This is a genomic window from Neptunomonas japonica DSM 18939 (assembly GCF_000422765.1).
Classification (GTDB): Bacteria; Pseudomonadota; Gammaproteobacteria; order Pseudomonadales; family Balneatricaceae; genus Neptunomonas; species Neptunomonas japonica.
The window spans coordinates 1-57,671 of the sequence record NZ_AUGR01000001.1; the positions used below are offsets into that span (position 1 = coordinate 1).

At 43.8% G+C, this 57,671-nt stretch carries 53 protein-coding genes and 2 tRNA genes (1 of these 55 running past the window's edge); 38 read left to right on the forward strand and 17 right to left on the reverse strand.

Going from position 1 to position 57,671, the window contains the following annotated elements; translation table 11 throughout:
* Positions 1 to 321, forward strand: a 321-nt coding sequence (locus tag G511_RS21400; protein ID WP_036550769.1) for an integrase core domain-containing protein, incomplete at its 5' end; no start/stop codon positions are given.
* 19 nt (positions 322 to 340) lie between these two features.
* On the opposite strand, the gene G511_RS0100010 is transcribed toward G511_RS21400, so the two are convergent.
* Positions 341 to 766, reverse strand: coding sequence for a c-type cytochrome (locus G511_RS0100010; protein WP_425411377.1), 426 nt, complete (start codon positions 764 to 766; stop codon positions 341 to 343).
* A 381-nt stretch (positions 767 to 1,147) separates the two neighbouring features.
* Here G511_RS0100010 and G511_RS0100015 point away from each other — a divergent pair.
* Positions 1,148 to 1,224, forward strand: a tRNA-Arg gene (locus G511_RS0100015).
* A gap of 113 nt (positions 1,225 to 1,337) precedes the next feature.
* Positions 1,338 to 1,413, forward strand: a tRNA-Thr gene (locus tag G511_RS0100020).
* Between the two features lie 75 nt (positions 1,414 to 1,488).
* Here G511_RS0100020 and G511_RS0100025 read toward each other — a convergent pair.
* The gene (locus G511_RS0100025) at positions 1,489 to 2,784 is read right to left on the reverse strand and encodes an acetyl-CoA hydrolase/transferase family protein (RefSeq protein ID WP_028467778.1); all 1,296 of its coding nucleotides are present in this window, start codon (positions 2,782 to 2,784) and stop codon (positions 1,489 to 1,491) included.
* 935 nt (positions 2,785 to 3,719) lie between these two features.
* On the opposite strand from G511_RS0100025, the gene G511_RS0100040 reads away from it, so the two are divergent.
* From G511_RS0100040 to G511_RS0100060, 4 genes are all read left to right on the forward strand, one after another.
* A complete protein-coding gene (locus G511_RS0100040; protein WP_028467779.1) occupies positions 3,720 to 4,226 on the forward strand; it encodes a DUF3015 family protein in 507 nt (168 codons plus the stop codon).
* An 82-nt stretch (positions 4,227 to 4,308) separates the two neighbouring features.
* Positions 4,309 to 6,177, forward strand: coding sequence for an Lnb N-terminal periplasmic domain-containing protein (locus G511_RS0100050; protein ID WP_028467780.1), 1,869 nt, complete (start codon positions 4,309 to 4,311; stop codon positions 6,175 to 6,177).
* 129 nt (positions 6,178 to 6,306) lie between these two features.
* A complete protein-coding gene (locus G511_RS0100055) occupies positions 6,307 to 6,684 on the forward strand; it encodes a methionine-R-sulfoxide reductase (RefSeq protein ID WP_028467781.1) in 378 nt (125 codons plus the stop codon).
* A 4-nt stretch (positions 6,685 to 6,688) separates the two neighbouring features.
* Positions 6,689 to 7,186 (forward strand): MOSC domain-containing protein, encoded by a 498-nt coding sequence (locus tag G511_RS0100060; RefSeq protein WP_028467782.1) that lies wholly within the window; start codon positions 6,689 to 6,691, stop codon positions 7,184 to 7,186.
* A 56-nt stretch (positions 7,187 to 7,242) separates the two neighbouring features.
* Here G511_RS0100060 and G511_RS0100065 read toward each other — a convergent pair whose 3' ends face one another.
* Positions 7,243 to 8,913, reverse strand: coding sequence for a sensor domain-containing protein (locus G511_RS0100065; protein ID WP_169565698.1), 1,671 nt, complete (start codon positions 8,911 to 8,913; stop codon positions 7,243 to 7,245).
* A 184-nt stretch (positions 8,914 to 9,097) separates the two neighbouring features.
* On the opposite strand from G511_RS0100065, the gene nosR reads away from it, so the two are divergent.
* The 6 genes from nosR to G511_RS0100095 all read left to right on the forward strand — a co-directional run bounded on the left by nosR (position 9,098) and on the right by G511_RS0100095 (position 16,872).
* Positions 9,098 to 11,257, forward strand: a complete 2,160-nt coding sequence (gene nosR, locus G511_RS0100070; RefSeq protein WP_028467784.1) for a transcriptional regulator NosR — start codon at positions 9,098 to 9,100, stop codon at positions 11,255 to 11,257.
* Between the two features lie 47 nt (positions 11,258 to 11,304).
* The gene (nosZ, locus tag G511_RS0100075) at positions 11,305 to 13,206 is read left to right on the forward strand and encodes a TAT-dependent nitrous-oxide reductase (protein ID WP_028467785.1); all 1,902 of its coding nucleotides are present in this window, start codon (positions 11,305 to 11,307) and stop codon (positions 13,204 to 13,206) included.
* Between the two features lie 100 nt (positions 13,207 to 13,306).
* Positions 13,307 to 14,647 (forward strand): nitrous oxide reductase family maturation protein NosD, encoded by a 1,341-nt coding sequence (locus G511_RS21405; protein ID WP_211224837.1) that lies wholly within the window; start codon positions 13,307 to 13,309, stop codon positions 14,645 to 14,647.
* On the forward strand, positions 14,631 to 15,548 hold the full coding sequence (locus G511_RS0100085) for an ABC transporter ATP-binding protein (protein WP_028467786.1): 918 nt from the start codon (positions 14,631 to 14,633) through the stop codon (positions 15,546 to 15,548). Before G511_RS21405 ends, G511_RS0100085 begins: the two co-directional genes overlap by 17 nt.
* Positions 15,545 to 16,372: an ABC transporter permease subunit gene (locus tag G511_RS0100090; RefSeq protein ID WP_028467787.1), complete on the forward strand. Its 828-nt coding sequence runs from the start codon at positions 15,545 to 15,547 to the stop codon at positions 16,370 to 16,372. Before G511_RS0100085 ends, G511_RS0100090 begins: the two co-directional genes overlap by 4 nt.
* Entirely contained in the window at positions 16,369 to 16,872 is a 504-nt protein-coding gene (locus tag G511_RS0100095; protein ID WP_245573787.1) for a nitrous oxide reductase accessory protein NosL, read from the forward strand. Before G511_RS0100090 ends, G511_RS0100095 begins: the two co-directional genes overlap by 4 nt.
* Before the next feature lie 79 nt (positions 16,873 to 16,951).
* Here G511_RS0100095 and G511_RS0100100 read toward each other — a convergent pair whose 3' ends face one another.
* Positions 16,952 to 17,176, reverse strand: coding sequence for a hypothetical protein (locus G511_RS0100100; protein WP_028467789.1), 225 nt, complete (start codon positions 17,174 to 17,176; stop codon positions 16,952 to 16,954).
* A gap of 184 nt (positions 17,177 to 17,360) precedes the next feature.
* On the opposite strand from G511_RS0100100, the gene ubiM reads away from it, so the two are divergent.
* The 5 genes from ubiM (at position 17,361) to G511_RS0100125 (ending at position 24,886) form a co-directional block, all read left to right on the forward strand.
* Positions 17,361 to 18,698 carry a 5-demethoxyubiquinol-8 5-hydroxylase UbiM gene (gene ubiM / locus G511_RS21410; RefSeq protein WP_156905123.1) on the forward strand — a complete coding sequence of 446 codons (1,338 nt, stop codon included), beginning with the start codon at positions 17,361 to 17,363 and terminating at the stop codon, positions 18,696 to 18,698.
* 153 nt (positions 18,699 to 18,851) lie between these two features.
* Complete coding sequence (locus tag G511_RS0100110; protein ID WP_051221339.1) at positions 18,852 to 20,039, forward strand: EAL domain-containing response regulator; 1,188 nt, start codon at positions 18,852 to 18,854, stop codon at positions 20,037 to 20,039.
* An 88-nt stretch (positions 20,040 to 20,127) separates the two neighbouring features.
* Positions 20,128 to 21,369 carry an EAL and HDOD domain-containing protein gene (locus G511_RS0100115; RefSeq protein WP_028467791.1) on the forward strand — a complete coding sequence of 414 codons (1,242 nt, stop codon included), beginning with the start codon at positions 20,128 to 20,130 and terminating at the stop codon, positions 21,367 to 21,369.
* Positions 21,370 to 21,431: 62 nt separating this feature from the next.
* Entirely contained in the window at positions 21,432 to 24,137 is a 2,706-nt protein-coding gene (locus tag G511_RS21415; protein WP_051221341.1) for a putative bifunctional diguanylate cyclase/phosphodiesterase, read from the forward strand.
* Positions 24,134 to 24,886 (forward strand): sulfite exporter TauE/SafE family protein, encoded by a 753-nt coding sequence (locus G511_RS0100125; protein WP_036550775.1) that lies wholly within the window; start codon positions 24,134 to 24,136, stop codon positions 24,884 to 24,886. The genes G511_RS21415 and G511_RS0100125 overlap by 4 nt, the downstream gene beginning before the upstream one ends.
* A 60-nt stretch (positions 24,887 to 24,946) precedes the next feature.
* Here the strand turns inward: G511_RS0100125 and ilvD are convergent, their stop codons facing one another.
* The gene (gene ilvD / locus G511_RS0100130) at positions 24,947 to 26,791 is read right to left on the reverse strand and encodes a dihydroxy-acid dehydratase (protein WP_028467793.1); all 1,845 of its coding nucleotides are present in this window, start codon (positions 26,789 to 26,791) and stop codon (positions 24,947 to 24,949) included.
* 170 nt (positions 26,792 to 26,961) lie between these two features.
* On the opposite strand from ilvD, the gene G511_RS0100135 reads away from it, so the two are divergent.
* The 6 genes from G511_RS0100135 (at position 26,962) to G511_RS0100160 (ending at position 30,752) form a co-directional block, all read left to right on the forward strand.
* Entirely contained in the window at positions 26,962 to 27,228 is a 267-nt protein-coding gene (locus tag G511_RS0100135; RefSeq protein WP_028467794.1) for a hypothetical protein, read from the forward strand.
* Positions 27,197 to 27,886 (forward strand): Crp/Fnr family transcriptional regulator, encoded by a 690-nt coding sequence (locus G511_RS0100140; protein ID WP_156905124.1) that lies wholly within the window; start codon positions 27,197 to 27,199, stop codon positions 27,884 to 27,886. The genes G511_RS0100135 and G511_RS0100140 overlap by 32 nt, the downstream gene beginning before the upstream one ends.
* Before the next feature lie 75 nt (positions 27,887 to 27,961).
* Positions 27,962 to 28,156 carry a YgaP family membrane protein gene (locus G511_RS0100145; protein WP_028467796.1) on the forward strand — a complete coding sequence of 65 codons (195 nt, stop codon included), beginning with the start codon at positions 27,962 to 27,964 and terminating at the stop codon, positions 28,154 to 28,156.
* Positions 28,157 to 28,412: 256 nt separating this feature from the next.
* Positions 28,413 to 28,691: a PepSY domain-containing protein gene (locus tag G511_RS0100150; RefSeq protein WP_028467797.1), complete on the forward strand. Its 279-nt coding sequence runs from the start codon at positions 28,413 to 28,415 to the stop codon at positions 28,689 to 28,691.
* 15 nt (positions 28,692 to 28,706) lie between these two features.
* Positions 28,707 to 29,384 carry a response regulator transcription factor gene (locus G511_RS0100155; RefSeq protein ID WP_028467798.1) on the forward strand — a complete coding sequence of 226 codons (678 nt, stop codon included), beginning with the start codon at positions 28,707 to 28,709 and terminating at the stop codon, positions 29,382 to 29,384.
* A 6-nt stretch (positions 29,385 to 29,390) separates the two neighbouring features.
* Positions 29,391 to 30,752, forward strand: coding sequence for an ATP-binding protein (locus G511_RS0100160; RefSeq protein WP_028467799.1), 1,362 nt, complete (start codon positions 29,391 to 29,393; stop codon positions 30,750 to 30,752).
* On the opposite strand, the gene argA is transcribed toward G511_RS0100160, so the two are convergent.
* The 4 genes from argA to G511_RS0100180 form a co-directional block, all read right to left on the reverse strand.
* A complete protein-coding gene (gene argA, locus G511_RS0100165; RefSeq protein ID WP_245573788.1) occupies positions 30,753 to 32,090 on the reverse strand; it encodes an amino-acid N-acetyltransferase in 1,338 nt (445 codons plus the stop codon). It lies immediately after the preceding gene.
* Positions 32,083 to 33,261: an acetylornithine deacetylase gene (gene argE / locus G511_RS0100170; RefSeq protein WP_028467801.1), complete on the reverse strand. Its 1,179-nt coding sequence runs from the start codon at positions 33,259 to 33,261 to the stop codon at positions 32,083 to 32,085. Before argE ends, argA begins: the two co-directional genes overlap by 8 nt.
* 85 nt (positions 33,262 to 33,346) lie before the next feature.
* Positions 33,347 to 34,612 (reverse strand): inorganic phosphate transporter, encoded by a 1,266-nt coding sequence (locus tag G511_RS0100175; RefSeq protein WP_028467802.1) that lies wholly within the window; start codon positions 34,610 to 34,612, stop codon positions 33,347 to 33,349.
* A gap of 22 nt (positions 34,613 to 34,634) precedes the next feature.
* Complete coding sequence (locus G511_RS0100180; RefSeq protein WP_028467803.1) at positions 34,635 to 35,315, reverse strand: TIGR00153 family protein; 681 nt, start codon at positions 35,313 to 35,315, stop codon at positions 34,635 to 34,637.
* A gap of 231 nt (positions 35,316 to 35,546) precedes the next feature.
* Between G511_RS0100180 and G511_RS0100185 the strand changes: the two genes are divergently transcribed.
* Positions 35,547 to 36,176, forward strand: coding sequence for a CYTH domain-containing protein (locus tag G511_RS0100185; protein WP_028467804.1), 630 nt, complete (start codon positions 35,547 to 35,549; stop codon positions 36,174 to 36,176).
* A 145-nt stretch (positions 36,177 to 36,321) separates the two neighbouring features.
* Positions 36,322 to 39,231, forward strand: coding sequence for a bifunctional [glutamate--ammonia ligase]-adenylyl-L-tyrosine phosphorylase/[glutamate--ammonia-ligase] adenylyltransferase (gene glnE / locus G511_RS0100190; protein ID WP_028467805.1), 2,910 nt, complete (start codon positions 36,322 to 36,324; stop codon positions 39,229 to 39,231).
* 102 nt (positions 39,232 to 39,333) lie between these two features.
* Here the strand turns inward: glnE and G511_RS0100195 are convergent, their stop codons facing one another.
* A complete protein-coding gene (locus G511_RS0100195) occupies positions 39,334 to 40,329 on the reverse strand; it encodes a branched-chain amino acid aminotransferase (RefSeq protein WP_028467806.1) in 996 nt (331 codons plus the stop codon).
* A gap of 272 nt (positions 40,330 to 40,601) precedes the next feature.
* Here G511_RS0100195 and G511_RS0100200 point away from each other — a divergent pair, with 272 nt between their 5' ends.
* From G511_RS0100200 to G511_RS0100215, 4 genes are all read left to right on the forward strand, one after another.
* Positions 40,602 to 41,495: a mitochondrial fission ELM1 family protein gene (locus G511_RS0100200; RefSeq protein WP_028467807.1), complete on the forward strand. Its 894-nt coding sequence runs from the start codon at positions 40,602 to 40,604 to the stop codon at positions 41,493 to 41,495.
* The gene (locus G511_RS0100205) at positions 41,492 to 42,607 is read left to right on the forward strand and encodes a glycosyltransferase (RefSeq protein WP_028467808.1); all 1,116 of its coding nucleotides are present in this window, start codon (positions 41,492 to 41,494) and stop codon (positions 42,605 to 42,607) included. Before G511_RS0100200 ends, G511_RS0100205 begins: the two co-directional genes overlap by 4 nt.
* Before the next feature lie 9 nt (positions 42,608 to 42,616).
* Positions 42,617 to 43,225 (forward strand): YrbL family protein, encoded by a 609-nt coding sequence (locus G511_RS0100210; RefSeq protein ID WP_028467809.1) that lies wholly within the window; start codon positions 42,617 to 42,619, stop codon positions 43,223 to 43,225.
* Between the two features lie 93 nt (positions 43,226 to 43,318).
* Complete coding sequence (locus tag G511_RS0100215; protein WP_028467810.1) at positions 43,319 to 44,623, forward strand: O-antigen ligase family protein; 1,305 nt, start codon at positions 43,319 to 43,321, stop codon at positions 44,621 to 44,623.
* On the opposite strand, the gene lpxL is transcribed toward G511_RS0100215, so the two are convergent.
* Positions 44,562 to 45,494, reverse strand: coding sequence for an LpxL/LpxP family Kdo(2)-lipid IV(A) lauroyl/palmitoleoyl acyltransferase (lpxL, locus tag G511_RS0100220; RefSeq protein ID WP_028467811.1), 933 nt, complete (start codon positions 45,492 to 45,494; stop codon positions 44,562 to 44,564). The genes G511_RS0100215 and lpxL overlap by 62 nt on opposite strands.
* A 120-nt stretch (positions 45,495 to 45,614) precedes the next feature.
* Between lpxL and msbA the strand changes: the two genes are divergently transcribed.
* Both msbA and waaA read left to right on the forward strand, forming a co-directional pair.
* Complete coding sequence (msbA, locus tag G511_RS0100225; protein ID WP_084628980.1) at positions 45,615 to 47,411, forward strand: lipid A export permease/ATP-binding protein MsbA; 1,797 nt, start codon at positions 45,615 to 45,617, stop codon at positions 47,409 to 47,411.
* Positions 47,404 to 48,678, forward strand: a complete 1,275-nt coding sequence (gene waaA, locus G511_RS0100230) for a lipid IV(A) 3-deoxy-D-manno-octulosonic acid transferase (RefSeq protein WP_028467813.1) — start codon at positions 47,404 to 47,406, stop codon at positions 48,676 to 48,678. The genes msbA and waaA overlap by 8 nt, the downstream gene beginning before the upstream one ends.
* 7 nt (positions 48,679 to 48,685) lie before the next feature.
* Here the strand turns inward: waaA and cyaY are convergent, their stop codons facing one another.
* On the reverse strand, positions 48,686 to 49,009 hold the full coding sequence (gene cyaY, locus G511_RS0100235; protein ID WP_028467814.1) for an iron donor protein CyaY: 324 nt from the start codon (positions 49,007 to 49,009) through the stop codon (positions 48,686 to 48,688).
* Between the two features lie 144 nt (positions 49,010 to 49,153).
* Between cyaY and lptM the strand changes: the two genes are divergently transcribed.
* Genes lptM through G511_RS0100260 form a run of 6 tightly spaced genes read left to right on the forward strand, consistent with a single transcriptional unit; the run spans position 49,154 to position 53,723 of the window.
* Positions 49,154 to 49,243: an LPS translocon maturation chaperone LptM gene (lptM, locus tag G511_RS24090; protein WP_156905131.1), complete on the forward strand. Its 90-nt coding sequence runs from the start codon at positions 49,154 to 49,156 to the stop codon at positions 49,241 to 49,243.
* Between the two features lie 39 nt (positions 49,244 to 49,282).
* The gene (lysA, locus tag G511_RS0100240; protein WP_028467815.1) at positions 49,283 to 50,539 is read left to right on the forward strand and encodes a diaminopimelate decarboxylase; all 1,257 of its coding nucleotides are present in this window, start codon (positions 49,283 to 49,285) and stop codon (positions 50,537 to 50,539) included.
* Positions 50,540 to 50,553: 14 nt separating this feature from the next.
* Positions 50,554 to 51,387, forward strand: a complete 834-nt coding sequence (dapF, locus tag G511_RS0100245) for a diaminopimelate epimerase (protein WP_028467816.1) — start codon at positions 50,554 to 50,556, stop codon at positions 51,385 to 51,387.
* Positions 51,384 to 52,085, forward strand: a complete 702-nt coding sequence (locus tag G511_RS0100250) for a DUF484 family protein (protein ID WP_028467817.1) — start codon at positions 51,384 to 51,386, stop codon at positions 52,083 to 52,085. The genes dapF and G511_RS0100250 overlap by 4 nt, the downstream gene beginning before the upstream one ends.
* Positions 52,086 to 52,090: 5 nt before the next feature.
* Entirely contained in the window at positions 52,091 to 53,011 is a 921-nt protein-coding gene (gene xerC, locus G511_RS0100255; protein WP_028467818.1) for a tyrosine recombinase XerC, read from the forward strand.
* Positions 52,971 to 53,723 carry an HAD family hydrolase gene (locus G511_RS0100260; protein ID WP_245573789.1) on the forward strand — a complete coding sequence of 251 codons (753 nt, stop codon included), beginning with the start codon at positions 52,971 to 52,973 and terminating at the stop codon, positions 53,721 to 53,723. The genes xerC and G511_RS0100260 overlap by 41 nt, the downstream gene beginning before the upstream one ends.
* A gap of 51 nt (positions 53,724 to 53,774) precedes the next feature.
* On the opposite strand, the gene hemW is transcribed toward G511_RS0100260, so the two are convergent.
* The 5 genes in view from hemW to metX are tightly spaced (at most 34 nt apart) and all read right to left on the reverse strand, a layout consistent with a single transcriptional unit that may run on beyond the window.
* Entirely contained in the window at positions 53,775 to 54,914 is a 1,140-nt protein-coding gene (gene hemW, locus G511_RS0100265) for a radical SAM family heme chaperone HemW (RefSeq protein ID WP_028467820.1), read from the reverse strand.
* A 34-nt stretch (positions 54,915 to 54,948) separates the two neighbouring features.
* Positions 54,949 to 55,566, reverse strand: coding sequence for an RdgB/HAM1 family non-canonical purine NTP pyrophosphatase (rdgB, locus tag G511_RS0100270; RefSeq protein WP_028467821.1), 618 nt, complete (start codon positions 55,564 to 55,566; stop codon positions 54,949 to 54,951).
* A 3-nt stretch (positions 55,567 to 55,569) separates the two neighbouring features.
* Positions 55,570 to 56,004 carry a DUF4426 domain-containing protein gene (locus G511_RS0100275; protein WP_028467822.1) on the reverse strand — a complete coding sequence of 145 codons (435 nt, stop codon included), beginning with the start codon at positions 56,002 to 56,004 and terminating at the stop codon, positions 55,570 to 55,572.
* 12 nt (positions 56,005 to 56,016) lie between these two features.
* Positions 56,017 to 56,607 carry a methionine biosynthesis protein MetW gene (gene metW, locus G511_RS0100280; protein ID WP_028467823.1) on the reverse strand — a complete coding sequence of 197 codons (591 nt, stop codon included), beginning with the start codon at positions 56,605 to 56,607 and terminating at the stop codon, positions 56,017 to 56,019.
* Positions 56,597 to 57,671: the 3' portion of a homoserine O-succinyltransferase MetX gene (metX, locus tag G511_RS21420; protein WP_051221344.1), read on the reverse strand. Its footprint extends 122 nt past the window's final position; only the last 1,075 of its 1,197 coding nucleotides appear in the window; the start codon falls outside the window, past its right edge; the stop codon is at positions 56,597 to 56,599. Before metX ends, metW begins: the two co-directional genes overlap by 11 nt.

Genomic DNA, 57,671 nt, shown 5'->3' on the forward strand with positions numbered 1-57,671 from the left:
TCGGATAGAGGGCTTCAATACTGTTCAGCAGTCTATCAGAAGGCATTGGAGGATAACGGTATGGTGCCGTCGATGACAGATGGTTATGATTGCTATCAGAATGCACTGGCAGAGAGAGTTAACGGGATACTCAAGCAGGAGTTTCTACTGTATCGATGTAAAACGTTTATTGAATTGAAAGTGTTGGTGGCTGAGTCAATCGCTATCTATAACCAAATGAGGCCGCACTTGAGCCTTGGCATGAAAACGCCAGAAGAGGTGCATAAAAAAAGCGGCTGCCTAGGGCAACCGCTTCTATCAAAAACCGTCAACGTATTTTAGGACGGGACACAAAGAATACTTATTGAGCGCTATCCATCATGTACTGGATAGAAGCTTGCAGCTCGTCATCTGAACATGCAGCACATGTGCCACGTGGAGGCATTGCATTGATGCCGCTGATAGCAGTTTTCAATAACGCATCGATACCTTTAGCGCCGCGGTCAGCCCAGTCGCTAGTACCGTATTTAGGAGCACCTGCAACACCAATTGAATGGCACGCTGCACAGCTAGCGTTGTAAACGTCTTCACCAGAACGTGCGCCACCCGATGCTGCCGCTACGACTGCGCCACCACAAGAGTCATCACCTTCTACACATACATTACCAAGTGGCTTGATACGCTCAGCAATTTTTTCATCAGAAGTGTTAGCACCAACCGAAGTTGATAGCGCAACGCTTAAACCCAGAATACTTAGAACAGAAGCAATTTTAGCAGTCAATTTCACAGTGGTGACCTCATTACAGTTACGATAGATGCAATAACTAAAGCATCAAGATAATTAATTCGGTCAGAATTATACCGGCAAAAGGCCTTCACGAAAATGGGGTTTCTCTGCACCTTATGGCTTATATCAAGCTTTAAGCGACTTTAATTTGTAGCTTTTTATGGTTTTAGTCGATATCGAGAGACAAATAACGCTATTTATTGGTGTGTATTGGAAAAGATTTAAGTTTGGTGGGTTTAAGGAAGAAATACGAAATATATAAATATGAAGGTACGAATAAGTCCTAAATGGTTGATATAAAAAGCTACTAATCGATCTAAGTTCTTGGCAAAAGGCTAATACCCCCGTATTATTATCGCCTTGAAATCTTCAAGGTTTCTTGCGCCAGTAGCTCAGTTGGATAGAGTAGTAGGTTCCGATCCTATTGGTCGGGGGTTCGACTCCCTCCTGGCGCACCACTTTTATATTGTGGCTAATTGCATGATTCCTTTCGGAATTACTACCCCATCCACCCGAGCTAATGGCGCAAGCCTAATAGTTTTCAGGGGCAAAATAGGGGGTTGGTCACAGTGCCGGTATAGCTCAGCTGGTAGAGCAACTGACTTGTAATCAGTAGGTCCCGAGTTCGACTCTTGGTGCCGGCACCACTTCTTATTATATCTTCCTCGTTCAAATGGCAGTGAATTGTAGCCGAAACACCTAAAAACCTCTTACGTGATTACTTAGTTGAGACTCAGATGCAATTTTTCAAAGGCTTCTCGGTTCAATTCTTCCCGAAAATCGGGGTGTGCGATATTGATTAAGTCCTTCGTGCGTTCGCGCAAGCTACGGCCCCGTAAGCTGACGACTCCGTACTCAGTAGCAATATAGTGTACATGAGCTCGTGTTGTTACTACGCCTGCACCAGCGCTAAGGGTTGTAGTGATTCGGGATATGCTTCCACCTGCAGCGGTTGAAGGTAAGGCGATTACGCCACGCCCACCTTCTGACAAGGATGCGCCGCGAACAAAGTCTATCTGCCCGCCAAAGCCGGAGTAGATTTTTGTACCCATTGAATCTGCACAAACCTGACCGGTTAAATCGACTTGGATGGCGCTATTGATCGACATTGCTTGAGGGTTGCGCTGAATGCTCCGCATGTCGTTCACATATTCGGTATCTAAGAATTGCACAGTAGAATTATCATCTACAAAGTCATAAAGCTTCTGGCTTCCAATAACAAAGCTAGTGACAATTTTTCCGGGGTGATTTTTTTTATAAGCACCAGTGATCACTCCTTTTTCAACAAGTGGAAGAATACCGTCTGAAAACATTTCGGTATGAACCCCCAGATCCTTTCTGTCACCTAAGCAGGCAAGTACGGCATCAGGAATGGCTCCGATACCCGTTTGAATGCAGTCACGGTCCTGTACAAGCGCTGCTACATTTTGCCCGATTGAGTTATAAACATCGTTTTGAGAGGCCGGAGCATGGCAGCTTATCGGTACAGACTCTTCGTACACAGTGTGAAAGCTTTTATAAGTGATGAGACCATCCCCGTGTGTGCGCGGCATTTGAGGGTTGATATGAGCAATGATTTTACCGGCTTTCTCTAATGCAGCATGAGTAGCCTCAACCGACACACCCAGTGAGCAGTTACCATGCTTATCGGGTGGGCTAACCTGAATAATTGCGGTATCTATCCGTTGTTCTCCGCTACGAATAAGCTTTGGCACTTCTGCTAATAGTATAGGGACATAATCTGCATCACCGTTTTGAACAGCCTTACGAGTTACAGCACTGACAAAATAACAACGACAGCGAAGATGGCCGCGTAGTTGCGGAGCTACCATTAATGCTGCGCCATCACCCTCCGTATGTAGCTGCAATAAAGTTAAGTTACGGCACGACAAAGCATGTTTAGCTAAGCCTTTAAGCAATACAGTGGGCGTTGCTGCCATGTTATGCGTCCAGATAGCTTCATTATCCTTAATTGATGAAACCGCATCTTCAGAGTTATTGGCAATTTTAGGGGGCATTTTCGACTCCATTAAGGGGATACACGTATTATAGTTGGCTTTATATCGTTTTACTGTAGTCAATCCATTTGAGTTACGATGCAGGCTCAATAGTTATCAGGGATGTTACAGGCGAATGGTCACAGTGCTGTATAGCTCAGCTGGAAGAGCAACTGACTTGTCATCAGTAGGTCCCGAGTTTGACTCTTGGTGCCTGCACCAAGCGTTAAATCGAGCGCTCGTACGCAGAGCTTGAATCACTTTGCGTACAAGTCACTAAAGCGAACACAGAAGGAGTGTTTTATTACCATGCTGTTGAAGGTTACCCATTGATGCAAAATAAAGTAGATCTATTCACTTATCCGTGAGGTTTTGATGGTAATGGTGGTGGCTTATTGTTGTACTCAGGCATTCTAGGGCAGTTTGGTCTGAAAGAAGATCAAGCCTTAGCTAGCTTGTGATTAAAGGTCATCAGACATGCGATAGAGCGGTATTTGTAACGGTGTACAAGGCACTGTCTTTGATGCCTTCAAGGAGAATACGGCCCGTCAGCAGCTACTAATGGTTTGGACCCCGCTTGTATGAAGTTAATGTTGATGGTTTCGGTCACGCAGAAGGCTACTTTTTAACAAACGTTGTGGTATTACCCGTGCTGCAATCGACATGGAAATTGATGTTATTAATCTAATGCTAGTTAAAGATTTTTGGTTGTTAATAGAGGGTATGATTTTTTCTGGGGCATTATTTTCCTTATCTTTTAACATCGGTTTGCAGTGTGTCTTGATGATTGTTTAGTAATGATTTTATGTTCACCATAGCTCTTGTAGTTATATAGTTAATATTCTTGAGTTTGGGGTTGGATTTAATAAAAATCCCTATATATTTCAACAGATAATGTTTGCTATATTGCATCGTCGCTTTGAGTTGGATCTTGAAGGGCATATATGAATATGAATATGAATAGCAAAAAGATTGTTAGTGCAGTGGCTTTGGCATGTACTGTTGTAGTTTCCGCTCCTTCAGCGTTTGCTGATAGTGCAAAAGCACCAGGAACAGGACCAAACCCATTTACTGATTGTGGTATTGGTGGTGCGTTATTCGAAAACACTCATTGGGCGGCAGTGTCTTCAAACGTTATTTGGGATCTGGGTACTACAGCGGTTATTTCTGCAACTGCGAGCCCGGAAACGTGTTCAGCACAAAATATGCAAGCAGCTCAATTTATTCTTGAGTCATATAAAGGCTTGGTAGAAGAAACAGCTAAAGGCACAGGTGAAAATTTAGCTGCGATGCTAGATATTTATGAATGCGAGCAAGGCCAAGCAAGTACTGTTATCGGTGCAGTTCGTGCTGATATGGCTAAGCAAGTAGGATCAGAAGGGTACATTAGTCAATCTAATGTCGAGAAAGCATCTGCGTACTATGACTCTGTTAGTGCTGCTGCTAAGGTTTGCTCTGCTTAATTAGTTACTTCGCTTCACTGAATAGTCATATTCAGCGAAGCGATTAAGCTCTTCTGTTTTTCGAACATACAAGAATTCTTTCATGTTGCCACGTATTGTTTGTATTTTAGTCTGCTCCTTTTTTTCTGTTGTACAGGCATCTGAATCTAAGCTAGATACTGCATTCGTAAAAGCTTTAGCAAAGGATTCAATGTGGATTAAGTTGGCTCATTATGAGCTAAATTCTGCATCTGAATCTGGTTTTTTGGGTGCAATCAATAGTAAAGATTTTTATCTGTCGGAGAATGGAAAAGAAAATCCTTTATCGGAGCTAAGAGAAACTATAGCTTCTCTCTACGCAGAAGAAACAGAAGGAAATATACATGCTCAGTGCCAGTTTCCAGCGAGATATTTATGGTTGAAAAAACGCTTGCGAGGTTACGTTTCTCTGCCTAAAAGCGTTGATTGCCCTGAATTTCATAAGTGGGCTAATAATGGTTCATTTAAATCAATCAGTGTGGTTTATGTTACGGGATACTTGGGTAATCCTGCATCTTTTTATGGACATACTTTTTTAAAATTCAACTCTGAAAATGGCAAATCATATTCATTAGATAAAACTATAAATTATGGAGCCGTTGTTCCTGATTCGGAAAATCCCGTCACCTATATATATAAGGGAATATTTGGAGGTTATACGGGAGGGTTTAGTGAAATAGGATATTATTTTCATAAGAATAATTATGGAGATAATGAGCTAAGAGATATGTGGGAATATGAGCTGAGCATTAGCTCAGAGGACGCTAACTTAATTGCTGCTCATGCTTGGGAAATATTAAAGAAGGAGTATACGTACTTCTTTTTCAAAAAAAATTGTGCATATCGCATGGCGGAATTAGTTGAGCTTGCTAATGATGTAAAAATAATTAATTCAAAACCTGTTACTATTCCTCAGTCACTTATAACAGCTATCTATAATGCCAAGGTTAAAGATGAGCCTTTGGTTAAAGCTGTTGTTTACCATCCTTCACGGCAATCAAAACTATACGATAAGTACTTATCGCTGTCCTCTAATGAGAAAGCGCTGGTTCATACTATTGTTAATGATCATAAGCAACTTGCTACTGAACAGTATGAAAATAGAGCAGTAGAGTCGAAACATAAGGTTGTTGATACACTGCTTGATTATTTACAGTTTGCTCGTAGCCCAGATGAGCGGGCAAACAATATAGTGACTCCTTTCTATAGAGAAGTTCTATTAGAGCGCTATAGATTACCTTTAGGTGAGAGTAAGAGTAAAGAAAGAGTTGCGTCTCCTCCACACCAAGGGCGCTCGCCTAGCTTAATACAAGTTGGAGTAACCCATAACTCTGTTCATGGAGTGGGTTATATTTTTGCATTAAGGCCTGCTTATTATGATGTGTTAGATGCAGATAAAAGTCATGTAGCAGACTCCGTGTTATCTATGGGTAGTATTGAAGTATTGGCCCAATATAACTCTTTGAAACTTCGCCGTTTCTCTTTAATTAACCTTGAAAGCGTTAATGCAGCAGTGACAGGGTTGCCCGGTGATAATGGAAATAGCTGGCGTATACAGGCGTTGTTGGAACCTTTAGATCTTAGTTGTCAGGATTGTTTGACGCTGAAAGCGAAAGCCTATTATGGTTATTCAAAAAGAATATCCTCAGAGTTTTTGTTTGGTGGGTATTTAGGTGGATTTTTACAAGATAATGTAAGGAGAAGCGGTAATATAGGTGTTGTCTCTAGAGTGTTTTCAAATATTTCTGTAAGCAAGGACTTTAATGCGAGTGTTTTTGTAGAGTCGTTAAAGCCCATTGATAGGGATGCTAAAACTCAGTATAAATACGGTGTTGAAATACGCGAAAGAATATCCAAAAATTCAGATGTAAGATTGTTTTACACAAACGATCAAGCAGAAGAAGTTTCAATGAAGTTTGGCTTTTATTTTTAAGAACTAAAACAAATAACGGTGTATCAGACTGTTAGATAGAGAGTAAATACAGTTGAATAAACATAGGGTATGCTCTTAAGTTGATGGAGCAACAAGCGCTCTATCAGCTGATAAATAGGAGCTTTGCTTATGAGTACCTCAAAAGGTATGCCGTTGAACCCACTTGATTCAGAAGAGCAGCGGGTGATTTTACTCAAGGGAACCGAAAGACCTTTTACGGGTGAGTATAATGACTTTTCAGAAGTCGGTAAATTTGTTTGCAAACAGTGTAATGCAGCGCTTTATCTCTCAACGGATAAGTTTTCTTCTGGATGCGGCTGGCCTAGTTTTGACGATGAAATTAAAGGGGCTGTGAAGCGAGTATCTGATGCTGATGGTCGTCGTACAGAGATCGTGTGTGCTAATTGTGATGGGCATTTAGGGCATGTTTTTGAAGGGGAGCAGATGACAGATAAAAATACTCGTCATTGTGTGAATTCTATCTCTATCAAATTTGTTAAAGCGTAACGTTGTGAGTGTAAATACAGTTGGTCGTTTATTAAGCCGCCACCTCAAGAATATTAAGCCGGGGAGTTTGGACTGGATTGGCCTGCGCCCTGAGCGAAAAATGGATATGCAAGAGGTATCACAAGTTGAGGCTATTGCTGAAATGGGTCTTGCCGGAGATCGAAGATGCAATGGTACTCCGGGTTCGGCACGACAGGTTACCTTGATCAACAGTGAACATATGGAAGTAGTCGCTAAGTTGATGGGGTTTGAGTCTATAGATGCCTGTCTATTACGCCGTAATTTGGTGGTGTCTGGTATTAACCTAATGGCGCTTCGTCATCAGCGTTTTCGTATTGGCGAGGTAGAGTTTGAAGCAACAGCTCAATGCCACCCTTGTTTACGTATGGAGCAAGCACTTGGTCAAGGTGGAGTAGCGGCGATGCTTGGTCACGGTGGTATTTGTGCCAAGATTACTCAGGGAGGAGTTATTGCTGTGGGTGATGAAGTGGTCAAATTATAGTGTGAGCCTGATACGGAGCTGTTCTTCATTTTTCTCAATACCAGCGCCTTACGACGTTATTCGGGTTTAGGGGTATCTGCATAAAAACTGAAAGAGCGTAAAGGGGTGCTTTTGGCGTGATACATCGCTTCATCAGCATTTTGTAATAGCTGTTCGGCTATTCTCGAGTCTGAGGGGAAAAGGCTAATGCCAATGCTAGCTGAAAGGTTTATGTTCACTTCTTTAAGGACGAAAGGCTGTTCTATGCAGCGTGTTAGTTTCTCTGCAACGACCTGAGCCTGGCTGTTATCTGCAATATCTATCAACGCTATAAATTCATCCCCTCCCATTCTTGATAAGGTATCAACTTTACGCATGCTATCTTGCAGTCTTTTTGCGACGGCTATCAGTATGTTGTCGCCTTCAAAGTGACCATGTAGATCGTTTACTGGTTTAAAGTTGTCTAGATCGATAAAAAGCACTGCAATTTGCCGGCGTTGTCTTTCTGCACGAATAATGGCGCTTTCCAGTTTAGTTTTTAAGAGAAGACGATTAGGTAATCCAGTAAGGTGGTCGTGATAGGCTTGAGTTAATAGTTCTCTTTCGCGTGCTTTATGTAAGCGGTTGTCTCTTAGAATGATCACGAATTTTTCGACTTGTTGATCGTTATCCAAAACAGCATTTAAGGTTGCAAGAAATGGCGCTTGGTCTTGTGAGGTTATCTCGCCATGCCAGCTTAGTTCTGAACGGATAATTTTCTCTAGTGTGGGTGGCACATTGGAGCAGTAAAAAAGTTCGGTGATTAATAAGCGCTTGCCTGTGATGACTTTAGGAAAACGTTCTTTTGCGGCTAGGTTTGCTGACAATATTTCACCTACGTTCGATAAAATAAAACAGCAATCTGATGTGGTTTCAAAAACAAGGGCTGCCAGCTGTAACTTGTGTTCGATTTCTCGTTCCCGCGTGACATCATGACCGATGCCCATAATGCCTTCTACATCACCTGTATCATTGAGTAGTGGTAGTTTTAGCATGTCGACTAAGCGACGTTGCCCATCGTTATAGGTAACCGGCTCATCGCACCTAAGTTCTTGGCCGCTGCTTTTAACTTCAGCATCTCTTGCTTTCACGTATGCTGCTGAGGGCTTGGACATCAGGTCATTGTCCGTTTTACCAATGATCTTCTCTGAAGATGTATCGAGTAAAGCCTCAAAGCTTTTGTTACAGCGTTGGTAAACGCCTAACTTATCTTTAACGAAGATAAAGTCAGGAATCGCATCAATGATGGTGCTTAATAAGTATTTTTCTTTTTCTAGTGCCGCTTGAGTCTGCTTTAGAACGGTAATGTCTCTTGCGACTACGGCTATGCCTCTACCTGAGACTAGTTTTCCCGTATAAAGTGTATGGCGGCTATCAAGAAATCGTAGCTCTCCGCATTGGTTATGCCTCCAAAACTGGAGGTGCACTTCTTCTCCCGCTAAAGCCCGATCAAGGTTAGGCTTTATAACTTGCCTAAATATTTCTTGTCCGTGAAGCTCCGCAGCACTTTTACCAATAATATCTTTGGTCTGCATTCCAAAAAATAAGGAATATCCATAACTTACAGCAACATAGCAGTAGTTGTGATCTACGATTGATATGAGGTCTTCTAATGCCTCTAAAACAGAGCTCATTTCAGAAGCAGTATTGAATTCGTTCAAGTCGTTTGTTGAATGTATGCCAGTGCCGACACTATCTTTCTTTTTCATACCAGCAGTGTAGCCCATCGGTGTTAAAAAATAGAAATCTTTAAAACGTTACTCTTTGATTTATATTAGGCTTTTCTTATGTATTGGTGTCTTGATATCGATCAAGTCCCTTTGCGCGGTGCTTCTATACCCTGCGTCATTATGTCGCACTACTGATGTGCAGATTAACGGGTTAGGACGTTCGATGAACAGATATATAAAGCGATGGATTGTTACGCTGGTGGCTTTTTTCATGATGGCTGCTACTGCATATGGAATGGTTCCGGTATCACAAGAACAGCAGTTGGAGTTAATTCGAACTGCATTTCCTGATGCGACCAACATCAGTGATAAGACTCAGATTCCAGAAGGTACTGCAATAATCCGTACAGTAACTCAAGGTGAGCAGGTGTTGGGTTATGCTTTTGAATCTGATGATGTGGTTGATATTGCCGCCTATTCTGGTAAGCCTATTGAAATGCTGGTGGCAATTGATACTGAAGGTAACTTTAAGCTATCCACTGTTCTTGAGCATCATGAACCTATCCTGCTGGTGGGTATTCCTGAGCATACCTTGTTTGATTTTGCCGCCCAATACTTACCTCTGAAGTTAACCGACAGGGTAAAAGTGGGTGCGGCAAATAATAGTGATGTTATTAGCTTGGATGCTATCTCGGGTGCAACGGTAACCGTTATGGTTGTTAATGAGACAGTCATGCGTGCTGCCCGAAAAGTGGCTCAGCAGTTAGGTCTGCTGGGGATGTCTGAGCAAGCGAAAATTCCACCTTCAACAATTAATGCTGATGTATTCACAAAAGCTGATTGGATGACTCTCACGGGTGATGGTTCAATTCGTCATTTGTCATTAACGCGCGGTGATATTAACGAAGCGTTTAAAGGCACAGCTGCTGAAAAAGATATTTCAGGTAAAGGGCAGCACCAACAAGAAGCTTTTATAGACCTTTTTTATGCGCCTGTGAACATTCCGACTATTGGTCGTAATTTGCTAGGTGACAGCGAATATAAATGGTTAATGGGTGAGATTAAACCCGGTGACCAAGTTATTGCTGTCATGGGTGAAGGGCGTTACTCCTTTAAAGGTAATGGCTATGTACGTGGCGGAATTTTCGACCGTTTTCAAATACAGCAATTAGATAAAGTTATTAGTTTTCACGACTCTGATTTTTACCGTCTGAATGATGTCTTTATTGAAGGTTTTCCAGGTTTTTCTGAGATGGCTCTGTTCATTGTGCGCGCACAGTATGAGTTTGATATAGGAACGCCGTGGCAGGTTGAGTTATTAGTGCGTCGCCAAGTAGGTGCGTTAGATAGCGTCTTTACGAGCTTTTTTGGTGATTACATGACGCTGGATAATTACATCACGCGTCCAGAGCCTGTAATTGAAGAAGAACCTAAACCGTTATGGGTGTCTGTGTGGGAAGGTAAAGCATTTCAAATTACCGTGCTAAGTATCAGCTTAGTACTACTAACCATAATCATTTTCCTACAGGATTGGTTGGTTCGCTATCCTCGGCTACTGCGTAATATTCGCCATGTATTCCTGACTTATACCGTGTTCTTTATCGGGTGGTACACGCTAGGCCAGCTATCTATCGTTAATGTCTTTACTTTTGTGCATGCTGCTATGGGTAAGTTCCAGTGGGATGTGTTTTTACTCGACCCAATGCTGTTTATTCTTTGGGGCTTTGTCGCTATGACACTAGTGCTCTGGGGACGTGGAATATTTTGCGGCTGGTTGTGCCCGTTTGGTGCATTACAGGAGCTGATTAATGAGATAGCGCGCGCTGTAAAGATTAAACAGTACGAGCTTCCCTTCGCCGTTCATGAGCGTCTTTGGGCCATTAAATACATCATTTTACTGTTGTTGTTTGCTGTGTCGCTGGAATCCCTGAGTGAAGCTGAACGTTATGCAGAAATAGAGCCTTTTAAAACATCCATCATGTTGAAGTTCCAGCGTGAGTGGGGCTACGTTCTTTATGCGGGTGTTTTGCTGTTCGTTTCTATATTTACCCGCAAAGTGTACTGCCGTTATATCTGCCCTCTTGGTGCTGCGCTAGCCATTCCTTCACGTCTGAGGTTGTTTGATTGGCTGTATCGTCGTAAGGAGTGTGGCCAGCCCTGCAAGCTATGTGCGAATGAATGTGAGATTCAGGCGATTCACCCTGACGGTACTATCAATGCTAACGAATGCCACCACTGTTTGGATTGCCAAATGACTTACCACAGCTCTGATAAATGTCCTCCATTAGTGGTTAAAAAACGTAAGGCCCGTAAAGCGAACAAAGCAATACCGACTGCAAACCAGATACCGAGTATAGACATCACTGATCCAGTGAAAAACTGATCAATGAATTAATAAACATCGAAAAATAATGATTTCGGAGAAGATAAATGATTGATCCTAAAGATAAAGATCTACCAGCGATTGATACTGAAGACCGTCATGCCAGTGAGCATGTAAAGCTAAGCCGTCGTCTTTTCCTAGGTGGCTCTGCTGCTTTAGTGGGAGCTGCTGGTGTTGGTTTTGGTTCAGCAATGATGCCTTCTGTAGCTAATGCTTCTTCAGGCACTAAACACACAGTAGGACCAGGTGAGCTTGATACATACTACGGTTTTTGGAGTGGTGGCCATCAGGGTGAAGTCCGTGTTTTAGGCTTGCCTTCAATGCGTGAGCTTATGCGTATCCCCGTTTTTAACGTTGATAGTGCTACCGGCTGGGGTATTACCAATGAGTCTAAAGCTGTTCTAGGTGAAAATGCACCATTGAACGGTGACTGTCACCACCCTCATATGTCCATGACTGATGGCCAATATGATGGTAAGTATCTGTTTATCAACGATAAGGCAAACACACGTGTTGCTCGTATCCGTGCTGATATCATGAAAACGGATAAGATCACTACTGTACCTAACTGCCAAGCGATTCACGGCTTGCGTGTACAGAAAGTCCCGTTTACTAAATATGTATTCGCTAACGCTGAATTCCGTATGCCACACCCTAACAATGGCACCAATATGGATGACATTGAAGGTTACTACACCATGTTCAATGGCTTGAATGCTGAGACTATGGAAGTTGATTGGCAGATTATCGTAGATGGTAACCTAGATAACACTGATGCTGATTACACCGGTAAGTATGCGTTCTCTACGTGCTACAACTCTGAGGGTGCAGTTGATCTAGCCGGTTCAATGCGTAATGAGCGTGATCACCTAGTTATCTTTAATATCGAGCGCATCGAAGCTGCTGTAAAAGCAGGAAAATTCGAGACGCTAGGCGATTCTAAAGTACCTGTGTTGGATGGCCGTAAAGGTTCTGAGCTTACTCGTTATGTTCCTGTTGCTAAAAACCCGCATGGTATCAATACCGCGCCAGGTGGTAAGTATGCAGTTGCGAATGGTAAGTTATCGCCAACAGTTACTGTGTTCCAGCTAGATAAGTTTGATGCACTGTTTGCTGATGAAATTAAACCGCGTGATACGGTAGTCGCTGAAGTTGAGTTAGGACTTGGGCCATTGCATACCGCGTTCGACGGTAAGGGCAACGCCTTTACTACCTTGTTTATCGATAGCCAGATTTGTAAGTGGAATATCGACAAAGCAATTGCTGCTTATAACGGTGAAAAAGTTAACTACATCGTGCAGAAGTTGGATGTTCATTATCAGCCAGGTCATAACCATACAACGATGGGTGAAACCCGTGATGCGGATGGCCAATATCTGGTTTCTCTACAGAAATTCTCAAAAGACCGTTTCTTGCCATGCGGCCCATTACATCCAGAGAACGATCAGCTGATCGATATCTCCGGTGATGAGATGGTGTTGATTCATGACGGCCCAGCCTTTGCTGAACCGCATGACTGTATGATGGTTCACCGTTCAAAAGTGAAAACTCGTAAGCTGTATGACCGTAAAGATCCTACTTTCGCTATGACTGTTGATATGGCTAAGAAAGACGGCGTGACGCTTGAAACTGACAATAAAGTTATTCGTGACGGTAATAAAGTTCGCGTTTATATGACATCAGTTGCGCCAAGCTACGGCATGGATCAGTTCACTGTGAAGCAAGGTGATGAAGTGACAGTCGTCATTACTAACTTGGATCAGATCGAAGATGTATCGCATGGTTTCTGTATGGTAAACCATGGCGTGCAGATGGAGATTAGTCCGCAGCAAACAGCCTCTGTTACCTTTATGGCTAACGATGTTGGCGTGCATTGGTACTACTGTAACTGGTTCTGCCATGCACTACATATGGAAATGCGTGGTCGCATGTTGGTTGAAAAGGCTTAATCCAACAAGCGGGAAATCTAATTTTCTCGCTATATCAACAGGAGCCAGCCGTTTAACGTCTGGCTTTTGTTGTTTTATTTATCGTGATGGGAGTAACAAAATGAAGTTACTACGCAATTATATTGCTGTGATGCTGGTATCGCTTTGTTTTGTGACGTTTGCCAGTGGGCAAACACGAACGATCACCCCGTCTGATGATCTGCAAGCTGCTATTGATACTTCACAAGCTGGGGATCAACTGATACTCGATGCTGGGCGCTATAGCGGTAATTTCACTATCAAAAAGAGCCTTACGCTTACCGGAAAACCCGGTGCCATTATTGATGGTAATGGTCAGGGCCATACCTTGGTGATTGAAACACCTGATGTGCGTATTGAAACACTTGAGATAACAAACTGGGGAGACGATTTAACGGATATGGACTCCGGTATTTTTGTTGAGAAAAAAGCCACCAATACACAAATTCTGAATAACTACTTTCTTGGCGATACATTTGGTATATGGGTGGATGGCGCTCAAGAAGTACTTATTAAAGCGAACCGTATCGAGGGAAATCTCAAGGTTCGTTCGCAAGACCGTGGTAATGGTATCCACCTGTTTAATGTCGGTAAGGCACGTGTGGAAGCTAACGAAGTGTGGCATACCCGTGATGGTATTTATATCGATACCAGTAATGGTAATGAGCTAGTAGGTAACTACCTGCACGATTTACGGTATGGCGTGCATTATATGTATTCATATCACAACTTAGTTTCTGGTAACCGTACCGTTAATACCCGTACAGGGTATGCATTAATGCAATCTAAGTTCCTTACTGTTACCGATAATATTTCAGAAAACGATTCGAATTACGGCATTCTGATGAATTTTATTACCCAGTCAACAATAGAAAATAATAGGGTGTCTGGTGTTCAAAATAATCGCTTTGTAGAAGGTGCTCCTTCTATGACAGAAGGTAAAGCCCTGTTTATTTATAACTCTTTATTTAACAAAATCCGCGGTAACTATTTTGCAGAGAGTGATATGGGCGTTCACCTGACCGCAGGCTCTGAAGATAACATTTTTACGCGTAATGCTTTCATCAATAATAAAGAACAAGTTAAGTATGTGGCTACTCGTCCACAAAACTGGTCTCACGAAGGGGTAGGTAATTATTGGAGTGACTACCTCGGATGGGATATGGATGCCGATGGCATTGGTGATACACAATATGAGCCAACAGATGGTGTTGATCGTTTGTTGTGGAAGTTCCCTGCAGCGAAGGTGTTATTGAACAGTCCTGCAGTAGAAACTATTCGTTGGGTACAGAGGCAGTTTCCCGTGCTCAAAGCACAGGGTGTTGTTGATACTCATCCCTTGATGAGCTTACCCAAAAAGTTATCGCCTTCAGCAGTGAGTGATACTGCCGTGATGGAAAAAATAGATGACAAACATAGTTGAGTTAGTGGGCGTAGAGAAACGCTACCAGAGTGTAAGGGCATTAGAGCCGCTGGATCTGTTATTACCAGAAGGTGAAGTACTGGGACTGTTTGGCCATAATGGGGCGGGCAAAACCACGACTATCAAATTGATTCTTGGACTCATTAAAGCCAGTGCGGGTTCTGTACGTGTTTTTGGACAAGACCCTACTTTTTCCGAGTCACGTAAAGAGCGCCAGCAGTTAGGTTTTCTTCAGGAAAATGTCAGCTTTTATGATCAACTGACAGGGGTAGAAGTGCTACGTTACTTTGCCCGCCTAAAAGGTATTCAGACATCAGAATGCCATCGTTTACTTGACCAAGTGGGTTTGAAAGCAGCGGCGGGTCGGCGGGTTAAAACTTATTCAAAAGGGATGCGCCAACGCTTAGGTTTAGCTCAGGCGTTATTAGGAAACCCAAAGCTATTGTTATTGGATGAGCCAACAGTAGGGCTTGACCCTCTAGCAACACAGGATTTTTATCACCGTATAGGACAGCTAAAAGAGCAGGGCTGTACGGTCGTGTTGTGCTCGCACGTGCTACCCGGTGTTGAGAAGTATATTGATCGTGCAATGATTATGGGAAAAGGTAAGGTACTCGCGCAAGGTAGTTTGAATGACTTGCGACAACAAGCAGAGTTACCACTGGTATTGAATGTTAAAGGGTCTGGATTACAGGTCCCTGAGAGTATTCAGTCACGCGCAACAGTATTGGAAGATGGTGTCAGTATGCATCTCTCTTTACAGGAGAAAATGCCAGTTATGCAACATATGCTAGCGCAAGCGGGTGTGACGGATATTGATCTTCATTTACCGTCACTTGAGGATCTTTATACCCACTATACACGCACCTGTGTTGGTCATGAGATGGAGGGTGTTTTATGAACCCCATTGTAACAGTTGCCGCAAAAGAGTTTCGTGATGGTCTACGTAACCGTTGGGTGCTTTCAATTGCAATAATATTTGCAGTGATGGCTACCGGTCTCGCTTATTTTGGGTCAGCAGCAGCCGGGCAGGTAGGATTTACTTCTTTATCCACAACCATCATCAGCTTGGCTAGCTTAGCGGTGTTCATCATTCCATTGATTGCATTGATGTTGGCTTATGACGGTATTGTTGGAGAAGATGAAAGCGGTACTTTGCTATTGTTGCTCACTTATCCATTATCTCGCTGGCAGTTACTGTGTGGGAAGATGTTAGGCCATGGTGTCATTATGGCGTTTTCTACTCTAGTGGGTTTTGGTTCGGCTGCTTTAATCATGGGGCTGTTTGCGCCTGATATTAGTTGGTCGGAGTTAGCGATTCCCTTTAGCTTATTTATTTTATCTGCTGTTTTGTTAGGTTGGATTTTTATCGCTTTCGCTTATGTAATTAGTGTCAGTGTGACTGAAAAATCTAAAGCGGCAGGTCTGGCGTTAATTGTTTGGTTTTTATTCGTGCTGGTTTTCGACTTGGGGCTTTTAGGGGTACTAGTAGGCACTCAAGGCGATGTTGATGCCGACCTTTTTCCGTACTTATTACTGTTGAATCCAACCGATATCTTTCGTTTGGTCAATATCACTTACTTTGCTGATCAGCAGTTAAGTGGCTTGATGGCAATCGCCGAGCATGTGCGTTTGTCTACGACTGCATTATTAGTGAGCTTGCTAGTTTGGCTATCGCTACCTGTCGTGTTGGCACTGGCATTATTTAATAGGAGAGCATTGTGAATACTTTTACCCATATGCGTTTGTCTATAGCAGTTCTGTTGATTGCTGTAATAGGCTTAACAGGATGCAATGAAGATTCAACTGCTAAAGTGATGGCACAGAAGGCAATGGCACTTGAAAGTGCTGATGAGTGTCACCTATGTGGCATGTTGATCACACGCTTTCCTGGCCCTAAAGGGCAAGTATATGAGCGCAGTATTAAGCAGGATATGAAGTTTTGCTCCACCCGCGACATGTTTGCTTACGCGCTTGATCCTGAACACAAACACAATATTCAATCCGTGTTTGTTCATGATATGGCTGTAAACCCATGGGATGAACCAAGTGAAGAGACTTACATTGATGGTCGTAAAGCATGGTTTGTGATTGGTTCGTCTAAAAAAGGAGCTATGGGGCCAACATTAGGGAGTTTTAAAACCAAAGAAAGTGCTGAAGCGTTTGCAAAAGAGTTTGGTGGTGAGCTTAAGCGTTTTGAAGAGCTGACATTAGATATTATTTGAGTTTCAGAGTAGCTAGATAAAGACAGTTTATGTGGCTTGTGTAATGTTTAACGTGAATGTTATTACACAAGCCATAGCATTATTGCGGAGGCTTATAACGTGCCGCACTGATGATGCTAATTAAATGGATGATCACTGCAATGATGGCAGGGAATATCAAAAAATACATCGCGTAACCTACTGCGGTGCTAATAAAAAAGAAAAATGCAGCAAGCAAACGTCCTTGTACTAAGTGCCCTAGCCCCGGAATAAAAATGTTGCACAAAGCGGCTATTACATTACCTGTGCTGCCTTGTTTAGCCATAAAAATATCCTCTTGATTACGTAGCAATGGAGGGTGCTTTATTCCTGGCTATCTGTCAATAATCGAGATGAAAACACAGTACGAGTTCACCGCGTTGCTTTCATTGATTTGTGTCGAAGAAAAAGTACACAGGATGTGTAGGATTGAGAGTCTAATTTTATAGTGCATTGTAGTGGAGATCAGCATGGTGAGTGAGCATTTTGATATTCTGATAATTGGTGCTGGCCCAGCAGGTTTGAGCTTTGCGCGCTCGTTAGGAAGGCTGCCCTTAAAAGTGCTCATATTAGAGCGCTCATCACAAACAACCCTTGTCGAGCCACCTGAAGACGGTCGCGAAATTGCTTTGACGCACTTGTCAGTAAATTTGATGAAGGAATCTGGGGCATGGCAGCGCCTGCCGGAGGACGGTGCTTCTCCTATTGAAGGCGCTAAAGTTTTCGATGGAGAGTCCAGTTACAGCCTTGATTTTGATCGTGAGAGTGCTGACCTTGAGGCGCTAGGGTATCTGGTACCAAATCATCTGATTCGTAAAGCATTTTACGAAGTTGTTTCTAGCCAAGCGAATATTGAAATTCGTACTGAAAGTGTTGTAGAAAACGTTTCTACCGATGCAGAGCGCGGCTATGTGACTTTGACCTCTGGCGAGGTTATAACCGCTAATCTGATTGCGGCAGCAGATACTCGTTTTTCTGAAATGCGAAGAAAAATGGGTGTTTCAGCGACTTTAAAGGATTTTTCACGTACCGCTATTGTTTGTCGCATGGAGCATAGCCGCTCACACCAGCAAACGGCACTAGAGTGTTTTCATTATGGCCGTACAACGGCTGTGTTGCCCATGCAAGGAAAGCGTTCGTCGGTTGTTATAACAGTGAATAGCCGCGATGCTCATCAGTATACGGAGATGAGTGAAGAAGAATTTAACCGCAATATAGAGAAGCAACTTCAAGGTATGCTTGGTGAGATGACCTTGCTGGGTAAACGCCATGTTTACCCTTTGGTGGCCGTGCATGCTAACCAATTCGTCGCCAGAAGGTTCGCCCTAATCGGCGATGCTGCTGTTGGCATGCATCCGGTGACAGCGCATGGCTTTAATTTAGGGTTACGTGGTCAGGCGACGTTGGCTAAAGCGATTGAAAGTGCAATAACTGAAGGTAGAGATATAGGTAGCGAAGAGGTGTTGAAGGTCTATGAGTCGACACATATGCGTATCTCTCGTGTGTTGTATCATGGAACCAATATCGTAGTGGGGTTATTCACGCATGAGAGTGTTGCAGCTAAGTTAGCAAGAAAGGTCACACTTCGTTTGGCGAATAATATAACGCCGGTTAAACGCCTCATTACTGAATCATTAACAGAAAGTGAGTTAGAACAGCCCTCGGGATTAAAAGAAATGGTGCAGCGCTTACCAGGGCTTCCTTTGCCTAGGTTCCCTTTAAGAGGACCTATTAAACAGGCTGCGCAGGTAGTAAGTAAACGAATACCCGAAAAAATGAATCCATTAAAACGAATCGGTTTTCTGTAGACGGTTATTGTAAAGGTTTGTGATTAATCACGAAAAGACTTATAAAATATAAGTCTTTGTTTGGAGGCTTCTATAGTATCTCGCTCCTAAGTTTCGCTATACTAAATCTATTCTAGTTAGAATGAAGAATGGATTTATATGGATATTCGGAAGATGAGATGCTTAATCCTTGATGATAGCAAGGCAATTACTGGGTTGCTTGAAACTATCGTTATGGATGAGTTAGGAGCTGCACAAGCGCTAGTTGCTAACAACGTAGCCGATGCACTTGTATTGCTAGAAAAAAAATCTGCCTCAATTGATGTTATTTTCTGTGATCTTAATTTGCCAGATATTGATGGCGTAGCGTTTTTACGGATGTTATCAGAGAGGGATTTTCAAGGCTATATTGTCATTGTTAGCTCAGTATCCCATCGGGTACTTAAGTCAGTAGAGCATTTAGCGCGTAACCATCATTTGAAACTCTTAGGCACTATTATTAAGCCTATATCCCCCCAGTCAGTCATTCAGTTATTACGCAGTATTGGCAGTCATGGTGAAGCCAAACCTCAACCTAGTGCCAAAGAAAAGTTGACGGTACCCGAGTTGGTTAACGCCTTAGAAGAAGGCTACTTTGAGTGTTACTATCAACCGCAAGTATGCGCCATGACGCGTAATGTTGTTGGTTTTGAAGCGCTTGCAAGATTGCAGCATCCTAAAAGAAGTTTGATTTTCCCTAATGATTTTATTTCTTTGATGGAGCAGCATAATTTGATTCTTCGTTTGACAAAAGATCAAATTGTTTCAGTGTTTAAGCAGTGGGAGCTGTGGCATCAGCAAGGCCATTGTTACCGAATTGCGATCAATATCTCTGCATTATTATTAAATGACTTAGAACTCCCTGAGTTTATTCTTGAGCAGATAAAAAAATATGGTGTTAAACCTAAGCTGCTAACGCTTGAAATAACAGAGTCTTGTTTGAATGAAGATCGTATCAGGGCTCTTGAGGTGCTGAGTCGCCTTTCAATGTATGGAATTAACTTATCTATTGATGATTTTGGCACGGGTTATTCTTCTATAGAGAGGCTGCAAAGTCTGCCTTTTAATGAAGTGAAAATTGACCGCTCCTTTGTACAAAGTGCAGCTGCCTCTGAAAGTGAAAGGCCAGTACTTGATTCGATGATAGGTATGGCTAACCGTTTAGGTCTACGAGTGGTCTTAGAAGGCGTGGAGACATTAGAGCATTGGCAGATGGTTTGCCATTCAGGTTGTGATAGTTTTCAAGGATACTTTATCGCAAAACCGATGAGTGTAGATAAACTTGAAGAATGGTTAGCTGACTGGGATAAAATGACTGACTGAAAATACCATGAAATTTGACGTATTATTAAGGTTGGATGTTAATATTATCTCAGATTTTTTACCCCTATATTTGTAGTCGGAGCGTTTTGTGTCAAAACTTGCATCTACCCTTGAGAGCGAAGATCAACTGAGTGTCTTGATGGCGCGTCAGCCTATTTTTTCGAAAAGTCAGGATGTAGTTGCTTTTGAGTTGCTTTTTCGTGGCCAGGAAGCGGGTAACTTAGAGGTCATCAAGGATGATATTGCCACTTTTGATGTGGTAATGAATACCTACGCTAATATAGTGGCGGATGGGGGCAGCAAAAGACTGCCTTGTTATCTTAAGATTACCGACAAGGTGTTACTTAATAATAGTTTGCCTGAGCTTCCTCCCTCGTTATTTTCCTTAGAAATTCTTGGCCGTTCTGACATTACGCCTGAATTTATCGCTAAAGTGAAAGAGTGTGCACAAAAAGGCTATCGAATTGTACTTGCTGACTATGATCCTCACGATCCTAAATTTGATCGTTTATTAAATGTCATTCATGTGCTTAAACTCGATATTCAACGGTTGGGATTATCTGAACTTCCAAATATCATTCATAAACTAAGACCTCATCAGCTCGATTTGTTAGCAGATAAAGTAGAAACAAAAGATGAGTTTCGCCAATGCTTGGAAATGGGGTTCTCTTTGTATCAGGGATATTTTCTGAGCCACCCAATGCCTGTTAAAGGGAAAAAAATTAGTAGTAACAAAGTGCTGTTATTACAATTACTAGGTGAACTGGAACAGGACAGTGCGACAGGCACTTCGCTTGAAGGGATTGCTATTAACGATCCAGCACTTACCTATAAAATTCTCAAAGTTGTGAACTCAGCTGCCTTTCATGTACCTCGTGAAATTAACTCTCTATCGCATGCAATTACCTTACTAGGAATGGAGCAAATTCGGCGCTGGATTATGCTTTTTTTAACCACAGCGCAGGATGGCAAGCCAAATCAGTTAACGCGTAACATGTTGATACGTGGACGAATGTGTGAATTATTAGCTGAGCTGATGGGTAACGCTCATAGTATGAACTACTTTATTGTAGGCTTGCTTTCTCAATTGGATGCACTGTTTGATATTGATATGAAAGAGCTTTTAAATGAAGTGCCTCTTAGCCATGAGCTTAAAGATGCACTCTTGCATTTATCAGGTCCTATGGGCGAAACCTTAAAAGATGTTGAGAAATATGAGCGAGGGCAGTTTGAACAGCTCAGTGGCAGTGTTGATCGCCCTTTGTATGAGGTGGCATATCGACATAGTTTAAAGTGGTCGGAGCAAGTTATGAATGCATTGCTAAGTTAAGTCATGCATCTTTTGTTAGAATTCATCGTTTCAATTAGATAATAAAAAAAGGGGATCAGCAGGTGAAGCTATTCACAGCTGTGCTGTTGTCGCCGGTCTCTATGCTAGTGGTCGTTCTCATTCTGCTGATTGAGTTGGTATGGTTGCCTGGCGTGTCCAGTAAGATATTAGACGCGCGAGTAGCTGAAGTTAGCCGCTCTATACATTTGGCCGGTGAAGCGCTTAAGTTGTCTCCCAGTACCAGTCAACAGTGGCTGCCTTCCTTAAATATTGATGCGGGCGAGGATATAAGCTGGCGTAAAATCTTCCTAATCTCGCCCCATACTAATGAAACACAATTAATACCTCCGACTGAGTATGCTAGCGGAGCGCGTTTCATCAGCTACCCTGTTGAAAATAGCCAGTTAATAGTGGGGGCTTGGGTTGACTCAAGCGCTGTACTTTTACAAGCGAAGGAACCTATGCGCAGGTTTGAGATGGCAATCTTACTTTGGGGAATCGTTCTTTCTGTTTTATTTACTTTGTTACAGCGGCAGATGCTGTTCAAACCGTTAAAGCAGTTGATTCGTGAGGTTGATGAGGTAGTTGCGAGCAATAATATTACAGCTTTGGAGGACAGTCATGTAAGAGGAGTACTATTAGAGCCCCTAATAGGCTCCCTCACCAAGATGTGCCATGCAATTACAAAGAAGTGCTCAGTATTTGAATCTACGGCAAAGCAGTCCCTTATCGATGAAGAGCGTTTAAATAAAGCACTTGATATCGCTCGTTTGGGCTGCTGGGAGTGGATTTTAAAAGAAGAACGCTTTTGGTATTCAGATAGCCTTACTTCTATTTTGTTGATCAAAGATCATCAGCAATTAAACCTAGAGAGTTTTATTTCGGGTGTGCACCCCGCTGATCGTAGTGAAGTAGTTAAAAAATTACGCAAGATGCGAGATGATGCCCAGTCAGTAGAGTTGTGCTTTCGTGTCTCTGCTTCGTCCGGTGAATATCGTCATATCCAGCTGCTCAGCTCTGTCGTGTTGGATAACCAAGGGCAAGTGAGTCGAATTTGCGGTACATGTCAGGATATTACTGAGCATAAGAGTATAGAAGCGTCATTGAAAAAGCTCTCCAGTGCAATTACACATAGTGGATCGAGTGTGTTGATCACTGATGTTATTGGTGCTATTGAGTATGTGAACCCTAAATATACAGAGACAACGGGTTATTTATTATCCGATGTTGTTGGGCAGCAGCCAGAGCTACTGAGCAGAAAACTGATGAAGCCTGATTGTTATGAAGCACTCTGGCAATCTTTGTTATCAGGTCGGCATTGGCGCGGAGAACTTCGAGGGAGAAAGAAAGACAGCAGCACTTTTTGGTCCCTTGTTTCCATTTCTCCAATCAATAATGAGTACGGTGAGTTAACTCACTTTGTTATCGTCTGCGAAGATGTAACAGAGCTTAAAGATGCGCATGCTCGAATGGAGCGCCTAGCTTTATATGATGAACTTACGGGCTTACCTAATCGGCGTTTTTTCTTTAGTGAATTATCGCGTTTGTTTGAGCAGGATGTGATTGAGCATCCCTCTGTTGTTATGCTCTTAGATTTAGATTTTTTCAAAACCGTTAATGATACTCAGGGCCATAGTGCAGGTGATCGGCTATTAATAGAAGTCGCGCAGCGCTTGGTAGGGGCCCTTCAGGATGGAGATATAGCTGCCCGGTTGGGTGGAGATGAGTTCGCAATACTCATTAATCCGGTGCTAGACGTAGAGCATATTGAAGTGGTGGCACAGAGCATTTTGAATGAAATTTCCCGGCCATTTTATATCAACGAGCATGAATTACAGATTAGTACGAGCCTTGGTTTGGCGTGGCTACCTAAGGATGGAAACACGCCAGAAGCGCTTTTAAAGCATGCTGATCTGGCCATGTATCAAGCCAAGGAGATGGGGCGAAATCAGTATCGTTTCTTCACTGAAAGTCTACATGACCAGCTGCAAGCCTATATTCGTTTTTCAAGAGAGATGCCAAAAGCCCTAGAAACGAATAGCTTTATACTTGAGTATCAGCCGCAAGTGAGCCTCAAAACGGGAAATATTATCGGCGTAGAAGCGTTGGTTCGCTGGGATCACCCTGAGTTAGGTATTGTTTCTCCGCAGCGCTTCATTTCAGTTGCTGAAGAAACTGGATTTATAGTGCCGTTAGGGCGTTGGGTGCTTAAAACGGCATGTAAAACTTTGAAGCATCTAGCGCTTCATCAAATGTCACATATTAAAGTGGCCATCAATTTATCATCACGTCAGTTTCGTGATCCGAACCTGCTGACGATGATTCGTCAGATGTTGCTAGAATATGACGTTGACCCAGCACGTTTGGAGTTAGAAATTACGGAATCTCTTTTAATGCATGATATTGGCTTAGCAATAGAAACATTAAAAGAGTTACAAGCGTTAGGAATCACTATTGCCATTGATGATTTTGGTATTGGTTATTCATCGTTTAATTATTTGAAGACGCTACCTATTAATGTGTTGAAAGTGGACCGAGAATTTATCAAAGATATCCCAGACCATTTGGATGATATGGAGATAACGGCAGCGATGATTTCTATGGCGCATCGACTAGGTATGATTGTTGTCGCAGAAGGCATTGAAACGCAGGTGCAGCAGGTATTTCTTGAGGAACATCACTGCGATATAGGCCAGGGATACTTGTTTAGTCGCCCAATTGAATTATCAAAATTGATGGGACTGTTAACAAACCAGGAAGCTAAATGACGACATGGTTGCCCGATGGGTTAAGTCATTTGGATATGATTATTCTTGTTAGTATGAGTGCTTTTACATCGATGATGACAGCCGCTGTTGGTATTGGTGGTGGTGTTTTATTATTGGCCATTATGGCTCAAATGATTCCTGTTCAAGCATTGATTCCCGTACATGGTTTGGTGCAGCTGGGTTCAAATGGGAATCGAGCTTATATGACTCGACAACATATAGATTGGCAGATGAGCCGTTTGTTTATTCTTGGGGCTGTATTAGGCGCTGCTATTTCTGTGTGGATTGTTGTGCAGTTGCCTTTGGATATGATCCGTTTGTGTGTCGCATTCTTTATTCTGTTTCTTGTTTGGGGGCCAAAACCCAAAGCGCTGATTCTTTCAAATAGCAAATTAGTTTTCGCCGGTGCTGTGACGACTATTATTTCTGCTTTTGTTGGAGCTACAGGGCCTTTAGTGGCCGCGTTTGTACATCGCCAGAATATGGGTAAATTGCCCACGGTAGCAACCTTTGCTGCCTGTATGTCATTTCAACACCTGTTAAAAGCGATGGTCTTCATTAGTGTTGGGTTCGTTTTTCAGGATTGGTTATTAGTGATCCTATTGATGATTGCCAGTGGCGCTCTGGGGACATGGGTGGGTTTACATTTATTGAAGTCCTTATCTGCAGATGTTTTTAAACAACTCTTTCGTTGGGTCGTTACGCTATTGGCATTGCGCCTATGTTGGCAGGTGTTTTTTTCTGGTTAGTGGTAAACGGTTACACAAAAAAAACCCGCACATGTGCGGGTTTTTAATTATGAAGAGTGGTTAGTCAAGCATACTTAAATCGCGAACGGCGCCTTTATCTGCTGATGTTGCCAGTAATGCATAGGCTTTAAGCGCTGCCGATACTTTACGTGGGCGGGCTTCAACAGGTTTCCAGCCATCTTTACCTTTAGCATCCATTGCTGCACGACGGCTTGCTAGCTCTTCATCAGATACAAGCAAGTTAATTGTGCGGTTAGGAATGTCGATACGAATCTTATCGCCATTTTCTACTAAACCAATAGCGCCACCGGCTGCAGCTTCTGGTGATACGTGGCCAATTGAAAGACCAGATGTTCCACCGGAAAAGCGGCCGTCAGTTAGGAGTGCGCACTCTTTACCTAAACCTTTTGATTTGATGTAAGAGGTTGGGTAAAGCATCTCTTGCATGCCTGGGCCGCCTTTAGGTCCTTCGTAGCGAACAATAATGATATCGCCAGCTTTTACCTTATCCGCGAGAATATTAGCGACGGCTTCATCTTGTGATTCGGTTACGTGTGCAGAGCCTTCAAATACTAGAATAGAATCATCTACACCTGCCGTTTTGACTACGCAGCCATCTAGAGCAATATTACCCGTCAATACAGCAAGTCCACCTTCCAAAGAAAAAGCGTGCTCAATAGAGTGAATGCACCCGTTTTCGCGATCACCGTCCAGTGTTGGCCAGCGTGTAGATTGGCTAAATGCTGTCTGTGTAGGTATTCCTGCAGGGCCTGCTTTGAAAAATTCAATAACTTCAGGTGTCGGGCTACGCATGATGTCCCACTTTTCCAAGCCTTCAAGCATTGTTGTGCTGTGTACGGTTGGTAGGTCGGTATGGAGCTTTCCAGCACGTGCTAATTCGCCTAGTATGGCGAAAATTCCGCCTGCACGATGCACATCTTCTACATGGTAAAGAGGTGAGTTAGGTGCCACTTTACACAGTTGTGGAACAGTATGAGATAGGCGATCGATATCGTCCATCGTGAAGTCTATTTCTGCTTCTTGTGCAATGGCGAGTAAATGTAGGATAGTGTTCGTTGAGCCACCCATAGAGATGTCTAAGGTCATCGCATTTTCAAAGGCTTTGAAATTACCAATGTTGCGTGGCAGAACGGATTCATCATCCTGTTCGTAATAACGTTTTGCAAGATCCACAATGCGCTCGCCAGCCTCTTCAAAAAGACGGCGACGATCACTGTGAGTTGCTAGCATTGTTCCGTTGCCAGGTAGTGATAGGCCCAATGCTTCTGTCAGGCAGTTCATGGAGTTGGCGGTAAACATGCCAGAGCATGAGCCACAGGTAGGGCAGGCTGAACGCTCGTATTCCGCAACCTTCTCATCAGAGGCGGTGTCATCAACGGCGATGACCATAGCATCTACAAGATCTAGTTTGTGCTCGGAAAGCTTAGTTTTACCGGCTTCCATCGGGCCGCCGGAAACAAAAATAACAGGGATGTTGAGGCGCATTCCGGCCATAAGCATTCCTGGTGTGATTTTGTCACAGTTGGAAATACACACCAGTGCATCGGCACAATGAGCATTAACCATATACTCGACTGAGTCGGCAATAATATCGCGTGATGGTAATGAGTACAGCATACCGTCGTGGCCCATTGCGATGCCATCATCAACAGCTATAGTGTTGAATTCTTTGGCAACGCCACCTGCTTTTTCGATTTCACGTGCAACCAGTTGTCCCATATCTTTCAGATGGACATGGCCAGGTACAAACTGGGTAAATGAGTTAGCAATCGCAATGATTGGCTTATGGAAATCGTCATCTTTCATACCAGTGGCACGCCATAAAGCGCGGGCACCTGCCATATTACGGCCAGCTGTAGAAGTTTTAGAGCGATAAACGGGCATGAAATAATCTCTCTGTCAGTTGTTATTTATAATGACCAGCAATTATACCAGAAACTCTGCCTGATGAAGAATTCACACTCTTTGATTTTAAATAAAGGCAATACTGGGTTTAAATAGGCAGGCAAAGCTGAGATAGTTTGCTAACAATAGTAATGAAGTTGAGATCTAGCATGTCTAATGGCTCCTCCAAGAAAACGCCCATCAGTAAACAAAAAATACGATCTGATAAGTGGCTGCAAAGATTGATGAAAGCAGGTATCCCTTTAGCTATTATTAGCGTTGCTAGCTTGTGGTTAGGGCATTTGTTAGCTAACCCAGCCTTTGGGAAGTTGTTTATTGTGACGCTTCCATTAGCCTTATTGGTTGGTTTTACTTACAACATTCGTTATGTGATGTTGGCGGTGCGTGAACAGCGTAAATCTGCATCAAATGACTGATGTGTTAGATACACTTCCTTTCGTTGAAGGTTTGAATCCTATTGAGTATCAGCGGCTTAGTAACGCTCAGAAAATCTCAATGGAGGAAGGTGCTGTTCTGTTACGCCAAGGGGATACATGTCAAGGCTTTATAATTCTCATTGAAGGGTGTATTCGTGTTTTTGGTCGCTCTGTTCAAGGCCGAGAGTTAGAAATGTACCGTATTGAAAAAATGGGGACCTGCGTATTAACCACGTCATGTTTACTGGCGGGTAATGCCTATCCTGCAGAGGCTGTAGTAGAGAACGATGCGCGAATTTTATTAATTAAGGACGAAGATTTTTCGTTTTTGATGTCGGAATCGACCGCTTTTAGACGCTTTGTGTTTGAATCGTATTCTGAGCGTCTTAGCGGTTTGTTGATGCTGGTTCAGTCAATCGCATTTGAACGGATTGAAACTCGTTTGGCTCGCTACCTCTTAAAAGCAAGCCAAAAAAGTTTTGTTTTATCTATTTCCCACCAAGATATAGCCGATACATTAGGTACGGCAAGAGAAGTTATCAGCCGACACTTAAAAATAATGGAGCAGCAGCATTGGCTAGCGTTATCGCGAGGGCAAATAATAATATTAGAACCTTCGTTAATGGATAGTTTTTTGAAGGAGCAGCGCTTGATGTGACTTTTGTCACTGTGATTAGCATCAGTTAGATGAATAATTCAGTCGAATTGAATTAATGCTGATGGAGATGCAATTATGGAAAAAAATATAGGATCGGTAGATAAAGCTTTACGAGTTCTGGTTGGCTTAGTTTTAATAGCGCTAGTGTTTGTAGGTCCGCAAACTGCTTGGGGTTGGATTGGTGTTCCGTTTATTCTTATAGCATTGTTTGGCTGGTGTCCGATTTATAAAGTCATTGGTTTTAGCTCTTGTAAATCTTGCAGCAAGTAAGGTTGACCCATGTCCAATAGGCAGGTAGCCCAAGTACTCCGTTGCTTTCCTGTCTATTGGTTTAGCTATTAACCCATGGTTCATGCTCAATGAGTCATATTAGTTTGCAGTAAAGTCCTGACAATATTCATGTTAATGCTCTGATTTATTGTCTTGTTTTAGCAACGTTTTGATACAATGCTGTAGTATTTACTATTTGTTTCTAATAATACTGCGTTCGTTATATTTAGCGGCTAAACTCAAGAGGGTAAAAATAATGTTATATGCCCAAAATCGCTCAATTTTAAAGCGACTGGTGGGGTTGGTGGTGTTATTAATGGTATTTGCTAACTTAGCAAAGGCTGCACCAAGTTCAGAAGTTCTCGTCTTGAGTGATGCTGTTGAAATAGCTAAAAAGGCATATGGCGGTAAAGTGGTAAAAGCAGACAAGGTCACGTTAGAATCTGGCGTGGCATATCGTATCCGTTTGGTTAACAATGGACATGTAAAAGAGGTGCTGGTTGATGCAGCCAGTGGCGTTCTGTTACACCCGTAAAATCAGGAGCATTAAATGAAACTGTTGGTGGTAGAAGATGATGCAGATTTGCGTCGTCAGCTTGTCAGTGGGTTGGAATCTAACGGATATACAGTAGAAGAAACGGCCGATGGTCAAGAAGCCCTCTATTTGGGATCTGAGTTTTCTTATGACCTTGCTATCGTTGATTTGGGGCTACCTTCATTGTCTGGAGTTGAGCTGATAAAGCAATGGCGAGCGCAGGAACGTAATTTCCCTATTCTTATCCTGACAGCGCGTAGTGATTGGCAAGACAAAGTTGAAGGTTTGGAAGCGGGTGCAGATGACTTCCTCGTGAAGCCATTCCATATGGAAGAGTTATTGGCTCGTTTGAATGCACTGCTGCGAAGAGCCGCAGGCCATGCCAAACCCGTGTTGGAGTTTGGCAGTTTAAGTTTGGATACTGTGGGCCGCGTTGTGTCGTGCGACTCCAAGCCAATTAAGTTGACCAGTTATGAGTATCGAACGCTGGAATACTTAATGCTGAATGCAGGTAAAACGGTCTCGAAATCTGAATTAACAGAGCATCTTTACCATCAGGATTTTGACAGGGATAGTAATGTACTTGAAGTATTTATCAGACGTTTACGCCAAAAACTCGATCCTGAGCAAAAACTCCAGCCTATTACGACAGTACGTGGCCTTGGATACAGGTTTGATCTTCCATCCTCTTAATACTCAATGTTGAAACTCAGCGCTGGCCTAGCTTCTCGTTCATTAAAAGCGCGATTGTTAATCGCGTCTTTTATTCTGTTACCTGTGATTATTGGGGTCGCAGGATACGCACTACAGAACTCTTTTGCCTATAGCTTGCAGGCTTCTTTAGAAAAACGTTTACGCTTACAAGTTTACTTGATGATAGGTTCTGCAGAGATGCAGGATGGGAAGTTGGTCATTGGTGAAGGGCAGCAACTACGTTTGGGTAGCGATACCTACGGATATATCCATACACACCTTGGTCTGCTTCAATGGAAATCGACTAATACCGATGAGCTGAGTGCAAAAGTAAAAGGCTCTATTGTCGCTTCCAGAATACGTATTGGCGAAACCCGCTTTCTATACTTTAAAGAAGAAAACCTGTACCTCTATCAGTATCCTCTTCAATGGGATGACGGTGTTATGGCTAGGCGCTATCTGTTTTCTATTGTGGAAAGCGGATCCGCAGTAACAGCAGAGCTAAACGCATACCGAACCCAGTTATGGGGGTGGTTGTTTGCTGTCACTGTGCTCGCTTTGATGTTGCAGACGTTGATTACTCGGTGGGGGTTGAAGCCGTTAGGCGCGTTAGTTGATGACCTGCATAATATTGAACGCGGCTACTCTACGCGTTTAGAGGGGTACTACCCTGAAGAAGTACAGGGTGTGACCGATAGCCTAAATCATTTGTTACATAGTGAGCGTAATCAGCGAGAGCGCTACCGGAATACGCTTGGTGATTTGGCCCATAGCTTGAAAACCCCTCTGGCCGTTATTCGAGGTGCTGGAAACGAACAGTTGCTCTACGAAGGGTATCGCAATGTCGTGGATGAGCAGGTCAGGCGTATGGATCAAATTGTGCAGTATCAGTTGGCGCGTGCTGTTAGAAGCCAGGCAAATACCATTGCTCATGCGACGCCGCTTGCTCCCATTATTAAGCGAATCTCTTCGGCCCTTAGTAAAGTCTATCGCGAGAAAAATGTTGATGTTAGTTTACTGCTTGATGAAACCGCATTATTTGGAGCAGATGAGCGAGACATGATGGAGCTTTTAGGCAATATGCTTGAAAATGCTTTCAAGTATGGCCTCTCAGCCGTTCGGATCTCGTTGATAAAAGAGCCAGAGTGGGTACAGTTAAGCATTGAAGATGATGGGCCTGGTGTATCCCCAGATATGCGACATGTTATTTTACAGCGAGGCGCTAGAGTCGATACCTCTGCGGCACCCGGTCAGGGTATTGGTTTGACCGTCGCTGTTGATATTCTTAGTAGCTACGACGGTCAATTAGAGGTAGGAGAATCGTCTTTAGGTGGTGCGCGATTTAAGATTATTTTACCTACGGGTTAATCACAGTATTTTACTAAATACTTTTGAGTTTCTTTGAAAGTTATAGCGCTCTTGTTTTTTCCCGGGCAGTGTTGCCATTTGTATCTCAGCAAACCCTTGCTCGATAAACCAGTGAGCGGTTCTTGTGGTCAGCACGAATAAGGTCTCTATTTGATGCGAACGTGCTTGATCTTCGATCGCTTTCAATAGCATCTGTGCTCGATCTCCTCCTTGATAAGCTTTAGCGATAGCGACACACGCAAGCTCTCCCATTTTCTCTTTTGGAAACAAATAAAGTGCAGCACAGCCGATAATAGCGCCATCCCGCTCAACAACAAAAAATTGGCCTACCTCAGCTTCTAGTAAGTCTCTTGAGCGGCGAACGAGTACACCTGCTTCTTCTAGAGGTTTTATGAGCTCGATAATGCCACCCACATCTTCGATGTTAGCTACCCTTACTTGTTCGTATGATTCTTGAATAATCATAGTGCCTGCACCATCTCGAGTGTAGAGCTCAGAGAGTAATGCACCATCGTCTTTGTAACTGATTAAGTGGCAGCGAGGTACGCCGCCAGTACAGGCCTCTGTTGCCATTTGTAGTGATTTTGACAACTCAGTATGGGCTGTTTCAGGGTTGTCGAGCTGTGAGTGGTATTGATGCAAAAAGCGCTCAGCGGTTCTTGCCAGTAGCTCACTACGCAATACCCCGCGGCTATCAATAATGCCTTTCTCAGCGCCAAATAAGATCAGTTTGTCTGCTTTCAATGCAATCGCTGTTTGCGAGGCGACTTCTTCGACCGGCAGGTTAAATATTTCTCCTGTAGGCGAATAACCTAGATTGGATAACAGGACAATATTGCCTTGATCTAGTTGCCCACGTATTCCTTTGTGATCAATGCGACGGACTTCGCCAGTATGGCACAGGTCTACGCCTTCATAGATTCCAATGGGCCTGCCGGTAATAAAGTTTCCTGAGCATACGCGTATTTCGGCACCGTGCATGGGAGTGTTTACTAAGCCCATTGATAGCTTTGCTTCTACCATGCTCCTGAGTACGCCGATCTCCTCAATGACGCACTGAAGTGCAGCGCTATCAGTGACGCGCAGGTCGTGATGTAAGCGAGTACTTAAGCCGTTGGCATTGAGTCGCTCTTCAATTTGCGGGCGTGCGCCATGGATTAATACCAAGCGGATTCCCAAACTGTTCATCAGGGCAATATCATGAATAATATTGTTAAAATTGTTATCAGTAATTGCTTCGCCACCTAGCATCAGAACAAAGGTTTTTCCTCTGTGTGCATTGATGTAAGGCGCTGATTGGCGAAACCAATTGACGTAATGAATGCTCTCGTCAGCCACCTTGGTGTTCCTCGTGGGCATCTACACAGTAGCGTTGAATCATCTTGGAAAGAATATCAACAGTGGGGTTAATTTGCTCTAGTGCTAGGAATTCATCTGGTTGATGAGCTTGCTTAATACTGCCTGGGCCCATGATGATAGTTTCCATTCCCAGTTCTTGCAGGAATGGCGCTTCTGTGCCAAAGGCGACAGCTTGTGCTGTATGTCCCGTGAATTGCTCAGCCATTTGCACCAGTGACGCGTTTTGCTTTGTTTCAAATGAAGGTATCCCTGAAAAGAGTGGTTGGCAGTCTATTGTGACGCCAAACTTATCCTCAAGAGGACTTACTCGTTTGCTGATGTCTTCTCGTACAAGTGATAAGTCCATGCCTGGCAGAGGGCGGACATCATATTCCAGCTCGCACTGACCGCAGATGCGGTTGGGGTTATCTCCTCCATGAATACAACCCAGATTTAAGGTAGGGACACTCACACTGAAAGCGCTGTTTGTATAGTTTTGTTGAAGGTGTGTTCGGTACTTAACTAATTCTGATAGCACAGAATGCATTGCATCTAGTGCATTTGCGCCTAAAGAGGGGTCAGATGAGTGCCCAGAGTTTCCTGTAATTCGTATGCTTTCCATCATCATTCCTTTATGCATTCTGATGGGGCTCATCTCTGTTGGTTCTCCGATGATGGCGTAGCGAGCCTTTGGCTTACCTGCATCTACTAACGCTTGAGCACCGGACATTGAACTCTCTTCATCGGCTGTTGCTAGGATAATAAGTGGTGCAGCTAATGGTGTTTCAATAAATTGACGGGCGGCTTCTATGGCAATGGGAAAAAAACCTTTCATATCGCAGGTGCCTAAGCCGTAAAGTCTGTTATCTCGTTCAGTGAGTGCGAAAGGGCTGCTCTGCCAGAGCTCTTCATTGCAAGGAACCGTGTCTGTATGACCCGAAAGCACTAAGCCTCCTGGGCCTTGTCCTAGTGTGGCGATCAAGTTAGCTTTTCCGGGATTTTCGGGGACTGGCATTATTTCGGTTTTAAAACCGAGGTTATCAAGCCATTCTGCCAATAAAGTAATGACAGAGAGGTTGCTCATATCGCGGCCAGGTGTTGTTGAACTGATAGACGGTGTCGCTATTAGCTGGCCTAGCATTTGTAAAAGGTTGGGAGTTTGTTGAGACATGAAAAAAGCCTACACATGTTTTTAAGCTATTGTGCAGGCTTTTTTTTAGAAGGTCGAGTGCAACTGATGCTGAGAATATATCAGATTAGACAAACATACCTTTAAACATAAAGAAGAACATTATTGCTAGCAGGGCGCCTGCGGGAAGAGTGATAACCCACGAGACGAAAATTGTACCTACTACACGTAAGTTCAAAGCAGCTAAGCCGCGTGCTAGACCGACACCTAAAACTGCTCCGACTAGTGTATGGGTTGTCGAAATAGGTAGGCCAGTACCTGATGCAACTACGACTGTTGTCGCCGCAGCTAAGGTAGCGGCAAATCCGCGACTCGGTGTTAGCTCTGTAATGTTATTACCAACAGTGGCGATCACCTTGTGGCCATACATGATGAGTCCAGCAACGATACCTCCGCCTCCTAACAGCAAAATCCATACTGGCATCGCGGTTTTTTGTGCAACCTCTCCTCCAGAACCTACAACGCCAACAATAGCGGCAAGCGGTCCGACAGCGTTAGCAACATCGTTTGATCCGTGAGCAAAAGCCATGGCGCAAGCGGTAAACATCATTAACACGGCGAAAACTTTTTCTACGCTAGCAAAGTGATAATCGCGGTCGGCTGCAACATCTACTTTCACTTTTCGCAACATAACAATACCAATAAACATGGTGAGTATGCCTACGCCAACAGAAATAAGCGCGCTGTTAGTAAAGGATAGATCTAAGCCTACATGCTTTAGTCCTTTAGTGAAGGTTACCATCGAGATGATAAAGCCAACCATAAAGATATACATAGGAACGTAGCGTTTGGCATTTTTAAAAGGGTCTTCTGTATCCAAAATTAGCTTTTGTACGCTTCGAAATAGGAAGAACGCAAAGAAGCCTGCCGTAAGGGGGGATACCACCCAGCTGGCAACAATTTTGGAAACTTTAGCCCAGTTAACAGCATCAACAGAGATACCGACAGCAGCAAAGCCTACGATCGCGCCCACAATAGAATGGGTTGTTGATACGGGCCAGCCATAATGTGTTGCGATTAATAGCCATATACCTGCCGCCAGTAATGCTGAAAGCATACCAAAGACAAGGAGTTCGGGAGTGCCTGAGAGCAACGCAGGGTCAATGATACCTTTTCGAATGGTTGCTGTTACAGCACCACCGGCTAGGTATGCACCGGCGAATTCGAAAAGGATGGCGATTAAAATAGCTTGCTTTAGCGTGAGTGCTTTAGAGCCGACAGATGTGCCCATAGCATTGGCGACATCGTTTGCACCAACACCCCATGCCATAAAGAAACCAAACACGCATGCGAGAATGATGATGATATCGCCGTATTGCGCAATAATATTCATATCTATGCCTATATGCTAAAAATTAACGAGCAAGAAGAAGCTGCAAGCGGCTTCCTACCTGTTGCGCGCGATCTGCAAGATCTCCAATCCATCGAATTACCTTGTATAAAAACATAGCATCGATAGGGTGGAGCTGTTTTTCGATAACAAATAGCTGAGAGCGAATTTCACGCTCAAATCCATCATTTATGTGCTCTAAGTCATCTAGTTCAATGAGCATGCGTTCGACAACTTCGACTTCACGGCCACGGAAGCCTGTACTAACAAGTTCATCGAGTTCATTCAGCGATTGAAGGGCTTGCTCAGATGTTGCAAGCGCAGAGCGCACAAAATCAAGCATAAGTTCCTGGATTTCTTCAGGGACTGGCATTTCTCTTCCGAGCATGATGCCGCAAATATCTTTAGCCCGATTGGCTATCTTGTCCTGCATTCGTAGCAGCTCAAGCAAATCGGTACGCGGAACCGGAAGAAAAATGTTGTTAGGCAGGTGTTGGCGAACATCCTTTTTCATAGCATCAGCTTCGCCTTCAAGTACAGCAATAGTGTGCTGTATCTTTCTGGCTTCTTCCCAATCGTCCGCTATCACTGCTTCGAAAAAAGGAAGTAACTGAACAGCACAAGCTTGTGCTTTTGCAATGTGTTCTTGCATCGGTTTGAACGGTGAACGAGCAAACATTTGCAGTATTGGGTTATTGGTGATCATGACCTCACCTGTATAGGATTTAGTTCGCGCGAAGTATACGAGGAGATGTCATTAATTTGTAGTAATAATGACATAAAAACTTAAATTTAAATGGAAGCGTATCACTGATGAGTGTCGAACAAATGTTTGAACTGCATTAGGGCTGCCAGAATCTGGGGTTTAGTGTATCTTTTTTGACATTAACGATGGCTTTCGAATTAATGGCGATTAATACGGATGGAGGAACATTTAATGGCAATAGAGACTGAGAGTAAATTGACGCTCCCTGATCATGCGATCGCTCAAGTTAAAACATTGTTAACCGCTAGTGGTGCTCAGCAATTAGAAAAGCAGCGGTTACTGAATTGGTATTTTGATACACCGGATTTGCTGCTATCAGCTGATAAAGTTGCTTTGAGGATTAGAGAGCAAGATGGCACTTATATCCAGACTTTGAAAACAAAAGGCCAGAGTGTTAATGGTCTGCATCAGCGTGCTGAGTGGGAATGGGTAATAGAAAAACCAGAATTACAGTTCGAACTATTAATGGAAACAGACTGGCCATTGGTTGAGCAATCAAAAGAGTGGGCTAATGATCTGCACGTTATCTTTGAAACTAATTTTGATCGTTCAATCTGGATGCTCGAGCAGGCTGGTACGCTTGTGGAAATTGCTCTTGACCAAGGTGAAGTGAGCTACACCTCTGCGGCAGGTGATAATTATGTGGATAAAATCTGTGAGTTGGAGCTTGAGCTTAAAGAGGGCAGTGTTGAGCAATTGGTAGCAATAACGGCAGAATTGGTGGCTGCAATTCCAGAGTTACAGCCCAGCGATATTAGTAAAGCTCAAAGGGGTTACCAGTTGTATGGTCAGGCTTTATAGTCCTTTGTCTCAATAGCATTAGTTCAATAACTAAAGATATTGTTACGATAGTCTCTAGTAGTAGGCTTTATGATAAGGGTCATCCTTATTGTTGTATGAGTTTGCTAAGCTCGCGGTATATTTTTGTTAAAGATGGAGTTTTTCTATGCAACAACCCGATTTCTCACTTGTCCCTTCATCTTTACATGCGCTTCTTAACAAACAGTGGGAGCGTTTAGAGGATGTTCTTGCAGAAAATGTCGGCTTACTGGTTGGCTCTATTGCGAAAGATTTGCTCCAAGTGGTTATGGGGAGTGATTTTGTTGTTGATCAACTGGTCAAAGACCCGCAGATGTTATCTGAGTTAATAGAAGACGGTGTGTTGGACCGAGCTTATCAGAGCGATGAATATGTAAAGCGCTTAGCTGTGACGATAGCAAAAATTGATTCAGAAGCTGCAATGATGAGCTTGCTACGTCGCTTTCGACAGAAAGAAATGGTCCGGCTTATTTGGAGGGACCTAACGCGTAAGGCTGCTATGGTTGATACCACTAGAGAGCTTAGTTGGTTAGCAGATGCCATGATAGATGGCACGTTAGATTTGCTCTATGAGCAAGGGTGCGAACGTTGGGGCACACCTTATGGGGTGTCTGCTGAGAGCGGCCAGAAAGAACAGCAAAGAATGGTGGTTCTGGGTATGGGTAAATTGGGCGCTAATGAGCTTAATTTGTCTTCAGATATTGATCTGATGTTTTGTTTTTCCATGAATGGCGAAACACAAGGCGCTCGTAAAACCTTGGCAAATCAGGACTTTTTCGTACGGTTAGGGCAAAAACTGATACAAGCTCTGGATACTCTCAATGCTGAAGGTTTTGTTTTTCGTGTAGATATGCGTTTGCGTCCTTTTGGCTCGGCTAGTCCTTTAGCCTGCAGTTTTGCTGCGATGGAACATTACTACCAAGACCAAGGGCGCGATTGGGAGCGCTACGCGATGATCAAAGCGCGTGTTGTCGCTGGAGATATGGATAAAGGGGCTGAATTGTTAGCGCAACTCAGGCCTTTTGTTTATCGTAAATATATTGATTTCAGCGCATTTGAATCTCTGCGTGAAATGAAAGAGATGATCAACCGAGAAGTCCGGCGTAAAGGCTTGGAATATAACGTCAAACTTGGCTCGGGAGGTATCCGAGAAGTTGAGTTTATAGCTCAGGCGTTTCAATTGATCCGTGGTGGTAGGGATAGCCGGCTACAACAGCGTGAATTACGTAATATATTGCCGTTGTTACCTGAATTAGTCGGGATGCCGGAACAAGCTGTAGAAGAATTAATGGATGCCTATACCTTCTTGCGTAATGCCGAGCATGCGATCCAGGCCGTTGCTGATAAGCAAACTCAAGAGTTGCCTCGTGATGATTTAGGTCAGGCCCGCCTTGCTTTTAGTATGGGGTTTGATGAGTGGCTTTCTTTTGAGGCCGCGTTAACGGAGCATCGAGCCGCCGTAAGCCGGCACTTCGCCGATGTGATTGCACCTGCACAAGAGCAAGGCGAAGCTGAGTCGCAACAAAAAACGGAGTGGTTGGCATTATGGAACGAGCAGCTTTGCGAAGAAGAAGCGATTCAAGTAATTACTGACAGTGGTTTTGATGATCCGAGCCGAGCACTGAAATTGTTAATGGATTTGAAAGCTTCTAGAACAGTACAGATGCTGCAGCAAACGGGTGCTGATCGTTTGAAACTAGTGTTGCCGATATTGCTTGATATGATTGCTCAGGCTGATAATGCTACGGTAACGCTAGCGAGAGTTCTGCAGCTAATCCAGTCAGTCCTTCGCCGTTCCGCTTATCTCGTACTATTGGCAGAAAACCCTGCTGCTATGCAGCAGTTAGTTAAGCTGTGCTCAAGTAGTGCTTGGTTTGCTGACCAGTTAGCGAAGAAACCCGTGCTGCTCGATGAGTTAATCGACCCGCGCACATTGTATTCCCCACCTGATAAAAAACAGTTGGGTGCAGAGCTTCGCCAACAGTTATTGAGAATACCTGAAGAGGATACCGAGCAGCTGATGGAGGCTCTAAGGTATTTTAAAAGTGCGCACTTGTTACGTGTCGCCGCTTCAGATATTACCGGTGTTCTGCCTTTAATGAAGGTAAGTGACTATCTCACCTGGTTGGCTGAGGTTATTCTTGAAAGCGTCTTGGATGTTGCGTGGCGCGTCATGGTTGAGAAGCATGGCCGACCTATGAAGCAAGCAGGTGTTCCTTGTGAACTGGATTTTATTGTTGTTGGCTATGGGAAGCTAGGAGGGATTGAACTTTCATATGGATCTGATCTTGACTTGGTATTTATTCATGACAGTGATTCAAACTTATCTACTGATGGCGACAAATCAATTGCTAACTCAGTCTTCTTTACCCGCTTAGGCCAACGCATTATTCATATTCTTAATACCTTTACTGCGGGTGGTCAGCTATATGAAGTCGATATGCGACTACGTCCATCGGGTAATTCCGGTTTGCTAGTAAGTTCTCTTAAGTCATTTGACGAATATCAGCAAAGAGAAGCATGGACATGGGAACACCAGGCTTTGGTGCGTGCGCGAGTGGTTGCAGGGTCTTCACGTTTAGGTGAAGAGTTTGAACAAGTTAGAGCATCCATTTTACAACAGAAGCGCGAATCAGCAGAGTTGAAAACTGCGGTAGTAGAAATGCGAGAGAAGATGCGCGCTCATTTGGGAACGTCTGCTAAAGAGGCGCAAGCCAAGAGTATTTTCAATCTGAAGCAAGACCTCGGTGGTATTGTTGATATAGAGTTTCTCGTGCAATACCAAGTGCTCGCCAATGCCCCGCATTATCCTGAATTATACGAGTTTACTGATAATATCCGTATATTAGATGCTGTTGAGAAAACTAAGTTGTTGTCAGCTGAAGATGCAGAGGCGTTGCGTGAGGCTTATAAAGCTTATCGGGCTGCAGGGCACCGGTTAACACTGCAAGAGCAATCAAATGTAATCAGTGAAGGTGATATGAAAGATTGCCGTGCTTTGATAGCGCGAATTTGGGGCTCTGTGATGGAGTCTTAAAGTAGACGCTAAAAGTGGGTAGCAAAAAGCCTGACGGAATTAGCATAGAGTTGATTACGTCAGGCTTTTTATGGCGCATGGAGCGCTAAATGTATGAGGTGCTTAAACGCGGGTTAGCCAGCCATGTTTGTCTTCGGCTTTGCCCCATTGTATGTCGTTCAGTGCTTGGCGTAGTTTAAGTGTGGTTGCGCCAACGCCGCCGTTACCAACCTTGTACTCGTTACCCTTGTAGAGCAGAGTGCCAACTGAAGTCAGTACCGCTGCTGTACCAGAAAGAGCTGCTTCACAACCAGGCTTAGCTGCGCGCTCTAAGAGTTCTGTAACACTCAGTTCGCGCTCAGAAACTTTCATTCCCATATCACGAGCTATGGTAAGAATGGAGTCTCGTGTTACGCCGTGTAAAAAGCTCTCATCTAATGCTTTGGTGATGACTTCATCACCATCAATCAATAAGAAGTTAGCAGCTCCCGTTTCTTGAACGTCGCCATTTGGGCAGAATAGAACTTGGTCTGCTTGGAGTTCTTGTTTTGCTTTGGTTATCGGGTGCAAAGCACTGGCATAGTTTCCGCCGCTTTTAATCATGCCCATATGGGGAGCACAACGCATTCCATCTTCTTCTAACAGTAAGCGTAGTGTTGTATCGCCACCTGAAAAGTAATCACCTACGGGTGATAGTAAGATATATTGGCAAGATGTCTGCGTTGGTGCTGCCGCTTTACCGATAGCCGGCTCCGTTCCGATATGTGTAGGACGAATATACATAGACCCCGGGGGCTCAGGAACATCGCTAGCAAAGCGTGCCACGGCATCTAAGATCATTTTCTCGGTTGCGCTTGTGTTGATAGCAGGCAAGCTTAGTAAGCGGCTGCTCTGCGCAAAGCGTGCAAGGTTTTGGTCCATACGAAAAATATTGACGGACCCATCGGCGTGACGAAATGCTTTTAAACCTTCAAAGCAGGTGCTTGAGTAGTGCAGTACATGCGCACCCGGGTGAAGCTGAAGGCTGTCGCTGGACACCATTTCAGCAGAACTCCAGCTTGTACCATCAAACCAAGAGATTGCCATTTCAGGCATAAAAACAGTACCGAACGCTGCCATGTAAACTACCCCAAAGAATCAAAAAAAAATAATAGATAATTTAGCTGCCGCGTTGCCAAAGTCTAGACGTGAGATATTCGCGGCGCTGTTATAGAACTTTATCTCTAGATTGTAATCATCACAGCCGCAAAAGGGAATTGCTTCTATGCGCTAAAAATATAACGATCTCTCAGTGGGTGTTTAGATAAGACTCTTGTATTATGAGGCAAGTTTGGAGGTATTGCTGTGGCTACGCTTCTTCATTTTATCCTAACTAGTATTGTGGAAAGCATGTGCCTGATATTTGTATTGTAAGTGATGGTAAGCCGGGGCACTCAAATCAATCACTAGGATTGGTTGAGGCTTTACAGCGTCAGCGACCGGATATTAGCTACAGTTTGTGTGCTCCGCAGTCTTTTAGTACGCTCAGTTGGCTTGTGATACGTCATTTATTTAATAGGAATTCGTTACCTCCCGCTAAAGTAGTTATTGCTGCTGGACATCGAACGCATGTAACGATGTTAGTGTATGGGTGGTTATTGGGCGCAAAAAAAGTGCTTCTGATGAAGCCTAGTTTACCTTTGCGTTATTTTGATTTGTGCCTAATACCTGAGCATGACCAACCTGCTGAACAGCCCAGAGTTATTGAAACGTGGGGCGTACTCAATCGAATAGTTCCTGCACAAAAAAAAGCGGGAACAGGTTTGTTGTTAATCGGTGGACCTTCTAAGCATTTTAGCTGGGATGAGCAGAGCGTTTTAGATCAGCTGTCGTCTGTTTTATCCAAGTATCCTCAATTTGATTGGGCGCTAACGACGTCACGAAGAACGCCTAGTTCTTTCTTAACTCAGCTACAAGCGCGTAAGTTAAATATTAAACTCATTCCTCATGAGGAGACCGGGCTTAATTGGTTGCCAAGTGAGTTAGCAGTTACAGAACATTGCTGGGTAACGGAAGACAGTGTCTCTATGGTATATGAGGCGTTAACAGCAGGGTGTGATGTGGGGTTAATTACGCTAGCCAATCATGGTGAAGGGCGCTTGCATCATGGTCTTGCACGTTTACGTGCTTCTAATAGGGTTAGTTCTTTGCGACAGCCTCTTTTGTTGGATAAAAAAATTGTATTAACGCCATTCGCTGAGGCTCAACGCTGTGCCGCGCTTATTTTAAAGAAGGGTTGGTTATGAAGGTGATACAGGTCTTACCTGATTTAAATGGCGGTGGTGTTGAAAAAGGCACCTTAGAGGTGGCGCAGGCGCTGGTTGAAGCAGGGCATGAGTCCGTTGTTGTCTCTGCTGGAGGCTCGATGGTGGAAAGTTTGCTGTCGCTAGGTAGTCGTCATGTTTGTTGGGATCTTGGCAGGAAGTCATTAGCTACATTGAGACATATCTGGGCGGTTAGAAAGTGGTTGCGCCAAGAGAAAGCAGACATTTTGCACCTGCGCTCACGAATGCCTGCTTGGATTATGTGGCTAGCGTGGAGAGGTCTGCCATCGAATGAGCGGCCGCATTTAGTCACAACCGTACACGGCTTGTATTCAGTATCTTGGTATAGCGCCATTATGTGTAAGGGTGAGAGTGTCATTGCTGTATCTGATACCGTCCAGCGTTATATTGCGGATAATTACCCTGCGACTGATATGAGCAAAGTTGTGCGCATTTTTCGAGGTGTCGATCATGATGAGTTTCCTTATGCTCAATCGCCTGATGATCAATGGCTTGAGGCATGGTATGAACAGTACCCTCACACTAAAGACAGTGTTATTTTGACATTACCTGGGCGTTTAACGCGACTGAAGGGGCATCATGATTTCATTGAACTAGTGGCGAGTTTGAAACAATCTGGGTTGAATGTGTGTGGTCTTATTGTTGGTGGTGAAGACAATAAACGAAAAAGCTATGCTGACGGGCTATATGCGAAAGTAAAAGATGACGGGTTGGAAGATGATATCTTTTTCACAGGGGTAAGATCAGACATTCATCATATTTATGCAATAAGTAATGTTGTTTTTTCACTATCGAGTAAACCTGAATCATTTGGTCGTACGGTTTTAGAATCAGTGCGAACCGGTACAGCAACAGTGGGCTATGGTCATGGCGGTGTTGGTGAGATTTTAGCTGCGTTGTTTCCTGTTGGACTTGTAGTTAAAGGAGATGTTGGCGAGTGTGCACTACGAACAGAACAGATAATTAAAGAAAAGCTCAAGCCAGAGAATGCATCTCTGTTTACTCGAAAAGAGATGTTGGAAAGAACATTGGCTCTGTATTGTGATTTACTAAAACCAGCTGATAGAACATAATTTTAGACAATGATAATTCTAACCAAAGTACTTGCCCTAGGGCGAACACGTACTATATATCAGCACCCTAGTGCCGCTGATTGGCTTATAAAAATTGAAAACAGACATACATTTGCAGCAGTCGGGAAGGTGAGTTTATTTCTGCGTGGTCTGGTGCACCGTATGTTTCCGTTTTTTTCAGAAAATGCTCGTGAACTACGAATATATAAAAAATTAGCGTCTTCTTTAGAAGACTTTATTCCTGAATATGAAGAAAAATTAGTTATTACCGATAAAGGCTTAGGTTTAGCATGCCGACAAGTGCTAGATGATAATAATGATTTGTCGAAAACCTTGGGAGATTATTTGAGAGATACTAAGGCTTCCCCTGAAACGTTAAAACCACAACTGGAACGTTTCTTTCAAACCTTACTCTTAAAAAAACTTTATTTTTTTGATTTTAACCTTAACAATTTCCTTGTTCAGATTCATGAGGGGCAGCCAACCCTGCGTTTTATTGATCTTAAGGGGTATCGAAAAGATCGCTCAGTGTTGCCAATAAGTAATGTGTCTTCACTTTTAGCAGAACGAAAAATGAAGCGAAGGGTTAAGAGGTTGTATAAACGCATTATGCTGTGATTAAGCACCGTTTTATTATCTGTGTTGAGTGCTTGTTAGTGAGATTTTTCGTGCTTTAAAGCACTTTGAGTTATTTGTAAGAGAGATACTTTTATGATTTCTAGTCTACGCCGTAGTGGTTGGGCGGATCTGCCAATTGTTTTGGTAGCACTGACTGTTTTGTCTCAACCGTTCGGAGTGGCTTTTGAGCTTTTTACACTGATCATGGCGATACTGGGCGTTAGGCATCTAATCATTAACGATAATCACTTTAGGCGTAGTTCTGGAGTAAAGTGCTTTACGTTATTGTTCGCCTGTTTTTGGATTCCCGCTCTACTTTCGCTACCTGATGCCTACATGCTTAAAAAGGGCGCTATAGATGCCTTAGGTATGTTGCGCTTTTACTTAGCTGGAGTGTTTGTCATTCATGCTGCTTCGTCAGTCAAAGTCCATGAGCGTCTAGCACGTGTTGTAGCTGTCATCGTTATTTTCTGGATAGTGGATGCTTGGGTGCAGTTTGTATTCTCTGCGGGTATTTTTGGAATAGTAAGCTATTCGTCCAGTAGAGTTAGCGGTTTATTTGGTGATGATCCTGTCTTAGGCTGGATGTTAGTTGTTTATATGGGGATTACCGTAGCGGCTGTGTATCAGTGGATAGGTAAAGTGGGGTTCTTAATAATACTTCCTGTACTGGTAGCCACAATTTTTATCAGTGGAAATCGAGGCGCGTGGTTAGCTGTTGCTTGGGTGTTTTTGTTTGCCGTAATTATTGCTGCTTTGTGGCGAGTGAAAGTTTCCAAAAAAGTAGTGTTGGGAAGTTTTTTTGTGATGGGCGTAGTGATAGCAGGCTTGTCGACTAATGAAGGATTGAAAGGACGTATCACGCATACTTTTCAAGGGCTCGGTACTGCTGATTATGCTTCTTTGGATAGAGCTACCGCGTATCGTTTAACTTTGTGGAGTACTGCAGTTGATATGGTAGAGGATAATTGGATTAATGGTGTGGGTCTTAAGAGCTTTCGTTACGCTTACCCTGACTATGCAGAGCCGGATGATGTTTATGTGTTGCGCTCCCCTGAAGGAAAGCCGAAGACGGGGGCATTTCACGGTCATCAAATAGTTATCGATGCACTAGCGGGTACTGGCTTGTTTGGCTTAATTGGTTTGTTGGTTGCATTCTGGTTAGTGTTTTGGCGATTATTTTGGCAGGCAGTCAAAATCAAACAATGGATTCCAATGGGGTATTACTGTGGGATGGCTGGAGTGTTGTTCCCAATCAATACACATTTATCTTTATATAAAGCCTATTGGGCGCAAGCGTTTTGGCTACTAGCGGCTCTGTTTGTCGCATCTTTATTTACTTATGCTCGTGAGGTGGGTGACGATACAAAAAATTCTTCCCCTCAGGATGAGTCTTAAAACGGCGGTGGACCCACATATATTGACTAGGGTCTTTTCGAATGCCTTTTTCAAGTTCTTGGTTAATGCGTGTAGCATCTTGAACGTCATCGCCGCTGGGGAAGTTTTCAAGAACAGGAAATAGCTCTAATTCATAACCTGAATCGTCTTGGCTGCGATGATGCGTAAACATCAATATGGGTGAATCGTTTAGCTTGGCGAATCTGCTTGTTGCTGTGATGGTGGCGGCAGAGACATTAAAAAAGGGAGCATAAACGGAGTGTTTAGGCCCGAAATCTTGGTCTGGTGCATACCACACCACCTGATTATTACGTAAGGCTTTTAGCACTCCACGCAGGTTTTTTTTCTCAATAGTTTGATCAAGGTGCTTTTCACGTCCTTGTTTAATAACAAAATCCATCAACGAGTTATTATGTTTGCGGTACATGGCCCCTACTTTATAAAAACGAGCCAGTAGTCGCCCGCCCATATCTAATGTAGAAAAATGTGCACCTAATAGAATCACACCTTTGTTTTGTGAAAGCGCTTCATCTAGGTATTTTTGGCCTTTTAGGGTGACAGGCATGCTTAGAAATTTGTCGTCTCTCCACCAACTCATGCTGGTTTCAAACATGCCTATAGCATTGTTTTGAAATATGTTGCGTACTAAGAGTTGTCGTTCTGCCGGTGTCTTTTCTGGAAAGCACAACCGGATGTTAACGTCGGTAATGTGCCGGCGCTTTTTAAAAAGCCGATACATCAGATTACCGGTACTTTTACCCAGTATAATTTGTGTTGTGTAAGGTAAATAGCTAATTACAAATAGAATGCTAAGCCCGACCCAAGTAAACCAGTATTTGGGGCTAAAAAAATGTGTATTGTTGTTTGTCATAAAAGATCTTTGAGTGAATATATAAGACGATTGTAAGAGGCTTTTGTTGTGGCAGCAAATACTTACAAAAGATGAGTATAATGATGTCTCTTTATGTGTGTGTTTTTAGTTGAGGGTCGGATGAGTTCAAATAACACCAGCCAAGGGATAAATGACTCGCAACAGGGTGCTCAGAATAAACCACGCAATGACGGGTACCTGCGCTTATTGGCTTATGCTAAGCCCTATTGGCCCGTCTTTTGTGTAGCCTTTATGGGGTATGCATTTTATGGGGCGTCACAAGCGCTGTCTGCTAAGTGGCTAGAAAGCGTGGTCGATTCAGTAGAGCAAGGGCGTTTAGATGAGCGTATTTGGTTAGCGTTGGCAGTATTAGCCATTTTTGCACTACGTGGTGTAGGTACTTTTCTGGGTAATTATTGTATTAGCTATGTAGCACGTTACGTTGTGCATGGTTTGCGAACAGATCTGTTTGACCGCATGTTGATGTTGCCTGCTCAATATTACCAACAGCACTCCTCTGGCGACCTGTTAGCACAACTTACTTATAACGTTGAACAAGTGACGGGAGCTGTAACAGACGCGGTTAAAGTGTTGATACGTGAAGGGCTTACGGTTATTGGCTTGTTTAGCTATCTGTTTTATCTTAATTGGAAACTAACGCTTATCTTCGTTGCGGCAGCACCCTTTATTGGTATTGTGGTTCGGATTGCGTCTAAGCGCATGCGCCGCTTAGGGCATCGTATACAGAAGTCTGTGGGTGATATTACTAACTCTGCATCAGAGTCAATTCAAGGCTATCAGGTCGTCAGAGTTTATGGTGGAACTGACTTTGAACGTCAGCGCTTTCATGGTGCTAGTGACCTTAATCGCCGTCAGTTTATGAAGTTGGTTGTGGCAGAGTCGATCAATACCCCTGTTGTGCAGTTTTTAGTGGCGATGGCGTTGGCTGCGTTGATGTATCTAGCAATGGCTCCGTCAGTGATGGGCGGCATGAGTACAGGCGAGTTTGTAGCCTTTATTACGGCAGCAGGAATGATTACAAAACCGCTGCGTATGCTGACCGAAATAAATGTAAAAGTGCAAAAAGGTATTTCGGCTGCTGAAGCTGTCTTTGCCACAATGGATCAGGAATCAGAAAAAGACCTAGGAACACGGCAGGTTGACAGGGCTGCTGGGCATTTGTTGTTTGAGAATGTTTCCTTCACTTATCCTGAGACTACTGAAATGGTACTTTCTGATTTCTCTCTTGATGTACCTCATGGAACAACGGTCGCATTGGTTGGTAAATCGGGCAGTGGAAAATCAACCGTTGCGGGTCTAATTCCACGCTTTAATGATGAATGGGGAGGGCGAGTACTACTCGATAACCAGCCATTAGAAAGCTACCAGTTGGCTTCTTTGCGTGATCAAATTGCAATTGTTAGCCAAAGTGTTGTTTTGTTTAACGGCAGCATTGCAGAGAACATTGCTTATGGTTCGATGGCTTCAGCAAGTATTGAGCAAATTCAGGCCGCTGCAGAAGCTGCGCATGTCATGGAGTTTGTCAGTCGCTTACCTGATGGTTTGCAAACTCAGGTTGGCGAAAGTGGTGTGTTGCTATCAGGCGGGCAGCGTCAGCGTATTGCCATCGCTCGCGCTATTCTAAAAGATGCACCGATTTTGATTATGGATGAGGCGACTTCAGCCTTAGATACTGAATCAGAAAGACACATCCAGGATGCGCTAGAAGGCGTCATGAAGGATAGAACCACTTTAGTTATCGCACATCGATTATCGACTATCGAAAAAGCCGATATGATCGTAGTCATGGATCAAGGGCGTATAGTTGAGCAAGGAAACCACAGCGACTTACTAAAAAGAGAAGGTGCTTACGCGCAACTCTATAAAATGCAGTTTAGTGAGTTAGCGGATGACTAATGTCCCTCGGTGCTTTTATACCGGACTGTTTTACCTGCTTACCCCTGTTTTACTTATACGCCTGTGGTGGCGTGGGCGAAATGCTCCGGGGTATCGGCAGCGTTGGTGGCAGCGCTTTGGGTTTGTTCCTAATGTGGCACGTAACCCCTTGTGGATTCATGCTGTCTCCGTAGGAGAGACGATAGCTATTGCCCCGTTTGTTGAGCGTTTACTGACGGATTACCCAGATCTACCAATTGTGATAACGACGATGACACCCACGGGTGCAAGCCGTGTTAAAGCTATTTTTGCTGGCCGTGTCATTCATTATTATTGCCCTTATGATCTTCCTGATGCCATCGGTCGATTTATTCAGAGAGTGCGGCCACGCGGCTGCCTTATTGTAGAAACTGAGCTATGGCCGAATATGATTTTAGGCTGTGAAAAAGCCGGTGTGCCTGTGATTGTGGCTAATGCTCGCTTGTCTGAGCGCTCTGCAAAAGGTTATGCAAAGGTGCGCGGCTTAGTAGAGCCAATGTTATCAGCGTTGACCTTACTGGTGACGCAACATCAAAGTGATGCTGATCGTTTTTTTCAATTAGGTATGCCTGCTGAGAAAATGGATGTATCAGGTAGTATCAAATTTGATATTCAGATAGACGATGATATACGCGAACAAGGAGCCTTTCTTCGCCAACAATTAGGTAGTCGCTTTACCGTTATTCTGGCGAGCAGTCATGAGGATGAAGAGACGCAATTTTTAAGCAGTATTGAGCCATTAATAGACAAGTATCCAAACCTTTTAGTGATGTTAGTGCCTAGGCACCCAGAGCGCTTTGAATCTGTTTATCAACGCACGTTGCAATATTCAGACAAGGTGGTGCGCCGCTCAACAGGCGATTCATTGAAAGCTGATCAAACAACTAAGATTTATCTGGGTGATACTATGGGAGATTTGATGCTCCTTTATGCAGCAGCAGATGTAGCAGTGATGGGAGGAAGCTTTGTTAATGTCGGCGGGCATAACCCGCTAGAACCTGCGGTACTGAGCATGCCCGTTATTATGGGACCTTATCATTTTAATTTTACTGCGATCAGCAATGCGATGGCGCAAGCAGGTGGAATGCAGCTAGTAACTCAAATGTCTGATGTGCCTGACTTACTTGAGAAATATCATGCTTCGCCTATCAAAGCGGTAGAGCATGGCCGTAATGCCTTAGCGTATGCTGATTCTCAGCGAGGAGCACTTGATCACCTTTATATAGAAGTGACCAAGCGACTAATATAACTTGTGCTTAACAATCGAACGTTAAGTGTTCACCGGTTTGGGTAACATAAGCGTGATTGAGCATCTCTACTAACGGTGTTTTTCCACTGTCTCGTAACCATTGCTGGCCATCAGCGTCATAATCAAAATGAAATCCACCATCTTTGGTTGCCAACCACAGTTGCAGTACAGGTGTTTGGCGAGTGAAAATGATTTGTGTGCCGTTTTCGCATTTGATGGTCAGTACGCCACCACTAATCAGATAATCAATATCAGAGTCTGCATCATCGAGACGTTCTTCAATCTGTTGCAAGGTGTTGTCAACGAGATCGTTAAATTCAGATTCGGTCATCAGTAGGCTCTTTGTGAAGATAATTAAGTGAATGCGCAGTATATCAGCTTTTGTACGGTACTCATTAGCCGCTTTTCAAGGGTATAATTGATCAATTATTGTCTATCAAATGAGAGTTGTATTGTGAAATTTAGCTGGGCTTGGATGTTGGCAGGAATGATTCTTCTATCAGGTTGTGGACAGAAAGGGCCGCTATATCTGCCTGAGCCAGTAAAGCAAACTGAAAATCAGTAACACATACAATCAAATAAGTTTTACGAGTGAGAAGAGTTAATGGATAGTTTTGAGTACCGTGATGGCCGCTTACATTGTGAAGATTTAGCGCTAGATAAGGTTGCAGAGCGTTTTGGTACACCAGTGTATGTATATTCTCGAGATGCTATTGAACGTGCTTATTTAAATTATGCACAAGCGCTTGAAGGGCGTGATGCTTTGGTTTGTTACGCCGTTAAAGCCAACAGCAATCTTGCTGTGCTTAATGTTTTAGCTAGGTTAGGTGCAGGTTTTGATATTGTTTCTTTAGGGGAACTTGAGCGAGTACTTAAAGCAGGTGGGCTAGCTAAAAACATAGTGTTTTCTGGTGTTGGCAAGCAGGCTCATGAGATCAGGCGTGCTTTGGCGGTAGGTATTCGCTGCTTCAATATTGAATCAGAAGCTGAGCTTGAGCGTGTTAATGCAGTTGCAGGTGAGTGTCAGCAGGTCGCTGATATCTCATTTCGTGTTAACCCTGATGTTGATGCAGGAACACATCCATACATTTCAACAGGGCTCAAAGATAACAAGTTTGGTATTGCCATTACTGATGCTGAACGTATTTATTCTCATGCTAACAGCTTGGCGCATGTCAATGTGGTTGGTATGGACTGTCATATTGGTAGTCAGTTAACTGAAGTTGCTCCTTTTATGGATGCACTGGATCGTTTGCTTGCTTTGGTTGATAAGTTGGCTGAACAGGGGATTGAAATCCACCATTTAGATTTGGGTGGTGGTTTAGGTGTTTGTTACACCGATGAAACGCCGCCTACGCCGCAAGCATATATTGGCGCTGTGCTTGAAAAACTTGGAGACAGAGCGCTAGGGCTTATTTTTGAACCGGGGCGTTCCATCGTAGCGAATGCTGGCATGATGTTGACGCAAGTTGAGTTTCTAAAGTGCACGGATCATAAGAACTTCGCTATTATTGATGGTGCAATGAATGATCTTATTCGCCCTTCATTATACAGTGCTTATCAGGACATTATCCCTGTAACGCTTCGTGAAGAGGGTGAAGCTAAAACTTATGATTTAGTAGGGCCTGTTTGTGAGACCGGAGATTTTTTAGGAAAAGATCGCGATCTTAATCTACAAGCCGGCGATTTGTTGGCCGTGTGCTCTGCTGGTGCATATGGTTTTGTCATGAGTTCAAACTACAACACTCGTCCGCGTGCTGCGGAAGTAATGGTAGATGACAACGAAGTATTTGAAGTACGCGCACGTGAAACCTTGGTGGATTTGATGCGCGGTGAAGTTATGTTGCCTCAAGGGCATTAAACGGAATAAATAACATGTTGGTACGTTTTACCAAAATGCATGGCCTAGGCAATGATTTTATGGTCGTTGACTTGGTTACACAGAGAATCCGACTTTCAGAAGAGAAAGTCAGGAAGCTGGCTGACCGTCATTTGGGCATTGGTTTTGATCAGCTGTTGCTGGTTGAGCCACCGACTAATCCTGAAATGGATTTTCGTTATCGAATCTATAATGCTGACGGCTCTGAAGTTGAGCATTGTGGTAATGGTGCCCGCTGTTTTGCACGTTTTGTGCGTGACAAACGTCTTACTAATAAAGATGTGATTGCAGTAGAAACCGCTAACGGCAAAGCAATACTCACTATTTGTCCGGATAACCAAGTCGAAGTCGACATGGGAGCTCCTGAGCTGCTACCTAAGGCAGTTCCGTTTGTAGCTCAAGAGCAAGCAGCTGTGTATTCGGTTGATGTGGAAAGCCAGCATGTGGATATCTCAGTTGTTTCTATGGGAAATCCGCATGGTGTGCTCGTTATCGATGATACGGACAGTGCTCCTGTTGAAACACTCGGACCATTACTTGAAGCGCACACGCGTTTTCCTGCAAAAGCGAATATCGGCTTTATGCAGATTCTCTCTCCGACAGAAGTGAAATTACGTGTGTATGAGCGCGGGGCGGGAGAAACGATGGCGTGTGGCACTGGGGCCTGTGCCGCCGTTGTGGCAGGGCGTCTTCGAGGTGTCTTAGATGAAAATGTTCAGGTACATCTTCCTGGAGGAACTCTTCAGGTTAGTTGGAAAGGCGGTGAAAAAGATTCCGTTATGATGACGGGGCCCGCAGCGACAGTGTTTGAAGGTCAGGTGTTTATATGAGTCAAGGTGAAAATACAAAGGTGCAGGCAGCAGAGTTTAATGAAAATGATGTCGCTGATTACCTAGCAAAAAATCCTGACTTTTTTATGCGCCATAAGCCTCTATTAGAAGTGATGTCTGTACCACATGAAACGGGTCGTGCTGTTTCATTAATAGAGCGTCAGACGTCATTGCTTCGAGATCGTAACCAGAAACTGACGATCCATTTGTCTGATTTGATTGATATAGCGCGCCATAATGATTCACAGTTCGAAAAAACTAAGCGTATGGTATTAGCGCTGCTAGATTCCGCTACGCTAGATGATGTCGCGGTCGCATTAGAAGAAAGCTTATGCCGTGACTTTTACGGTGATGAAACCTCGTTGGTGCTGTTTAGTGATAATCCACTGAATGTTAATAATCTGAAAATTCTGCCTCGTGATACTGCTGGGGTGATTGAGCCGTTGATGAAAACAAACATGCCGACCTGTGGGCAATTATCTTTGATAGAGAACCGCTTTCTATTTGAAGATGAGGCGGTGAAAGTTCAGTCGGCAGCAGTTATCCCTTTGGTCAAAGGGGAAACAATTGGGTTGTTGGCGATCGGTAGTTATGACCCTTATTACTTCCAGAGTAGTCAGGGTACTTTGTTCTTATCCTACGTGGGCGAAGTGCTGAGTCGAGTGACCAGTCGCATTGTGCATGAGGAGCAGGTGTAACACTGATGGTTAACCGCAGTTTTGCTGATCAACTCAGTACTGTGGTTGATTTGTTTTTAGTACATCTTCGCTCAGAGAAGCATTTATCCCCGAACACATGTGATAGTTATCAAAGAGATTTAAATAAGCTGGTGGGCTTTGTCGCTGATTGCAGAGTCGCGCAGTGGGATGATGTTTCTGAACGCGAAATTCGTGCTTTCGTTGCCGAAGTTCACCGTGAGGGTTTAAGCGGTAAAAGCATTCAGCGTTGCCTTTCAGCTATCCGCAGTTTTTATCAATATATGGCAATTATTGGGCGAGTTTCACATAACCCGGCTCAAGGCGTTCGAGCGCCCAAAGTGGGGCGTTCACTTCCTGAAACTTTGGATGTTGATCAGTTGGGTCAGCTACTGAGTTTTCCTGTTACTGATGCGATTTCGTCTCGGGATAAAGCAATGATGGAGTTAGTGTATTCATCAGGCCTGCGTGTGTCCGAGCTTATCAGCCTAAATATTCATGATATTGATTTTCGCGATGCCAGTTTAGTCGTTACAGGTAAGGGAAGGAAAATGCGAATGTTGCCTGTAGGGCGAGTCGCTTTAAAGGCAGTTGGTGGCTGGGTGAAGTGTCGAACAGTCTGGGCCGATTACACTGAAAACGCACTCTTTATCTCTAAAAGCGGTAAGCGCCTGACAGTGCGCAGTGCTCAACAGCGCTTTGATCATTGGGCAAAAGTTATGCACACTCAAGGTAAGGTTTACCCGCATCGATTGCGTCATAGTTTTGCTAGTCATATGCTTGAGTCCAGTAGTGATCTGCGTGCTGTTCAAGAGTTGCTGGGGCATGAAGATATTTCGACAACACAAATATATACACATTTAGATTTCCAGCACCTGATGGATGTCTATGAAAAAGCCCACCCAAGAGCGCAGAAAAAAAATGATTAAATGCATTACTTTTGACCTGGACGATACTTTGTGGGCCGTAGGCCCGGTTGTTAGGGCGGCAAACCACACTTTATATGAGTGGTTATATGAGAATGCACCGCTCTTTAACCAAACCTATCAGCTACGTGATCTTAATACGCTTAGAGATCATGTGCTTACTCAGCAGCCAGAGATTAGTTACAGTGTGTCACGTATCCGTATGGAGGTGCTTAAATTCGGGTTAATGCAGGCTGGCTATTCGCCAGACATCACGGCTAAGCTAGCGGAAGAAGCTTTTGCTGTATTTTATAAAGCGCGCCAGAAAGTAGAGTTTTTTGAGCATGCATTGTCGATGCTCGAAACACTTAAAGCTAGCGGCTATATGCTAGGGGCTATTAGTAATGGCAACGCAGATGTTCAGCAAGTGGGTTTGTCCCACTTGATGGATTTCCAGTTTAGTGCTGACAGTGCTGGCGTTGAAAAGCCAGACCCTCTGATTTTCAATCAGATGCTAGCACATACTCAGCTTAAGCCAGAGCAGGTGATTCATGTAGGTGACCACCCTATTCATGATATTGAAGGGGCGCAAACTGCTGGGTTATGGAGTATTTGGGTGAATCTAAATGAACAGCAATGGGAAGGGGACCATCTTCCTGATGCTGAAGTTAGCTGTCTTGATGACTTACCTGCCAGGATTGAAGAGATTCATGCTACCCGGCGTGCCCGCTTATAAATGCTAGCCTCTATTTTAAGAGTGCATGTATTAGAGATGCGTGCATTTTTCTTACTCTGCAATAAACATTTCAAGTAGATCGTTTAGGAAGAGCTGCCCTTGAGGCGTGGCTTGCAGGCGGTGCGGATCAAGTAAGCCTGCTTTACGTGAGTTTGCTAATGCTGTATTGATGCTGCACAGGTTTAGTAAGCTGCGCTCCTGAAAGACGCTCTCTTCAACGCCATCCACCAAACGCAAGGCATTCATCATAAACTCAAAAGGGCGGTCTGTCTGGCTAATTTCCTGCTCTCCACCGAGAGGGTTGATGCTTTGCAAGTAAGCTTTAGGTGAGCGCTGCTTCCAGCGTCGCAGAATCAGGTCTTGCTCAGGAAAAGATAGCTTCCCATGTGCTCCAGCTCCAATGCCTATGTAATCTCCAAATTGCCAGTAGTTCAGGTTGTGCTGAGCACGGGCTGATTTCCCTTTTGCATACGCTGATACTTCGTACTGCTGAAAACCATTATTTGCCAGTAGCTGTTGCCCGGCTTGTTGAATATCCCATAGGGTTTCATCTTGTGGGATGATCGGCGGCTTTGTATAAAACTCAGTATTAGGTTCTATCGTCAGTTGGTACCAAGATAGGTGGTCCGGGCCCAAATTAAGCGCTGTTTCTAAATCATTAAGAGCTTGCTCTTCTGTTTGCTCAGGCAAGCCATGCATTAAGTCGATGTTTAAATGAGGAAAGCCTAGCTCTCTAGCTGCACTAATGGCTTTTTTTGCTTCTTCGCCGGAATGAATTCGACCTAATGCTTGTAAGTGCTGAGCGTTAAAACTTTGAACGCCAACGGAGAGGCGATTCACACCTGCTTTCAGATAACCTGCAAAACGCTCTTGCTCGAAAGTCCCAGGGTTAGCTTCCATGGTTATTTCGATATTGGAGGTAAACGGGATGATCTGGTCAGCACCTTCCAAAATCTGTGCTATTGCATCTGAGGTGAATAAACTAGGGGTGCCACCACCGATAAAAATGGTATCTATCTTGCGACCTTGTGCACCTGCTTGCTCTAATTTTAAGTCAGCCAACAGAGCTGACACATAGTCGGCTTCTGGTATTTCACCTTTCACTGCATGTGAGTTGAAATCACAGTAGGGGCATTTGCGCACGCACCAAGGAATATGAATATATAGCGAAAGTGGTGGTAACGTGCTCATTAATGCCTGCCTGTCAGTGTGTGTCTGTAAAGTATTACTGCGATGTGTCGTTGCTTAGGTAGCCACTGATCTGCCCAAGAAACAACTGTACTGCTTGGCCGCGGTGGCTGATGCTGTGTTTTGCCTCAGGAGACAGTTCAGCCGCTGTTTTATCAGTGTTGTTAATAAGAAATAGGGGATCATAACCAAAACCAAACTCCCCGCGTGGGGCGTGAGCAATGCTACCTTCTAGTGTTCCTTGGCAAATAAGAGGCATTGGATCTTTTGCATGACGCATATAGACCAGCACACAGCGGTAGCGTGCGCTTCTTTCGTTGTCGGGCACATCTTGCATTGATTCAAGGAGCTTTTGGCTGTTGTCTGCATCGCCTTTTCCGGGGCCTGCAAAGCGCGCTGAGTAGATGCCTGGAGCGCCTTGTAAAGCATCTACCTCAAGCCCTGAGTCATCAGCGAGCGCTGGTAAACCGGTTATCTCGCAGGCATGGCGCGCTTTAATAATAGCGTTTTCGACAAAAGTCAGCCCAGTCTCATCAGCATCTTCTACATTGAAATGTGACTGTGGAAGAACGCTAACACTGAATTGTTGGAGTGTTTCGTTAAACTCTTTTAACTTACCTTTATTGCCGCTGGCGAGCACGATAGTCTGGGTCATGGGTTATTCCGTATAAAACTTTTGATCAAAGCGAATTGTGGTGGCAGCTTGATTAGGATCTGGTTGTACGCCAATAGTGACATGCATGATCTCTTCATTAACAAAGTTAAAGCTGCCAATGTAATACAGAGCTTTATCTTCCTTGATCGGCGTAAACGAGATCTGTTGTGTTTGTTGCATCAAGTTAGCTACATTGCCCGAAAGCACTGCTTTAATCGCTTGTTTAGAGCCATCTTTTTGCTTTTCAAAAACAGCAATATTCAGCATGGCGGTATAGCGGCTGCGTAGTAGGTTGTGTCGTTGTGCTACTTCAGGGGCAACAATACTACTGTTAAAGGCGTTGTAGTGAATAATGTAGCGATCAGTTTCAATTGACTGCTCTGCCAACGCGGCCGGCGATACTAGTAATAATAAAAACAGCGTACGAATAAGTTTCATGATGTTTTCCTTTTAACGTGTGATCCGGTAGATGGCAATTTCGCCCAACATGTTGGGCCATAAATTAGTCCACCACCTGTGTTGATGCTCATTATCAACAACGGTTCGATTTAAAATATGTATATTTTTTTGCACACAAAGTTGCTCAAAATCTTTGAAGGTACAAAAGTGAATATTCGGTGTGTCATACCAGCTATAGGATAAGAACTTGGAAACAGGCATTTGGCCTCGAAAACCAAGGTAGCCGCGTGCGCGCCAATGCCCAAAGTTTGGAAACGTCACGATACATTCTTTACCGATGCGTAACATTTCATCAACGATCAGGTCGGGGCGGTGCATAACCTGTAAAGCTTGCGTCATGATGACAGAATCAAAACTATTATCTTTTATAGATGCTAAACCTTTGTCGATATCTTTTTCTATGACGTTTACATTGTTTTTTATGCAAGCGGTGATGTGGTCATGGTTATTTTCTATACCGTATCCGTGTACCTGTTTGTTATCCACAAGGTGGCGCAATAACTCTCCATCGCCACAACCCAGGTCTAAAACGCGTGTATCGGGTTTGATCCACTCATGAATGATTTCCTGATCAGCGCGCATGAGAACTCTCCTTTTCGCGTGTTTCTATATCACCATGCTGCTCGATAGGTAGATCGGCAGCAATACGGCTCATATACGCATTGAAAATTTCCATATAGCGTGGGATTGGGATTAAAAATGCGTCGTGCCCTTGAGGAGAATCTACTTCGGTATAACTGACCTCTTTTCCTGCCTCAACTAATGCATCAAGAATCTCCCGAGAGCGCTCAGGAGAAAAGCGCCAGTCGGTTGTAAATGCTATGAGCATAAACTTGGCCGTGACATGTTCTAACGCCTGGGCTAGATCATGATTGAACTCTGATGCCGGGTCGAAGTAGTCGAGTGCTTTTGTCATTAACAGGTAAGTATTAGCATCAAATATTGTTGAAAACCGTTCCCCCTGATATTGTAAATAAGACTCAACCTCAAACTGCGGGTTGAAATCGAACATTAATTTTCCTGCGCTCATTTCACGGCCAAACTTCTCACGCATTCCGTCGTCTGAAAGATAAGTAATATGACCGACCATACGAGCTAGCATCAGGCCTGTTTTAGGCACAACATTATGATCGTAATATCGGCCATCATAAAAATTCGGGTCTTTAGAGATAGCTTGGCGTGCTACTTCGTTAAAGGCAATGTTTTGCGCTGATAGTTTAGGGGCTGCAGCAATAACCATACAATGTCGTAAACGCCCAGGGTAGGTAATAGCCCACTGCATAGCTTGCATACCTCCTAAGCTTCCCCCTATTACGGCTGCCCATTGCACAATGCCTAAATGGTCTGCAAGGCGAGCTTGGCTAATAACCCAATCCTTCACTGTCATGAGTGGGAAATCTGGCCCGTAAGGCTTACCTGTTTGCGGATCTGTTTGGTTAGGGCCGCTCGAGCCATGACAACCGCCAAGATTATTAAGGCTGACGACAAAGAACTTATCAGTATCAATGGCTTTGCCAGGCCCTATGGCGGAGTCCCACCAACCGGGTTTGCTATCACCTTCGTAATAGCCTGCGGCGTGGTGATGGCCTGATAGTGCATGGCATATCAAAATGGCATTGGATTTGTCGGTATTAAGTTCGCCATAT

Coding starts and splice junctions, on each gene's coding strand:
- nosR (WP_028467784.1), top strand. CDS start 9,098: ATGAACAGATATATAAAGCGATGGATTGTTACGCTGGTGGCTTTTTTC.
- G511_RS0100125 (WP_036550775.1), top strand. CDS start 24,134: ATGACGACATGGTTGCCCGATGGGTTAAGTCATTTGGATATGATTATT.
- nosZ (WP_028467785.1), top strand. CDS start 11,305: ATGATTGATCCTAAAGATAAAGATCTACCAGCGATTGATACTGAAGAC.
- G511_RS0100025 (WP_028467778.1), bottom strand. CDS start 2,784: ATGCCCCCTAAAATTGCCAATAACTCTGAAGATGCGGTTTCATCAATT.
- G511_RS0100260 (WP_245573789.1), top strand. CDS start 52,971: ATGAAAAAGCCCACCCAAGAGCGCAGAAAAAAAATGATTAAATGCATT.
- G511_RS21405 (WP_211224837.1), top strand. CDS start 13,307: ATGAAGTTACTACGCAATTATATTGCTGTGATGCTGGTATCGCTTTGT.
- G511_RS0100110 (WP_051221339.1), top strand. CDS start 18,852: ATGAGATGCTTAATCCTTGATGATAGCAAGGCAATTACTGGGTTGCTT.
- G511_RS0100135 (WP_028467794.1), top strand. CDS start 26,962: ATGTCTAATGGCTCCTCCAAGAAAACGCCCATCAGTAAACAAAAAATA.
- G511_RS0100085 (WP_028467786.1), top strand. CDS start 14,631: ATGACAAACATAGTTGAGTTAGTGGGCGTAGAGAAACGCTACCAGAGT.
- ubiM (WP_156905123.1), top strand. CDS start 17,361: ATGGTGAGTGAGCATTTTGATATTCTGATAATTGGTGCTGGCCCAGCA.
- xerC (WP_028467818.1), top strand. CDS start 52,091: ATGGTTAACCGCAGTTTTGCTGATCAACTCAGTACTGTGGTTGATTTG.
- glnE (WP_028467805.1), top strand. CDS start 36,322: ATGCAACAACCCGATTTCTCACTTGTCCCTTCATCTTTACATGCGCTT.
- G511_RS0100180 (WP_028467803.1), bottom strand. CDS start 35,315: ATGATCACCAATAACCCAATACTGCAAATGTTTGCTCGTTCACCGTTC.
- rdgB (WP_028467821.1), bottom strand. CDS start 55,566: ATGACCCAGACTATCGTGCTCGCCAGCGGCAATAAAGGTAAGTTAAAA.
- argE (WP_028467801.1), bottom strand. CDS start 33,261: ATGTCTCAACAAACTCCCAACCTTTTACAAATGCTAGGCCAGCTAATA.
- G511_RS0100215 (WP_028467810.1), top strand. CDS start 43,319: ATGATTTCTAGTCTACGCCGTAGTGGTTGGGCGGATCTGCCAATTGTT.
- msbA (WP_084628980.1), top strand. CDS start 45,615: ATGAGTTCAAATAACACCAGCCAAGGGATAAATGACTCGCAACAGGGT.
- dapF (WP_028467816.1), top strand. CDS start 50,554: ATGTTGGTACGTTTTACCAAAATGCATGGCCTAGGCAATGATTTTATG.
- G511_RS0100185 (WP_028467804.1), top strand. CDS start 35,547: ATGGCAATAGAGACTGAGAGTAAATTGACGCTCCCTGATCATGCGATC.
- lpxL (WP_028467811.1), bottom strand. CDS start 45,494: ATGACAAACAACAATACACATTTTTTTAGCCCCAAATACTGGTTTACT.
- G511_RS0100050 (WP_028467780.1), top strand. CDS start 4,309: ATGTTGCCACGTATTGTTTGTATTTTAGTCTGCTCCTTTTTTTCTGTT.
- G511_RS0100155 (WP_028467798.1), top strand. CDS start 28,707: ATGAAACTGTTGGTGGTAGAAGATGATGCAGATTTGCGTCGTCAGCTT.
- G511_RS0100065 (WP_169565698.1), bottom strand. CDS start 8,913: ATGAAAAAGAAAGATAGTGTCGGCACTGGCATACATTCAACAAACGAC.
- G511_RS0100175 (WP_028467802.1), bottom strand. CDS start 34,612: ATGAATATTATTGCGCAATACGGCGATATCATCATCATTCTCGCATGC.
- G511_RS0100100 (WP_028467789.1), bottom strand. CDS start 17,176: ATGGCTAAACAAGGCAGCACAGGTAATGTAATAGCCGCTTTGTGCAAC.
- G511_RS0100040 (WP_028467779.1), top strand. CDS start 3,720: ATGAATAGCAAAAAGATTGTTAGTGCAGTGGCTTTGGCATGTACTGTT.
- G511_RS0100210 (WP_028467809.1), top strand. CDS start 42,617: ATGATAATTCTAACCAAAGTACTTGCCCTAGGGCGAACACGTACTATA.
- G511_RS0100145 (WP_028467796.1), top strand. CDS start 27,962: ATGGAAAAAAATATAGGATCGGTAGATAAAGCTTTACGAGTTCTGGTT.
- G511_RS0100250 (WP_028467817.1), top strand. CDS start 51,384: ATGAGTCAAGGTGAAAATACAAAGGTGCAGGCAGCAGAGTTTAATGAA.
- lysA (WP_028467815.1), top strand. CDS start 49,283: ATGGATAGTTTTGAGTACCGTGATGGCCGCTTACATTGTGAAGATTTA.
- metW (WP_028467823.1), bottom strand. CDS start 56,607: ATGCGCGCTGATCAGGAAATCATTCATGAGTGGATCAAACCCGATACA.
- G511_RS0100090 (WP_028467787.1), top strand. CDS start 15,545: ATGAACCCCATTGTAACAGTTGCCGCAAAAGAGTTTCGTGATGGTCTA.
- ilvD (WP_028467793.1), bottom strand. CDS start 26,791: ATGCCCGTTTATCGCTCTAAAACTTCTACAGCTGGCCGTAATATGGCA.
- G511_RS0100275 (WP_028467822.1), bottom strand. CDS start 56,004: ATGAAACTTATTCGTACGCTGTTTTTATTATTACTAGTATCGCCGGCC.
- G511_RS0100160 (WP_028467799.1), top strand. CDS start 29,391: ATGTTGAAACTCAGCGCTGGCCTAGCTTCTCGTTCATTAAAAGCGCGA.
- cyaY (WP_028467814.1), bottom strand. CDS start 49,009: ATGACCGAATCTGAATTTAACGATCTCGTTGACAACACCTTGCAACAG.
- lptM (WP_156905131.1), top strand. CDS start 49,154: ATGTTGGCAGGAATGATTCTTCTATCAGGTTGTGGACAGAAAGGGCCG.
- hemW (WP_028467820.1), bottom strand. CDS start 54,914: ATGAGCACGTTACCACCACTTTCGCTATATATTCATATTCCTTGGTGC.
- waaA (WP_028467813.1), top strand. CDS start 47,404: ATGACTAATGTCCCTCGGTGCTTTTATACCGGACTGTTTTACCTGCTT.
- G511_RS0100195 (WP_028467806.1), bottom strand. CDS start 40,329: ATGGCAGCGTTCGGTACTGTTTTTATGCCTGAAATGGCAATCTCTTGG.
- G511_RS0100150 (WP_028467797.1), top strand. CDS start 28,413: ATGTTATATGCCCAAAATCGCTCAATTTTAAAGCGACTGGTGGGGTTG.
- G511_RS0100205 (WP_028467808.1), top strand. CDS start 41,492: ATGAAGGTGATACAGGTCTTACCTGATTTAAATGGCGGTGGTGTTGAA.
- G511_RS0100055 (WP_028467781.1), top strand. CDS start 6,307: ATGAGTACCTCAAAAGGTATGCCGTTGAACCCACTTGATTCAGAAGAG.